The sequence below is a fragment of the Pantoea sp. Lu_F5_004 genome (genome assembly GCF_051136245.1).
GTDB lineage: Bacteria > Pseudomonadota > Gammaproteobacteria > Enterobacterales > Enterobacteriaceae > Pantoea > Pantoea agglomerans.
The window spans coordinates 171488-229158 of sequence record NZ_CP194946.1 but is presented as its reverse complement, the minus strand read 5'-3'; the positions used below and the strand labels follow the sequence as shown (position 1 = coordinate 229158).

The following is a 57671-nucleotide window of genomic DNA, read 5'->3' as shown; positions in this document are numbered from 1 at the left end:
TTAATCTCGGGAGTATCGCGTACCCGGCCACCGCCAAAGTCGGTCTCTATCGCGCCAGGTGCCAGGATATTGACGCGAATGCGTCGTTCGCCCAGCTCCTTCGCCTGGTAGCGCGTCAGTACTTCCATCGCCCCTTTCATCGACGCATAGGTCGAGGAGCCAGGATAGATCAGCCGGGTCAGACCGCTGGAGATATTCAGGATGCGGCCACCGTCGTTGATCAGCGGCAGCAGCTTCTGGGTCAGGAAGTAAGGCCCTTTGAAATGCACATTAACCAGCGCATCAAATTCCGCCTCGGTAGTGTCGGTAAATGGCTTGTAGTGTCCGTGTCCGGCGTTGTTCACTAAATAGTCAAAGCGCTCACGCTGCCACTGCTGTTGCAGTGCCTCTTTCACCTGGCCGACAAAGCGATCGAACTGACCGGTTTCGCCGACGTCCAGCGCCAGCGCCACTGCACGTCGTCCCAGCGCCTCGATCTCCTTCACTACCGTCTGCGCCTCATCGGCATGGCTGCGGTAAGTCAGGATAATGTCTGTCCCCCTGGCCGCCAGTTTTAACGCACCATTACGGCCTAAACCGCGGTTTGCACCGGTAATTAACGCCACTTTCTGATTCATCTCTCACACCTGTTGAAAAATTGAACACAGGTTAAGGATATTCGCGAATTATTGATCTATAAACAGTGTTAAATGCGCATCACTGTTTCAATAAAAACAACAATCGGTGAACAACATGGACAAAATTCACGCAATGCAGGTGTTTGTGCGGGTGGCCGAAATGGGCAGTTTTACCCGCGCAGCAGAGAGTTTAGGTGTCCCCAAAGGCAGCGTTTCGCGGCAGATACAGGCGCTGGAGAATCAAATGGCAACACGTTTGCTGCATCGCACCACGCGCCGGGTGCAACTAACCCAGGACGGGTTGGTCTATTACGATCGCTGTCTTGATTTATTGTCGATGATTGACGATATGGACAGCCTGTTCCAGCACGAGCCTGCCTCGCTCAGCGGTAAACTCCGGATTGATATGTCAGTGGCAATGGCCACCAGTTTTATCCTGCCACGGCTGCCGGAATTTTTGCAGCACTACCCCGGCGTAGAGATTGAGCTGAGCAGCAGCGACCGTCAGGTGGATGTGATCCGGGAAGGGTTTGACTGCGTAATCCGCGTCGGCGAACTCAAAGATTCTGGCCTGATTGCGCGAAAAATTGGTACCCATACCTTGATCAACTGCGCCAGCCCTGGCTACCTTTCGCGTTTTGGCATGCCGATCCGGCTGGAAGAGCTGTCGCAGCATGCGATGGTGCATTACAGCCAGCAACTGGGTCAGGCCTCACCGGGTTTTGAATATTTTGATGGCAGGCAGTGTCACTATGTTCACACCGGCGGTGTGGTCACCGTGAACAGCACCGAAACCTATCGCGCCGCCTGTCTGGCGGGGTTAGGCATTATTCAGGTGCCTGCCGCCGGGATTCAGACATTACTGGAAAGAGGCGAGCTGGTAGAAGTGTTGCATCGCTTTCCCGCCAGACCGATGCCGATCCACCTGCTCTATCCGCACCGGCGCAATGTGGCGCGTCGCGTGCGGGTTTTTATGGAGTGGCTGAGTCAGGTGTTACAGGAGTACGTCACCTGAGCGGCTATACTTTGATTTTAATGATAAACAGGACAGTGAAGGTCTATGACAGACAAGCAGGAAAACCCGCAGGATACGCAGCCGCAAAAACCACTTATCGATATTAAAACCGGCAACGAGACGGTTGATCATTCGATAGTGCGCGTGTCGCGTTTTGCCGCCTGGTTTCAGGCGATCCCGGCAGTGGCGCATTTTATTCGCGCCCTTGACCGCTTTAATGATCGGCTCGGCAGCCAGTTTGGCGCGGCCATTACCTATTTCTCTTTTTTATCGCTGATCCCCATTCTGATGGTGTCGTTTGCCGCCGTGGGTTTTGTGCTGGCATCGAACCCGGATCTGCTGACCGATATCATCAACAAAATCGTCAGCAGCATCAGCGACCCGACGCTGGCCACCACGCTGAAGAATACGGTAAATACCGCCATTCAGCAGCGTGCCACCGTGGGTATTACCGGTTTACTGCTGGCGCTCTACTCCGGTCTTAACTGGATGGGTAACCTGCGCGAAGCGATTCGTGCCCAGTCGCGCGACGTGTGGGAACGCAAACCGGATGACAAAGAGAAGATCTGGAAGCGCTATATCCGCGATTTCCTGTCGCTGACCGGTCTGATGCTGGCGCTGGTGATTACGCTGTCGCTGACCTCGGTAGCCGGTTCTGCGCAGGCAATGATCGTCAGCGCACTGGGGCTGGACGGTGTCGACTGGTTACGGCCTGCCCTGACCATTATCGCCACCTCGATTTCCGTTATGGCTAACTATCTGCTGTTCCTGTGGATTTTCTGGATCCTGCCGCGTCATAAGCCGCGTAAGAAAGCGCTGTTCCGCGGCACTCTGCTGGCGGCAATCGGTTTTGAGGTGATCAAGTTTGTGATGACGCTGACGCTGCCCAAGCTGGCGACCTCGCCTTCCGGTGCGGCCTTTGGTTCCGTGCTCGGCCTGATGGCGTTTTTCTACTTCTTCGCCCGTCTGACGCTGTTCTGTGCGGCATGGATCGCCACTGCCAAATATAAAGACGACCCACAAATGCCTGAAGCGGGCAGCGCGTCACGACACAAATCATCGTAATCCGTTAACAGCAGCGGAAAATATTACCTCTCGGCTATTTTTTAACCAGATAACAGGATGAATAGCTGAGGGGTCACTTTTATTTAGCCCTTTCGTAGAGTATCCCGCCAGATATCGTCCGGATTACCCCGGTATCACCCGACATTAGCCGCACCTCAGAAATTATCCTCTTTTTGCCCGCTGAAGCCAGACGCGGCGCGGGTTTTCTTCATTGAATGCGCTCTGGCAGATGCGTAAGATTCTTTGTCTGTATTTACAAATAAGAAACAGTTATGCAAGCCTCCCTCACAGACACGCTCGACAAACAGCAGGATCCCACGCCGGTTAACTCACGCAGTAAAGTGGTGATTGCCTCGCTGGTCGGAACGGCCATCGAGTTCTTCGACTTTTATATTTATGCCACTGCTGCGGTGATTGTTTTCCCGCACATTTTCTTCCCGCAGGGTGATGCCACGGTCGCGACGCTACAGTCGCTGGCCACCTTTGCTATCGCCTTTATCGCGCGTCCGATTGGCTCCGCCGTGTTTGGTCACTTTGGCGATCGCGTGGGTCGCAAAGCCACGCTGGTTGCCTCGCTGCTGACCATGGGGATCTCCACCGTGGTGATTGGTCTGCTGCCCGGCTATGAAACCATCGGCGTGATGGCTCCGCTGCTGCTGGCGCTGGCGCGTTTTGGTCAGGGACTGGGACTGGGTGGTGAATGGGGTGGCGCAGCGCTGCTGGCGACGGAAAATGCCCCGGCGAAGAAGCGTGCGCTTTATGGCTCCTTCCCTCAGTTGGGTGCGCCGATTGGCTTTTTCTTCGCTAACGGCACTTTTCTGCTGCTTTCGTGGCTGCTGACCGACGAGCAGTTTATGCAGTGGGGCTGGCGCGTGCCGTTTATTCTCTCCGCCGTGCTGGTGCTGATTGGCCTGTATGTGCGCGTTTCGCTGCATGAGAGTCCGGTGTTTGCCAAAGTACAGAAAGAGAAGAAGCAGGTTCGGGTGCCCATTGCGGCGCTGCTGAGCAAGCATCTGACCGCCACCATTCTCGGCACCTTTATCATGCTGGCGACCTATACGCTGTTCTATATCATGACCGTCTATTCGATGAGCTACGGCACCACGGCAGCACCGGCCGGTCTGGGTATTCCGCGTAATAGTATGTTGTGGATGCTGATGCTGGCGGTGATTGGCTTTGGAGTGATGGTGCCGATTGCCGGTTTGCTGGCTGACCGTTTTGGTCGCCGCAAGACGATGATTACCATTACGCTGATGATTATCGCGTTTTCGTTCCTGTTCCCGGCGATGCTCGGTTCCGGATCGCAGGCGCTGGTGATGGCGTTTCTGTTGCTGGGTCTGAGCATTATGGGCCTGACCTTTGGTCCGATGGGCGCCCTGCTGCCGGAGCTGTTTCCGACGGAAGTGCGTTATACCGGCGCATCGTTCTCTTATAACCTCTCATCGATTCTGGGTGCCTCTGTTGCGCCTTATATCGCGACCTGGCTAAATGCGCATTATGGTTTGCAGGCGGTAGGGCTTTATCTGGCGTCGATGGCCGTGCTGACGCTGATTGCATTGCTCGCCTGTAAAGAGACGCGTAATCAGACGCTGTATGACGTTTAATCCGGCTGGATGAAGGTCAGTGAAAACCCGGCGGCTGCCGGGTTTTTTTATGGGTTGGATTTAGTGAATAAAGGGCAGCTCAGGGAAGCACATCGGCATTAAGGACTAAACCATCACCTTGACGTTAAAGGGCAGGCTCAGGGAGCATACGCCTTTCGCAAAGACGCAAAAGACGCCATCCATGGCAGGCTCAGCGCGGGAGATTACGCACCTCATCCCTGAGGTGCGCCCGTAAACGGGCCAACGCTTTGCGTTGTTCAAAAAGGCTCCCGGCGTTTTTGTCCATGGCACGCGATGCTTTGCTACAGGCGTATGCTCCCATCACTTTAAGTGGATTAGTTGTCTGTTCGAAAATGCTCAATGGCGTTTAAAGGCGTAGTGATATTGGCAGCAATGAAGAAGCTTAAGGGCACAGGGAACACGGTCAGAAGAGGAAAGCGTCCCGCGCCATGGACGGCGCGGGCCGAGCATGCCATGGATGGCGGGTTTTGCGTCTTTCCGACCTGACCGTATTCCATGTGCCTGCACTGTCTCACAGCAGTGCAGGCACTAACTTACAATCGGCCTTGACTGGTATGGTTCATCAACAAAAAACCCCGGCAAGCCGGGGTTTGTTTTGCTGAAAACTGTGATGACGGTAATTAGCCCGCGACAGCGATACGCTTCATGTCGGTCATGTAGCCACGCAGCTTGCGGCCAACGGTTTCAATCGGGTGCTGGCGAACCGCTTCGTTAACGTCACGCAGTTGCGCGTTATCAACCTGCGTGCCTTCAACCGCTTTACCCAGATCGCCTGGCTGCAGCGTGGTCATGAACTCTTTCAGCAGCGGCACCGCGGCGAAGGAGAACAGGTAGTTACCATATTCGGCGGTATCAGAGATCACCACGTTCATTTCATACAGGCGCTTACGGGCGATGGTGTTCGCGATCAGCGGCAGCTCATGCAGTGATTCGTAGTAGGCAGACTCTTCAATGATGCCGGCGTCCACCATGGTTTCAAACGCCAGCTCAACGCCCGCTTTAACCATCGCAACCATCACCACACCTTTGTCGTAGTACTCCTGCTCTTCGATTTTGCCTTCATACTGTGAGGCGGTTTCGAACGCGGTCTGGCCGGTCTCTTCACGCCAGGTCAGCAGGTTTTTATCATCGTTGGCCCAGTCCGCCATCATGCCGGAAGAGAATTCGCCGGAGATGATGTCATCCATGTGTTTCTGGAACAGCGGCGCCATGATGGTTTTCAGCTGCTCTGACAGCGCATAAGCGCGCAGTTTGGCTGGATTAGAGAGGCGATCCATCATCAGTGTGATGCCGCCAAACTTCAGTGATTCGGTGATAGTTTCCCAGCCGAACTGGATCAGTTTTTCTGCGTAAGCCGGGTCGGTGCCTTCAGCCACCAGCTTGTCGAAGCAGAGCAGTGAACCAGCCTGCAACATGCCGCACAGGATAGTCTGTTCACCCATCAGGTCAGATTTCACTTCAGCAACGAAAGAGGACTCCAGCACGCCAGCACGATCGCCGCCAGTTGCTGCTGCCCAGGCTTTGGCAATCGCCATGCCTTCGCCTTTTGGATCGTTTTCCGGATGGACCGCGATCAGCGTCGGTACACCAAAGCCACGTTTGTACTCTTCACGAACTTCTGTACCCGGACACTTCGGTGCCACCATCACCACGGTGATGTCTTTACGAATGCTTTCGCCCACTTCAACGATGTTGAAACCGTGCGAGTAGCCCAGGGCAGCGCCATCTTTCATCAGCGGCTGAACAGCCTGAACTACAGCGGAGTGCTGCTTGTCTGGCGTCAGGTTAACCACCAGATCAGCCTGCGGGATCAGTTCTTCGTAGGTGCCCACTTTGAAACCGTTATCGGTCGCTTTGCGCCATGAAGGGCGTTTTTCCGCAATTGCTTCAGCACGCAGTGCATAGGCCACATCCAGACCGGAATCACGCATGTTCAGACCCTGATTCAGGCCCTGCGCACCACAGCCAACGATAACGACTTTTTTGCCTTTCAGGAAACTGGCACCATCCGCGAATTCATCGCGCGCCATGAAACGGCACTTGCCTAATTGCGCCAGCTGGTTGCGCAGGTTCAATGTGTTGAAATAGTTAGCCATGGGTACTCCGGTAAGGTTGTGTTTGCTTTTTTTGTTCAGGAACGGCGTGTCATGCAGCGCCGCGAATGACCCCATCATATGACAGGAATTCTGTTGCTTAAATTGATATATTAACAACGTCACATTGCAATAAATGCAACACCACCCAGAGGCGACGCGCACATGGATTTACGGGATCTGAAACTGTTTCTTCATCTGGCAGAAAGCTGCCACTTCGGACGCACTGCGCGTGCTATGCACGTCAGTCCTTCCACGCTGTCACGCCAGATCCAGCGGCTTGAAGAAGATGTCGGCCATGCGCTGTTTCTGCGCGATAACCGCACCGTGACGCTGACAGAAGCGGGCGAACGCCTGCGCCAGTTTGCCCAGCAGACACTGTTGCAGTATCAGCAACTGCGCCATGTGATGGATCTTAACGGCCCGTCGCTCAGCGGTGAGCTGCGCCTGTTCTGTTCGGTGACGGCGGCCTACAGTCATCTGCCGCCCATCCTGGACCGCTTTCGCGCTGAACATCCACAGGTCGAAATCAAACTGGATACCGGCGATGCCGCGGATGCGGTGGAAAAAGTGCACTCCGGCGATGCCGATCTGGCCATTGCCGGCCGTCCTGAGACGCTGCCCGCCAGCATTGATTTTATGCCACTGGGGCTGATCCCGCTGGTGCTGATCGCACCCGCACTGCCCTGCGCCGTTCGCACCCAGGCAACGCAGCCGCAGCCCGACTGGTCAAAAATTCCGTTTATCCTGCCGGTGCAGGGACCGGCACGGCGACGTATTGATCTCTGGTTCCGCCGCCAGCGCATCCCGAACCCGGTGATTTACGCCACGGTCTCGGGTCATGAGGCGATTGTTTCGATGGTGGCGCTGGGCTGCGGTATTGCACTTTTACCGGATGTGGTACTGGAAAACAGCCCGGATCCGGTGCGTAACCGCGTGCTGCTACTGGAGAATATTGACTCGGTTGCGCCGTTCGAACTCGGCATCTGCGTGCAAAAAAAGCGGCTCGGAGAGCCGCTGATCAGTGCTTTCTGGAGCCAGCTGTAATCAGCTGCCTGACAGGAAGAAGCGGAATGCCGGGTTCTGGCTTTCGTCATGAAAGTCGTAACCCAGATCGGTGAGATGCTCTTCGAAGCGTGGCTCATCGCTACCGAGTTCAAAAGCCGCCAGCACACGGCCATAATCGGTGCCGTGGCTGCGGTAATGAAACAGCGAGATATTCCAGTGGGTGCCCAGCGTTTGCAGGAACTTCAGCAACGCGCCAGGTGCCTCCGGGAATTCAAAGCTGAAGAGGCGTTCACGCAGTGGTTTAGAAGGACGTCCGCCCACCATGTAACGCACGTGCAGTTTCGCCATTTCATCATCTGAGAGATCGACCACCTGATAACCGCCGCTGGTGAGCTCGCTGATGATCTCGCTGCGCTCTTCTACGCCGCGCGTCAGTCGTACGCCAACAAAGATGCAGGCTTTGTCCGCATCGGCGTAGCGGTAGTTGAACTCGGTAATCGACCGTCCACCCAGCGTCTGGCAGAAACGCAGGAAACTGCCCTGCTGTTCCGGGATCGTTACGGCCAGCAGCGCTTCACGCTGTTCGCCCAGCTCGCAGCGCTCAGAAACGTAGCGCAGGCCGTGGAAATTGACGTTGGCCCCGGATAACACATGCGCCAGCCGCTCGCCTTTGATCCCGTGCTGCTGGATATACTTTTTCATGCCCGCCAGCGCCAGCGCGCCAGAGGGCTCCGCCACAGCACGGACATCTTCAAACAGATCTTTCATTGCGGCACAAATGGCATCGCTGTCGACGGTGATGATGTCATCGATGTATTCCTGACAGAGCCGGAAGGTTTCGCTGCCAATCCGTTTCACCGCGACCCCTTCGGCAAACAGCCCGACGCGTGGCAGATCGACCGGATGACCCGCTTCCAGCGCTGCTTTCAGGCAGGCTGAATCTTCTGACTCCACCGCGATCACTTTGATTTGCGGCATCAGCTGCTTGATCAGCACCGCGACGCCGGCTGCCAGACCCCCACCGCCAACCGGGACAAAGACCCGGTCGAGATGCGCATCCTGCTGCAGCAGCTCCATCGCCAGCGTGCCCTGTCCGGCAATGACGGCCGGATGGTCAAACGGCGGCACGAAGGTGTAGCCGCGCTGTTCTGAGAGTTCTATCGCTTTGGCTTTCGCCTCGTCAAAGTTGGCCCCGAACAGGAAAGCCTCACCGCCAAATGCGCGCACCGCATCAACCTTGATGTCTGCCGTCGCCAGCGGCATCACAATCAGTGACTTGATGCCCAGCTTAGTGGCGGAGAGCGCCACGCCCTGCGCATGGTTGCCGGCTGACGCCGTTACCACGCCGCGCGCTTTCTGCTCTTCGTTCAGACCGGCAATCATCGCGTAGGCACCGCGCACCTTGAAACTGTGCACCGGCTGGCGATCTTCCCGCTTCACCAGAATGGTGTTGCCGAGACGCGATGAGATTTTTTCCATAACCTGCAGCGGCGTCACCTGTGCCACTTCATACACCGGTGAACGCAACACTGCGCGCAAATACTCGGCGCCACACGGCGCCTCGGGTAGCGGTTGAGACTCGGCCATCGTTAGCCTCCCAGCTTGCTCTTATCGCGGACGGCGCCTTTGTCAGCACTGGTCGCGAGTAATGCGTAGGCACGCAGCGCAAAGGAGACTTCACGCTGACGATTGACCGGCGTATACGCCGCATCGCCACGTGCCTGCTGCTCTTCACGGCGGGCGTGCAGTTCGTTATCCGGCACGGCGAGTTTGATACCGCGATTAGGGATATCGATTTCGATGGTGTCGCCATCTTTGACCAGCGCAATGGTGCCGCCGTTAGCTGCTTCAGGCGAGGCGTGACCGATAGAGAGGCCCGACGTACCGCCAGAGAAACGACCATCGGTGATCAGCGCGCAGCTTTTGCCCAGCCCCATCGATTTCAGATAAGTGGTCGGATAGAGCATCTCCTGCATGCCCGGCCCGCCTTTTGGTCCTTCGTAACGAATGACGACCACATCGCCCGCGACGACTTTGCCGCCCAGAATGGCTTCAACGGCGTCATCCTGGCTTTCATAGACTTTCGCCGGACCGGTGAAGGTCAGGATCTCTTTGTCTACGCCTGCGGTTTTTACGATACAGCCATCTTCTGCGATGTTGCCGTAGAGCACGGCCAGACCGCCATCCTGCGAGTAAGCGTTTTCACGGGTACGGATACAGCCTTCGGCACGGTCATCATCCAGCGTGTCCCAGCGGCAGTTCTGTGAGAACGCCTGGGTGGTACGAATACCCGCCGGACCCGCGCGGAACATATCTTTTACCGCCTGATCTTTGGTCAGCATGATGTCGTACTGATCCAGCGTTTCACGCATGGTCTGCTGCAGGATATTACGGGCGCTGCTGTCGAACAGGCCGGCACGATCCAGCTCGCCGAGAATGGCGAAGACACCACCCGCGCGATGCACATCTTCCATGTGGTATTTCGGGGTACTTGGTGCCACTTTACAGAGCTGAGGCACTTTGCGTGACAGGCGATCGATGTCGGAGATATTAAAGTCGATATCGCCTTCCTGTGCCGCCGCCAGCAGGTGGAGCACGGTGTTGGTGGAGCCACCCATGGCGATATCCAGCATCATGGCGTTCTCAAAAGCGGCCTTGTTCGCGATGTTACGCGGCAGCATGTTGACATCATCCTGCTCGTAATAGCGCTTGGTCAGGCTTACGATGCGCTTACCGGCATTGATGAACAGCTCTTTGCGATCGGCGTGCGTAGCCAGCAGTGAACCGTTGCCTGGCTGCGACAGACCGAGCGCTTCAGTCAGGCAGTTCATCGAGTTGGCGGTGAACATACCGGAGCAGGAGCCGCAGGTCGGACAGGCAGAGCGTTCGATCTGCTCGCTGTCGGCATCGCTGACGTTTGGGTTGGCACCCTGAATCATCGCATCTACCAGATCCAGCTTGATGATCTGGTCAGAAAGCTTGGTTTTACCCGCTTCCATCGGTCCGCCTGAAACGAAGATCACCGGAATATTGAGGCGCAATGACGCCATCAGCATACCCGGGGTGATTTTGTCGCAGTTAGAGATGCAGACCATGGCATCGGCACAGTGGGCGTTGACCATGTACTCGACCGAGTCAGCAATCAGCTCACGCGACGGCAGTGAATACAGCATGCCGCCATGACCCATGGCAATACCGTCATCCACCGCAATGGTGTTGAACTCTTTAGCCACACCGCCTGCCGCTTCGATCTGCTCGGCGACAAGTTTACCAAGATCACGCAGGTGAACGTGGCCCGGCACAAATTGGGTGAATGAGTTAACCACAGCGATAATCGGCTTGCCAAAATCGTCGTCGGTCATTCCTGTCGCGCGCCATAAGGCACGGGCACCCGCCATATTGCGGCCGTGGGTGGTGGTGGCGGAACGGTACTTAGGCATACTCTATTTACTCCAGTAAGAATAAGCTCGCGGACGTCAGATGACGCCCGCGCTGTATCTGATTATGGGTTAACCGGATCTAACCAGCCCCATTTGTCTTCGGTTTCGCCGGTGAACAGGCCAAAGAAGGCCTCCTGGATGCGTTTGGTCACCGGGCCACGTTTGCCTTCGCCAACCTGAATGCGGTCAACGCTGCGCACCGGTGTAATTTCTGCCGCGGTGCCAGACATAAAGACTTCGTCAGCCAGATAGAGAGATTCACGCGACAGGGTCTGCTCACGCACTTCAATGCCCATATCACGCGCCAGTGTGATGATGGCATCGCGGGTGATGCCCGGCAGTGCTGAAGAGGTAAATGGCGGGGTAAAGAGCACGCCATCTTTGACTTCAAACAGGTTTTCGCCTGCACCTTCTGAGATCAGGCCATTGGTATCCAGCGCAATGCCTTCCTGATAGCCATGACGACGGGCTTCGCTGCCCACCAGCAGTGAAGAGAGGTAGTTACCGCCCGCTTTAGCGGCGGTTGGCAGGGTATTCGGTGCTACGCGGTTCCATGAGGAGACCATGGCATCGATGCCGTTCTCCAGGGCTTCAGCGCCCAGGTATGCGCCCCACGGGAACGCCGCAATGATCACGTCGGTGGTAAAGCCATCTGGCGGGTTCACGCCCAGGCCCACATCGCCGACAAAGGCCAGCGGACGGATATAAGCACTTTTCAGTTTGTTCACGCGGATGACTTCGCGGCACGCTTCCATCAGCTCATCAACGCTGCTTTTAATCGGGAAGCGATAGATTTTGGCGGAGTCGTGCAGACGTTGCATGTGTTCGCGATGGCGGAACACAACCGGTCCTTTGTGAGAGTCGTAGCAGCGCACGCCTTCAAATACCGACGTACCGTAGTGCAACGCATGGGACATGACGCTGACCTTCGCCTCTTCCCACTTAACCATCTCGCCATTGAACCAAATAAAGTCTGCTTTCTTCGTGCTCATTGTTATTCCCTCTCGCGGCTAAGCGCGGATTTGTTGTGTTGTCTGTTGTTGAATCTGAACGCATGCAACGTCGATCAATTTGCTTAACTGCGAAGACAGTAAATCGACGGAGCGCTGACTGGCAACGGTCATTTCAATATTAATGTTTTCTGCGTTGGCGACTGAGGCCATGTTCATAGAACAGACCTGAAAACCGCGGTGACGCACTACGCGTAAAATGCGCTCCAATATTTCAGGGCGGAAACGGGCTTCGATAGACAATTGATGCTGGTTCATACAGTTTTCTCCATCATGTTTGCATTGCTGGCACCCGGCGGTACCAGTGGCCAGACGTTTTCATGCTCATCAATTGCAACATGCAGGAAGTAAGGACCTTCGCTGTTCAGCAGAGCATCAAGGGCGGCGTCGACCTGATCTTTACGGGTAATGCGCTGGCCGGGAATATTGAAAGCGCTGGCCAGCGTGAGGAAGTCGGGGTTGTCGGACAGATTGGTTTCACTGTAGCGGCCATCGAAAAACAGCTGCTGCCACTGACGCACCATGCCCAGACGCTGGTTATCCAGCAGCACGATTTTGACCGGCAGCTTGCCGCGCTTGATGGTGCCCAGCTCCTGGATGTTCATCATGATGGAGCCATCGCCCGAGACACAGATAACCGTATCTTCCGGGCGTGCAACCTGCGCACCGATGGCGGCGGGTAAACCAAAGCCCATGGTGCCTAAGCCGCTGGAGGTGATGAAGTTCTCCGGCGCGCTGAATGCCATGTGCTGCGCCGTCCACATCTGATGCTGACCGACGTCGGTGGTCACTACGGTATTGGCCGGTTTGCGATCGGAAAGCTGCTTGAGCAACAGCGGTGCATAGATCGCTTCGCCCGGATGGTCGTAGCGCCATGGGTGACTGGCCTTAAGCGCTTTCATCTCATCACGCCAGGCGTTGATATGCAGAGGCTGACTCAGGGCGGGCAGCAGTTCGTTGAGATCACCCTGCAGAGAGACGTGTGCACGACGTAATTTGTTTAACTCAGCGGGATCGATATCGAGATGAATTACGCTGGCATGGGGAGCAAAGGTGTCCAGCTTGCCGGTCACGCGGTCATCGAAACGGGCACCGACCGCAATCAGTAAGTCACAACTCTGCACCGCCAGGTTGGCGGTTTTAGTACCGTGCATCCCCAGCATGCCGAGATAAACCTCGCTGTGGGGGTCTACACTGCCCAGCCCCTTTAAGGTGGCCACTGCCGGGATGCCGGTCTCTTCTGCCAGCGCGCGCAGTGCCGGAACAGCCTGTGCCAGGCCAACGCCTCCACCAACATAGAGCATTGGTTTTCTGGCCTGCGCCATCAGTGCGCGTGCTTCCTGAATCGCATGATGCGGCAGCGCATTTCCCTCTTCTACCGGAACCAGATGCGGGGCAGGTTCTCCCTGCGCAATCTGAATATCTTTAGGAATGTCCACCAGTACCGGACCCGGACGGCCCGACTGCGCCAGCGCAAAGGCTTCTGCCATGATGGCGGGCAGCTCATCCAGCGATTCGACCAGGAAGCTGTGTTTGGTGCAGGCCAGCGATAAGCCCAGTACGTCGATTTCCTGAAAGGCGTCGGTACCAATAAAAGCGGAAGAGACCTGACCCGTTACGGCAACCACCGGAACCGAATCCATCATGGCATCTGCCAGACCGGTAATCAGGTTAGTTGCGCCGGGGCCAGAGGTGGCGATACAGACGCCGGTTTTGCCGGTTGAGCGCGCATAACCGATCGCCGCCATCACAGCGCCCTGCTCGTGACGACACAGTAGGTGTTCCACGCCGCCATCGTAGAGCGCGTCGTATACCGGCATGATTGCGCCGCCAGGGTAACCGAATACGGTATCAACACCCTGCGCGCGTAAAGCCTGAACTACCCACTGTGCACCTGTCATCGCTATTCTCCTGTGTCCTGACCGGAACAACAGAATTTTATGCTACTGTTCATTGTTTGTTCCTTGTGGATTTACTGATATTTCCTCTGGTCGAAAAAAAACCCCCGGACCTTTCGGTGCGGGGGTTTTTTCGGATTCGAGGCTTGATTTTTAAGCCTTTCTTTCTCCAAGCGTTGCCCCGCACGGTAGGTTAATAACCACCACCACGCTAATCACGACCAGGCTAATCACTTGTAGAAGGGCTTTCATGTGTTGTTCAATTCTTTCGCTTGTTCGAAGTAATGCCTACAGAGTTATCATAGTCAGGGGGCATGATACAACTTTTTTTACAGAGTTTTTTTAGCGCGTTGCGCTAAATCGCGGCCTATCAATTTGTAATACAAGAAATAATTACATGATGATAATTATTCATCACTTTACTGACGTAATAATGTTTTGGTGAATTTGCGAGCAGACACGCAGCGTTTTAACAGGCCGTGCAAAAACTTCTGACAGGTTGTGCGATGACCCGAACAGTGCTGATGATGCCCTGGCTTTCCTTTGATGCTGTCACCAGACTGACGGTAACAAGGAGCGAGTATGTCATTGTCAAAAGTTCTGACCCGGGCAGCGCTGGGAGTGGAAGCCCCGCTGGTGACTATCGAGGCACACATCAGTAACGGACTGCCTGCGTTAACGCTGGTGGGCCTGCCTGAAACCACGGTGAAAGAGGCGCGTGAGCGGGTGCGCAGCGCCATTATCAACAGCGGTTTTGCCTTCCCGGCAAAACGCGTCACCATCAATCTGGCACCCGCAGATTTACCCAAAGAGGGCGGGCGGTATGACTTACCCATGGCGATTGCCATTCTGGTCGCCTCTGAGCAGCTTCCTGCCGACAAACTGACGCACTATGAGTTTCTGGGTGAGCTGGCACTCGACGGCGCACTGTGCGGTGTACAAGGCGCCATTCCCGCGGCCATGGTAGCCATTCAGGCTGGACGACAGCTGGTCCTCTCCACTGAGAATCAGTGTGATGCCGGACTAATCCGTCAGGGATCGTCGCTGGTTGCCTCTCACCTCAGCGAAGTGTGCGGCTTTCTGCGCAATGAACTCACATTACCAACAGCCCAATATCCTGAGCATAAGGGCGATGCACCTGCTGACGATCTCGCTGATATCATTGGTCAGGAACAGGGACGCAGAGCACTGGAGATCACTGCAGCTGGCGGGCACAACCTGTTGCTGATCGGGCCCCCTGGCACCGGTAAAACCATGCTCGCTACCCGGTTGCCCGGCATCATGCCCTCCTTAAGCGATCAGGAAGCACTGGAGTGCGCGGCAATCGCCAGCCTGGTGAACAGCAATACCCTGCACCGACAGTGGCGCACCCGGCCTTTCAGGTCACCTCACCACAGCGCCTCTCTCTATGCTCTGATTGGCGGCGGCTCACTGCCACGGCCCGGTGAGATCTCCCTGGCGCATAACGGCGTGCTGTTTCTGGATGAATTACCGGAATTTGATCGCAAGGTGCTGGACTCCCTGCGCGAACCATTAGAGTCGGGCGTCATCGCTATTTCACGCGCTCGGGCAAAAGTTACCTACCCGGCCCGGTTTCAGCTGATTGCTGCGATGAATCCAAGCCCAACCGGACACTATCAGGGACAGCATAACCGCTGCTCACCGCAGCAGGTGCTGCGTTATCTCAGTAAGCTATCCGGCCCCTTTCTTGATCGTTTTGATCTTTCGCTGGAGGTGCCGCTACTCCCCAGCGGCATGCTCAGCGGTCAGCGCACCAAAGCGGAAGCATCTGAGCAGGTTCGTCATCGGGTGGTCGCAGCGCGTGACATTCAGCTGGCTCGTGCAGGAAAAATAAATGCGCATTTAAACAATGCAGAGATTATGCGCTGGTGTCAGCCGGCTAAAGAGGATGCGGAGTGGCTGGAGTCAGTGCTGGAAAAACTGGGTTTATCTGTACGGGCATGGCAGCGGATTTTAAAAGTGGCGCGTACCCTGGCCGATCTGGCTGGGGAAGCAGACATCACCCGGCATCATCTGCAGGAAGCTGTCAGCTATCGCACGATAGATCGATTAATGATCCATCTGCATAACAGCCTGCAATAAAAAAAGGGGCTTTCGCCCCTTCTCTGTTAATCGTCGCTGTCGGTGAAGTCTTCAACGGTGTCCATCTGCGGTTTACCGCCAGACAGCGTATGAAAACGTTTAGGACGCTTAATGCGGGTCATATACTTAGACCATACACGTTCAGCTTCCGTTTGCGGCTCACGCACGCCACGACACACTTCAATAAACAAACGTTCTTCTTCGGTTGCAGGCTCACGCTTTGATAAATCCAGCTCATTAAAGGCAAAACCGTGGCGTTCAAGAAGCTGAGCTTCTTTAATAGTAAAGTCACCGTGGCGTGAGAAACCACGCGGGTAATGTTTGTTATCAAAGAAACGATTCTCTGTTGAGAAGCTTTCCGCCATGTTACACGCTCCTGATTTTCTAATGCCGTGCTGTTAATGGCGCGGAGTATTAGATAGGCTTGACAGAGTGTAAAACAAAACATTTAAATCTATACGACAAACATTTTTTGGGAGAACGCTGTGGATACGGAATTACTGAAAACTTTCCTGGAAGTGAGCAGAACTCGCCATTTCGGGCGTGCTGCAGAAGCACTTTACCTCACGCAATCTGCTGTCAGTTTTCGCATCCGTCAGTTAGAGAATCAGCTTGGCGTTAACCTTTTTACACGGCATCGCAATAACATACGTCTGACGGCGGCCGGAGAGCGACTGCTCCCCTATGCTGAAAGCCTGATGAGCACCTGGATGATGGCGAAGAAGGAGGTCTCACACACTCAGCAGCACCATGAGCTTTCAATAGGTGCCAGTGCATCACTATGGGAGGCTTATCTGACGCCATGGCTACAGACGCTCTACGAGAATCGGGAGAGCCTGCATTTAGAAGCGCGCGTGGCACAACGACATCTGCTGGTTAAGCAACTCCATGAGCGCCAGCTGGATCTGCTGATCACCACTGAAGCGCCTAAGATGGATGAATTAACCAGTCAGCAGATTGGTCATATTTCACTGGCTCTTTTCTGCGCCCGGCAGAGCGAGAAGCGTGAAAAATATGATTATATTAAGCTGGAATGGGGAGCAGATTTTCATCAGCATCAGAGCTATCTCTCCGGAGCTGATGATGTGCCGGTACTAACCACCACGTCGGCACATGTTACCCGTGAACTGCTGCATACCACCGGAGCGTGCGCATTTCTGCCGGACTTCTGGCAGAGTGTGTACAGTGAGTTGATGGTGATTCCGGATACGCCCGTAGCCGTTCGTCCACTCTATGCTGTCTGGTTGCAGAACAGCGATCAGCAGGCACATATCCGTCAGTTACTTAAATTCCCGATTCTGGTCAGGCAAAACAGCTGAATTTGCAGGCAGGACAGTAAGCAGAGAAGATCAGAGGCCAGTTAGATTTAGCTGGTTTTTCTTTTTTGCTTTTTTAAAGGCAAAAAAAAATCCTTTGCCGAAGCAAAGGATCGTTTTCTGGCAGGGGCGGAGGGACTCGAACCCCCAACACCCGGTTTTGGAGACCGGTGCTCTACCAATTGAACTACGCCCCTAATAGGGTGGCGGAACGGACGGGGCTCGAACCCGCGACCCCCTGCGTGACAGGCAGGTATTCTAACCAACTGAACTACCGCTCCACCGATTCTTTCACAACTGTCAGCAACTGGCTGATAGCCGTCTGTTCCTGTTATTTTCCTTGTCAGGGGAAAAGGAACGAATTTGATGCCTGGCAGTTCCCTACTCTCGCATGGGGAGACCCCACACTACCATCGGCGCTACGGCGTTTCACTTCTGAGTTCGGCATGGGGTCAGGTGGGACCACCGCGCTAAAGCCGCCAGGCAAATTCTGTCTCCGCGCCGCCCGTAAGGCCGCGCAGAATATCCGGTACAGGCTGAAAATCGTGTCTCTCAAAAACGCCTCTGGCGTTGTAAGGTTAAGCCTCACGGGTCATTAGTACCGGTTAGCTCAACGCATCGCTGCGCTTACACACCCGGCCTATCAACGTCGTAGTCTTCAACGTCCCTTCAGGACTCTCAAGGAGTCAGGGAGAACTCATCTCGGGGCAAGTTTCGTGCTTAGATGCTTTCAGCACTTATCTTTTCCGCACTTAGCTACCGGGCAATGCCATTGGCATGACAACCCGAACACCAGTGGTGCGTTCACTCCGGTCCTCTCGTACTAGGAGCAACCCCCCTCAATTCTCCAGCGCCCACGGCAGATAGGGACCGAACTGTCTCACGACGTTCTAAACCCAGCTCGCGTACCACTTTAAACGGCGAACAGCCGTACCCTTGGGACCTACTTCAGCCCCAGGATGTGATGAGCCGACATCGAGGTGCCAAACACCGCCGTCGATATGAACTCTTGGGCGGTATCAGCCTGTTATCCCCGGAGTACCTTTTATCCGTTGAGCGATGGCCCTTCCATTCAGAACCACCGGATCACTATGACCTGCTTTCGCACCTGCTCGAGCCGTCACTCTCGCAGTCAAGCCAGCTTATGCCATTGCACTAACCTCACGATGTCCGACCGTGATTAGCTGACCTTCGTGCTCCTCCGTTACTCTTTAGGAGGAGACCGCCCCAGTCAAACTACCCACCAGACACTGTCCGCAGCCCGGATTACGGGCCTACGTTAGAACATCAAACATTAAAGGGTGGTATTTCAAGGTTGGCTCCACGCGAACTGGCGTCCGCGCTTCAAAGCCTCCCACCTATCCTACACATCAAGGCTCAATGTTCAGTGTCAAGCTGTAGTAAAGGTTCACGGGGTCTTTCCGTCTTGCCGCGGGTACACTGCATCTTCACAGCGAGTTCAATTTCACTGAGTCTCGGGTGGAGACAGCCTGGCCATCATTACGCCATTCGTGCAGGTCGGAACTTACCCGACAAGGAATTTCGCTACCTTAGGACCGTTATAGTTACGGCCGCCGTTTACCGGGGCTTCGATCAAGAGCTTCTCCTTGCGGATAACCCCATCAATTAACCTTCCGGCACCGGGCAGGCGTCACACCGTATACGTCCACTTTCGTGTTTGCACAGTGCTGTGTTTTTAATAAACAGTTGCAGCCAGCTGGTATCTTCGACTGGCTTCGGCTCGGGGAGCAAGTCCCTCCACCTACGCGCCAGCGTGCCTTCTCCCGAAGTTACGGCACCATTTTGCCTAGTTCCTTCACCCGAGTTCTCTCAAGCGCCTTGGTATTCTCTACCTGACCACCTGTGTCGGTTTGGGGTACGATTCTGTGTTACCTGATGCTTAGAGGCTTTTCCTGGAAGCTGGGCATTTATCACTTCAGCACCGTAGTGCCTCGTCGTCACGCCTCAGCGTTAACAAGCGTCCGGATTTACCTGGACACTCCGCCTACACGCTTAAACCGGGACAACCGTCGCCCGGCTGATATAGCCTTCTCCGTCCCCCCTTCGCAGTAACACCGAGTACAGGAATATTAACCTGTTTCCCATCGACTACGCCTTTCGGCCTCGCCTTAGGGGTCGACTCACCCTGCTCCGATTAACGTTGAACAGGAACCCTTGGTCTTCCGGCGAGCGGGCTTTTCACCCGCTTTATCGTTACTTATGTCAGCATTCGCACTTCTGATACCTCCAGCATGCCTCACAGCACACCTTCGACGGCTTACAGAACGCTCCCCTACCCAACAACGCATAAGCGTCGCTGCCGCAGCTTCGGTGCATGGTTTAGCCCCGTTACATCTTCCGCGCAGGCCGACTCGACCAGTGAGCTATTACGCTTTCTTTAAATGATGGCTGCTTCTAAGCCAACATCCTGGCTGTCTGTGCCTTCCCACATCGTTTCCCACTTAACCATGACTTTGGGACCTTAGCTGGCGGTCTGGGTTGTTTCCCTCTTCACGACGGACGTTAGCACCCGCCGTGTGTCTCCCGTGATAACATTCTTCGGTATTCGCAGTTTGCATCGGGTTGGTAAGCCGGGATGGCCCCCTAGCCGAAACAGTGCTCTACCCCCGAAGATGAGTTCACGAGGCGCTACCTAAATAGCTTTCGGGGAGAACCAGCTATCTCCCGGTTTGATTGGCCTTTCACCCCCAGCCACAGGTCATCCGCTAATTTTTCAACATTAGTCGGTTCGGTCCTCCAGTTAGTGTTACCCAACCTTCAACCTGCCCATGGCTAGATCACCGGGTTTCGGGTCTATACCCTGCAACTTAACGCCCAGTTAAGACTCGGTTTCCCTGCGGCTCCCCTATACGGTTAACCTTGCTACAGAATATAAGTCGCTGACCCATTATACAAAAGGTACGCAGTCACCCCCATAAAGAAGGCTCCCACTGCTTGTACGTACACGGTTTCAGGTTCTGTTTCACTCCCCTCGCCGGGGTTCTTTTCGCCTTTCCCTCACGGTACTGGTTCACTATCGGTCAGTCAGGAGTATTTAGCCTTGGAGGATGGTCCCCCCATATTCAGACAGGATACCACGTGTCCCGCCTTACTCATCGAGCTCACAGCATGTGTGTTTTTGTGTACGGGAGTATCACCCTGTACCCTGCGACTTTCCAGACGCTTCCACTAACACACAAGCTGATTCAGGCTCTGGGCTGCTCCCCGTTCGCTCGCCGCTACTGGGGGAATCTCGGTTGATTTCTTTTCCTCGGGGTACTTAGATGTTTCAGTTCCCCCGGTTCGCCTTGCAGCACTATGTATTCATGCTGCAATGATGCACAGAGTGCACCGGGTTTCCCCATTCGGACATCGACGGCTGTAGCGGTTCATATCACCTTACCGTCGCTTTACGCAGATTAGCACGTCCTTCATCGCCTCTGACTGCCTGGGCATCCACCGTGTACGCTTAGTCGCTTAACCTCACAACCCACAGGCGTTTTACAACGCTGCGTGTTGCAAGCATTTGAGAGACTCGAACGCATCGCTTTGTCATTCCTTAATTACGGAGGAATGACGCGCTGCGTCGTTTCAATTTTCAGCTTGTTCCGGATTGTTAAAGAGCATAATACGTCGCAGCACACCGTCGCCGGTATGCTCTGAGGTATTTCAGAAAAAAAACAGATAAACGGTATGGTGGAGCTAAGCGGGATCGAACCGCTGACCTCCTGCGTGCAAGGCAGGCGCTCTCCCAGCTGAGCTATAGCCCCATACAGTTACTGCAGAGACCACTACTACCACTCAACCGAGTTACATTCTTCAGGAGAAGGATGCAATTTCTTTTCAGGCAAGGCATGCGGAAGGGAAGTTTACTCAGGTAAACGACCGCGCGCATAACGCAGCATGAGAAGAAATTTGGTAGGCCTGAGTGGACTTGAACCACCGACCTCACCCTTATCAGGGGTGCGCTCTAACCACCTGAGCTACAAGCCTGTAGAGGTTTTTTCTGCTCGTTACTTTTTATCAGACAATCTGTGTGGACACTGCGCGGGAAGGTATCTTCAGGTAAGGAGGTGATCCAACCGCAGGTTCCCCTACGGTTACCTTGTTACGACTTCACCCCAGTCATGAATCACAAAGTGGTAAGCGCCCTCCCGAAGGTTAAGCTACCTACTTCTTTTGCAACCCACTCCCATGGTGTGACGGGCGGTGTGTACAAGGCCCGGGAACGTATTCACCGTGGCATTCTGATCCACGATTACTAGCGATTCCGACTTCACGGAGTCGAGTTGCAGACTCCGATCCGGACTACGACGCACTTTGTGAGGTCCGCTTGCTCTCGCGAGGTCGCTTCTCTTTGTATGCGCCATTGTAGCACGTGTGTAGCCCTACTCGTAAGGGCCATGATGACTTGACGTCATCCCCACCTTCCTCCGGTTTATCACCGGCAGTCTCCTTTGAGTTCCCGACCGAATCGCTGGCAACAAAGGATAAGGGTTGCGCTCGTTGCGGGACTTAACCCAACATTTCACAACACGAGCTGACGACAGCCATGCAGCACCTGTCTCAGCGTTCCCGAAGGCACCAAAGCATCTCTGCTAAGTTCGCTGGATGTCAAGAGTAGGTAAGGTTCTTCGCGTTGCATCGAATTAAACCACATGCTCCACCGCTTGTGCGGGCCCCCGTCAATTCATTTGAGTTTTAACCTTGCGGCCGTACTCCCCAGGCGGTCGACTTAACGCGTTAGCTCCGGAAGCCACTCCTCAAGGGAACAACCTCCAAGTCGACATCGTTTACGGCGTGGACTACCAGGGTATCTAATCCTGTTTGCTCCCCACGCTTTCGCACCTGAGCGTCAGTCTTTGTCCAGGGGGCCGCCTTCGCCACCGGTATTCCTCCAGATCTCTACGCATTTCACCGCTACACCTGGAATTCTACCCCCCTCTACAAGACTCAAGCCTGCCAGTTTCAAATGCAGTTCCCAGGTTAAGCCCGGGGATTTCACATCTGACTTAACAGACCGCCTGCGTGCGCTTTACGCCCAGTAATTCCGATTAACGCTTGCACCCTCCGTATTACCGCGGCTGCTGGCACGGAGTTAGCCGGTGCTTCTTCTGCGGGTAACGTCAATCGACAGGGTTATTAACCTCATCGCCTTCCTCCCCGCTGAAAGTACTTTACAACCCGAAGGCCTTCTTCATACACGCGGCATGGCTGCATCAGGCTTGCGCCCATTGTGCAATATTCCCCACTGCTGCCTCCCGTAGGAGTCTGGACCGTGTCTCAGTTCCAGTGTGGCTGGTCATCCTCTCAGACCAGCTAGGGATCGTCGCCTAGGTGGGCCATTACCCCGCCTACTAGCTAATCCCATCTGGGTTCATCCGATAGTGAGAGGCCCGAAGGTCCCCCTCTTTGGTCTTGCGACGTTATGCGGTATTAGCCACCGTTTCCAGTGGTTATCCCCCTCTATCGGGCAGATCCCCAGACATTACTCACCCGTCCGCCACTCGTCACCCAAGAGCAAGCTCTCTGTGCTACCGTCCGACTTGCATGTGTTAGGCCTGCCGCCAGCGTTCAATCTGAGCCATGATCAAACTCTTCAATTTAAGTTTGATTTGCTTAAACAAGTTAAGCGGTGCTCATCTGTAAAACGTCATAATGAATTTCATTATGTGTTCACTCGTGAGGCTTGATATTTTTTACGTCCGGAGACGCTGATATCAATCCTGCGAGTGCCCACACAGATTGTCTGATAAATTGTTAAAGAGCATGCCGCGATTTACTGCGGCGCGGGCTGCGTATATTACGCTTTCCGCATTGTCAGTCAAGCATTTATTTTCGCTTAACTCACTGGTTCGTATGATTTCGAACCTACTCAACCCGGCGCTTCGTAAGCCGTTGTGCCGTGTCAGTGGAGGCGCATTATAGGGAGTTCTCGGAGGGTGACAAGTGCTAATTTCAAATAAAATTCCGAGTGCTGATTTTTTCAGCTAAAAGCCGCTAAAGCGCCAGTTTTTCCAGCAACGAGAAGCCATAACGCCGTAAAACGGGTGATAATTGTACCGCTTCGCCATCCAGCTCCGTACAAAATGCAACGTTCTGCTGCGATGAATGCACTTCAGGTGCTTCATGCTCCAGCAGCCAGGCTGTACGTCGTGCAATTGCCGCACCGGAATCAATCAGACGCGTCCCTTCCGGTAACACCTGCTGCAACTCTTCGCGCAGTAAAGGAAAGTGCGTACAGCCTAAAACGACCGTATCCGGTGGCTCCGCCATCCGCAGCCACGGCTGAACAATACGGCGCACTTCATCCAGAGCAACTTCCGCACCATGGAGCTTCGCTTCTGCCAGTTCAACCAGCTCCGCTGATCCCAGCATCTCTATCTTGCAGGAACCGGCAAACTGCGACACCAGCTCATGGGTATAAGGACGGCGCACCGTGGCACGCGTCGCCAGCAAGCCCACTACGCCATTTCGCGTCAGGCGCGCGGCCGGTTTAATCGCCGGAACCACCCCCACGACAGGAAAGGCAAAACGTTCACGTAAAGCGGGCAATGAAACGGTGCTGGCCGTGTTACAGGCGATGATGACTAACGAGAGAGGATAGCTGTGGGTAATGGCCTCAACGATAGCGACCACCCGATCCACAATGAAAGTCTCGCTTTTTTCACCGTAAGGGAAGCCAGCGTTATCGAAGGCGTAAAGATAATGAAGATCCGGCAACAGCTGACGGACCTCATCATAGACAGAAAGCCCACCGACGCCGGAATCAAACACCAGCACGGTGGGACGCAAATCAGAAGTTGTAGCTGCCGCTGAGGTAATACTCTCGTCCTGGTGTCTGATAGCCATACACTGTCTCGTAATCTTTATCGAACAGGTTGGCAATTCTACCACGAACCGTGAGTTGTGAAGTGACAGGATATGAGACGGCGAGATCCCACAGGCTGACGCCCCCTAACTTCACGCGACGGCTGGGAGAGCGGTTAAAGTCCGTATCATAACGGTCACCCAGATAATGGTAGGTGACTGACCAGTCAAACTCATACAGCGTCCAGTCGAGCTGATATTTCACCTGCTGCTTAGCCCGGCGTACGAGCGGCTGATCGGTGCTGCCATCCCGCGCGTCGACATAATCATAAGAGAGCTGATGCGCCAGCGGCCCGGTGTCGAATCCTGCGGTCGCTTCAACGCCTTTAATGCGAGCCTGCTTAATGTTGTAGTAACGGAAAGTCGCCGGATCACTATCAATCAGATTATCGATGTCGTTGCGATAGCCCGACACACGCCAGTTCACCGGTCCGCTCAGCCCTTCAAAACCGCCTTCCCACTGCTTACTTTTTTCAGGATCGAGGTCGCGATTGCCATAAACCGGGCTGTAAACCTGCGACAGATTAGGTGCTTTAAAAGCGGTGCCATAAGAGGCGAACGCGCGGTAGCCGGAGATAAACTCCCATGAGGCCGCCGTCTGCCAGGTGTTATGCCAGCCAAACTGATTGTTGTCGTCACCGCGTACCGCACCTTCAAGGGTGACGCTGCCAAACTGCTGCTGGCCGGTCAGGTAGAGACCGGTATTACGCTGCTCATAACTATCTGACAAATAGTTCGTGCCCGGCTCGGTCGTCTCTTTCTGCCAGTCGACACCCGCGCTGATCGCCCCCTGCCCCACCTGCACGGTGTTGCCCCACTGCAGATTGTACTGGTTGACATCATCAAAGGTGGACGCGGCACCGTAGCGGCCATTGCGCGGATCGTAGTTAATGTCTTTGGTATGGCCATAACTGGCGATGAGCTGGGTAGAGTAGAAGTCACGATTGAAGCGGAACCCGGTGTCCCAGGTCTGACTGTAGAGCTGGCGGGTATCCGCCAGCCCGATAATATTGGAGTTATTATCGAAAGTGTATGAACCGTCGTAGGCGGTGCGGTTATCAAACCCGTAGCCGCGCACAAAACCACTGAGCTCATCGCTGAACTGATGCTCAAGGTTGCCATACAGGGTTTTGCTCATGAAGCCGTCGCGATCGTGTTGCGCCGGGCTAAAGTCATTGGGATAACCCGCCACCACGTCATACCCTTTGGTATAGGTGTAGTTGCCTGCCAGGGTGAGCTTTGTCGCATCGCCCAGCATCTGCTGAGTTGAGCCATCGTAGGATTGATAGCCGTTGGACCCGACGCCCGCCGTCAGCGTGGTGCCCGGTTGCGATCGGCCCGTAATGATATTCACCACGCCGCCAATCGCATCGGAACCGTAGACTGCAGAACGCGCGCCGCGAATATATTCGATGCGCTGCACCAGTGACAGCGGGATCTGGCTGAGGTCAGACGAACCGGTGATCCCCGCCTGATTAAGCCGGATACCATCAATCAGGATCAGTACATGTCTTGATTCGGTGCCACGGATAAACAGCGAACTCTGCTGCCCTAACCCGCCACTTTGCGCGACATCGACACCCGGCAGGCGGCGCATCACATCCGTCAGGCTTTTGGCCTGCCAGCGATCAATCTCATCACGTGTGACAACGGTGGTGGGTGCCAGCACACCTGAAACAGGTTCAGCAAAACGGTTGGCGGTCACTATTTGGGTATCATCATTCCCCTGAGCAAAACCGTATTGCGCCCAGAGAGAAATCGCCGTTGCGCTCAGAGCGAACAGCGAAGCAGTTTTTTTTGTCATTTTTATCGCATCCATAAGACGAAGCAGGATGCCGCAGGCCGACAATCAATAGCACGCGATGATTGTACGAGTAGCGACGTTACACCGGCAGGTCTTCGGGCTGGGAACCATAAGTGATGATGACTTCCCATCCCACAGGACAGTGTCTGCAATTGCACTCATCACGACATTCCTTACCGCTGCGCGTCAGCTCCAGATTCACACTGGATTCCCTATTAACTCAGGCTTGAGGCCGGCGTCTGCAGTCTACGGAGTGGAGATACGGAAGTCCAGACTGCCAAACATCTTCTCATTGCAGGACTGGACATCAGCAAGTGAATGCCTACAATCGCCCGCTGGTAAGCTATTAATCAGGATTGCTCATGACACCCGAACATCTCCCCATTGAAGACTATGACGCACAGCTGGCGGAAAAAGTCAGTCGTTTAGAGACGATGATGACGCCGTTTGCTGCGCCCGACGTGGAGGTGTTCCGTTCACCGGTCAGCCACTATCGGATGCGCGCCGAATTCCGCCTGTGGCACGACGGCGATGATATCTACCACATCATTTTTGATCAGCAGACACGCGAGCGGATCCGTGTTGATCAGTTCCCGGCGGCCAGCCAGCTGATCAATCAGCTGATGCCAAAGATGATCGCCGCGATCCGTGATAACCGTACCCTGCGTCATAAACTGTTCCAGATCGACTATCTGTCGACCCTGAGCAATCAGATTGTGATTTCGCTGCTCTATCACCGCAAACTGGATGATGAGTGGCAGCAGGCAGCCGCGGCGTTGCGTGACCAGCTTCGCGCGGAAGGGCTGGATGTGCAGCTGATTGGTCGCGCCACCAAGACCAAAATCTGTCTGGATCGCGACTACGTTGATGAGTGTCTGCCGGTGGCGGGTCGCGAGATTATCTATCGTCAGGTCGAAAACAGTTTTACCCAGCCTAATGCGGCGATGAATATTCAGATGCTGGAGTGGGCGCTGGATGTGACGCAGAATTCACAGGGCGACCTGCTGGAACTCTACTGCGGTAATGGCAACTTCTCGCTGGCGCTGGCACGCAATTTCCGCCGCGTTCTGGCGACTGAGATCGCCAAGCCCTCTGTTGCGTCAGCACAATACAATATTGCCGTGAACCAGATTGATAACGTGCAGATCATTCGTATGGCGGCGGAAGAGTTTACCCAGGCGATGAATGGCGTGCGCAGCTTTAATCGTCTGGAAGGAATTGACCTGACCAGCTACGAATGCGAGACGATTTTTGTCGATCCGCCGCGCAGCGGACTGGATGAAGAGACGGTGAAAATGGTGCAGGCGTATCCGCGTATCCTTTATATCTCCTGCAATCCGCAGACCCTGAGCGATAATCTGCAGACATTGGCGGAAACGCACGATGTGACGCGGCTGGCGCTGTTTGATCAGTTCCCCTATACCCACCATATGGAATGCGGTGTCCTGCTGACACGTAAAGCGTAAACAAAAACGGGAACCCTGAGGTTCCCGTTTTTTTATCACTACTGATTACGCTTGCGCTTAAAACGCGTCGCAATCCAGAACACCAGCGCTACCATCAGAACGGTGGGAACGAAGTTTGAGCCAATATCCGGGTATTCTGCCCGCACCAGCGCGCTATAAACCAGAATCCCCAGCAGGAAAAACGCCGCTGCCAGTCCTGGCATACCATCCGGCATATTGGTGTTGAGGTAACGCTGATGCAGACACCAGGCCGCCAGACCCAGCGCAATCAGCGGAAAAATCGAAAATGGAACAAAGGCGCTGAACAGCACAGAAAACGAGCCGTTAATCGCTAAGCCGGTAATAAAAGCCAGTACCAGTGTGCTTTTATCGCGAGTACCTGGGTGGGTCATGGACTGATCCTTACTCATTGCTCTTCGGGTTTTTCCAGGGTGGCCGCCAGTCGCTCTTGCTCCCGGCGGTACCAGTAATAAGCGCCTTTGGCGATCATACGCAGCTGTAACACCAGCCGATCCTCAAGCTTACGTCGCTGCTCAGCATCAACATCCAGTGCTTCTGCACCGGCGCTGAATACAATGGTCACCATCGCTTCAGCCTGCGCTTCGGTAAAACTGCGCGGCATGCGATTTTCGACCTCAAGATAATCGGCCAGTTCAGCGATAAAGTGCTGAATTTCACGCGCCACGGCGGCACGAAAAGCAGCAGAGGTGCCGGAACGTTCACGCAGTAACAGGCGGAAAGCGTTGGGATTGTTGCCGATAAACTCCATGAAGGTCGACACCGACGTTTTAATGATGCTGCCGCCTTTGGCAATACGCTGGCGCGCCTGGCGCATCAGCTGTCGCAGCATCAGCCCGCTTTCATCTACCATCGTCAGGCCAAGCTCATCAACATCCTTGAAATGACGATAAAAGGAGGTAGGTGCAATCCCTGCTTCACGGGCAACCTCCCGCAAACTCAGACTGGCAAAACTGCGCTCGGCGCTGAGCTGACTGAACGCTGCTTCAATCAGTGTACGTCGTGTACGTTCTTTTTGTTGCGCTCTGACGCCCATTCTCTCTGCCTTTAGCGGTGTTAAGCAGGCACTATAACAAAATTTTCAGCGTACAGATTGGCAATCTTTGTCACCGCCTGTGAACCTCACTCTTTGTCAAAATGTGATGAAAATCGCTGATAGAATTCAGAAGTGCGCGACGAGATGTTAGAATCTCGTTGTAAAAATGTATAAATAATAGGACGTATCGGTATGCAAAAGTCTTACGATTACGATGCCATTGTGATTGGCTCAGGGCCCGGCGGTGAAGGGGCGGCGATGGGGCTGGTAAAACAGGGAGCGCGCATCGCCGTGATTGAACGCTACCACAACATCGGCGGCGGTTGTACGCACTGGGGCACCATCCCTTCTAAAGCCCTTCGCCACGCCGTCAGTCGCATTATTGAATTCAACCAAAATCCGCTCTACAGCGATCATACCCGACTGCTTCGCTCCTCTTTTGCCGACATTCTCAATCACACTGAAAACGTGATCAGCCAGCAGACAGCCATGCGTCAGGGCTTCTACGAGCGTAACCGTTGTGAACTTTATCAGGGCGATGCGCATTTTGTTGATGCCAACACCATTGAGATTGAGCAACCGGATGGCACGCGTGAGACGCTGACGGCAGAGAAGTTTGTTATCGCCTGTGGTTCACGACCTTACCATCCTGACAATGTCGACTTTACTCATCCACGCGTTTATGACTCCGACTCTATTCTCAATCTGCACCACGAACCAGGCCACGTCATTATTTATGGCGCGGGCGTGATTGGCTGTGAATATGCGTCGATTTTCCGTGGCCTGAACGTCAAAGTTGACCTGATTAACACCCGCGATCGCCTGCTGGCGTTTCTTGATCAGGAGATGTCTGACTCTCTCTCTTACCACTTCTGGAACAGCGGCGTGGTGATTCGTCACAACGAAGAGTTTGAGAAGATCGAAGGGGTGGAAGATGGCGTCATCATGCATCTGAAGTCGGGTAAGAAAGTAAAAGCCGACTGCCTGCTTTACGCCAACGGCCGTACCGGCAACACCGATTCGCTGTCGCTGGAAAATGTGGGTCTGGAAGCGGATGGTCGTGGCCTGCTGAAAGTGAACAGCATGTATCAGACGGCTCAGCCGCACATTTATGCCGTTGGTGACGTGATTGGCTATCCAAGCCTGGCCTCAGCCGCCTACGATCAGGGCCGTATTGCCGCTCAGGCGATTATCAAAGGGGAAGCGTCAGCGCACCTGATTGAAGATATCCCAACCGGGATTTACACCATTCCGGAAATCAGCTCCGTGGGTAAAACCGAGCAGCAGCTGACGGCAATGAAGGTGCCTTACGAAGTGGGCCGCGCGCAGTTCAAACATCTGGCGCGAGCGCAGATCGTTGGCATGAACGTTGGCAGCCTGAAGATTCTGTTCCATCGGGAAACCAAAGAGATTCTTGGAATTCACTGCTTTGGTGAACGTGCCGCCGAGATTATTCATATCGGTCAGGCGATCATGGAGCAGAAAAACGGTGGCAACACGATTGAGTACTTCGTGAATACCACCTTTAACTATCCGACCATGGCCGAAGCCTATCGCGTTGCGGCGTTAAACGGCTTAAACCGCCTGTTTTAACGCGGCGTCGAAATAGTGCTGCATGTGGGTTTTAATCGCCTCTGCCAGCTGTTCATAACGGCTGCGCAGAGGTGAACCCGGACGATAGACCAGCGCAATCGTACGCTGTGGCACCGGTTTGTAGCAGGTGAGATAGCAGACGCCGTCGCGGATACGCTCCGGTGGGACTGCCAGCGCCGGTAGCAGCGTAATCCCGCTGCCTGCCGCCACCATATTGCGCAGCGTCTCAAGACTGGTCGCGCGGAAATGGGTATCTTCATCGGCGCCCGCCTCAAAGCAGAACCCCATCGCCTGGTCACGCAGACAGTGCCCATCTTCCAGCATCAGCAATTTCTCGCCTGCCAGATCGGACATAGGCACCCGGTCGCGATCGCACCAGGGATGATCGGCATAGACTGCCAGCTTCATCGGCTCATCAAACAACGGCACTTCGATAAAGGCCTGGCTCTCTTTGACCAGCGCGATAATCGCGCAGTCCAGCTTGCCGCTATCGAGCTGTGCCAGCAGCTGCTGCGTCTGCGCTTCGTGCAGATACATCTCCAGTTTCGGGAATGTCTGGTGCAGCGTCGGGATAATCTGTGGCAATAAGTAGGGCGCGGTAGTCGGGATGAGGCCGATATGCAGCGGACCTGACATCGCTTCCCCTTGCTGACTGGCCATCTCTTTCAGCACTTTCACTTCACGCAGCACCGTACGCGCCTGATCCACCAGCAGCAAACCTGCCTGGGTGAACAGCACTTTACGGCTGGTGCGCTCCAGCAGCATCACACCCAGCTCATCTTCCAGCTTACGGATCTGCCCGCTTAACGTCGGCTGACTGACATGACACGCATCCGCGGCACGGCGGAAATGACGGTGTTCAGCAAGCGAAACCAGATATTCAAGATCACGAATATTCATTATTACCCTCCAAGCCACGATAGCCCGTGGCGATAGATAGAATAGCAATGAACGATTGGCCCTATCAAGGGTGGTTGGGAATAATGCGCACATCAAATGGAACGCGGTATGTCAGGAGAAAAAAATGTTTGCAAGTCAGGAAGGTAAAGCTATTCCGTCAGTGACTTTTCACACACGTCAGGGCGATCGCTGGGTCGATGTCACCACTGAAGCGTTGTTTAAAGACAAAACGGTCATCGTTTTTTCACTGCCGGGTGCATTCACACCAACCTGCTCCTCCAGCCATCTGCCGCGTTACAACGAATTAGCGGGTCTGTTTGCCCAGCAGGGTGTGGACAGCATTCTGTGCGTCTCGGTGAATGACACGTTTGTGATGAACGCCTGGAAGGCAGAACAGCGCGCAGACAACATTACCTTTATCCCTGATGGCAACGGCGAGTTTACCCGCGGCATGGAAATGCTGGTTGAGAAAGCCGATCTCGGCTTTGGCCCACGTTCATGGCGCTACTCGATGCTGGTGCGTAACGGCGTGGTAGAGAAAATGTTTGTTGAGCCAAACAAGCCGGGTGACCCATTTGAGATCTCTGATGCCGACACCATGCTGCGCTATCTGGCGCCTGAGTGTAAAGCTCAGGAGTCGGTCTCAATCTTCACCAAACCTGGCTGCACTTTCTGCACACAGGCAAAACAGATGCTGATGGATCATGGTATTCAGTACGAAGAGATCGTGCTGGGACAGGATGCAACAACCGTGAGTCTGCGCGCCGTTTCAGGCCGGGCGACGGTACCGCAGATCTTCATGGGGGGTCGTCACATTGGCGGCAGTGAGGATCTGCAACAATATTTGCTGTCAGCGTAAGAGAATCTGAGCGTCGGCCGGGAGAGCAGGCGCTTTGATGATGTGCCTATAAAAATGAGTAATTCTGAAGCTAGAGGTTGGCGGGCATTTAATATGCCCGCTTTTTTTTGCCTGCAGTTCAGACATAACGAGCTGACGTTATGCCCCAGGCAGGCCTTTCATCAAATCGCCTATTAAATCCTGTGCCACAACAAGCCCGGCATCCCAACCAACGTAAGGGCCATAAACAGCACCAGCTGCGGCTCCAGCGATCGCTCCACCAATCATGCCGACAAGTGCGGTAATACCACCGCCGATACCAATGACGTCCGCAGAACTGGCACCACGACCGCCCAAAATAGCTAACGTCCAGGAACCCAGTACAGCTCCGCCAATTGAACATGCTATACCTTCGGCAACATTCGCCAGTAAATTTTCGCCATAAGCTCCAGATACTGAATTCAATTCATTACTATTTAATGTACGCATCATCGATTCCTTTTGAATAGCAAAAAAATTCATTATTAAATGAATGATTAGTAATTACTGAATTCCACCTGAAATAATAGTTTGTGCTAATTGCTCGACCAAGGGCAGGCTATATGATAACGATACCATTGCGCCGCCGATTACGCCTCCAATTCCGCCAATTATCGCACCACCAACGGCTCCAACCAATTGCCCAATTACACTCAGGCCTAAAATCCCCATTGCATCGCCACCGTGCAAATAACCGATAGCGCCTCCCGCAACAGCAGCAGCAACACCACCAATGACGGAGCTAGCCAAATGATCACCGATAAATAATGCAGCATCATTAGGAGTAATAGCAGCACCTGAAACGCCTGAAACTTCATCTAATGTTAATTCACGCATAAGCCCTCCCGGCCCAAATCAAGAACATTTAAAATAAGTAACCGCATTCTGTTACAGGGACAATTTAAATGTATTTACCTCTTTAAAAAATCGCAAAAAATCCATAAATTATTTTTATAAAAACTGAAATGCCACAATAAAAATTTCCCGAAATTTGTTTCAGATATAAAACCTGGCAATAGTCAAAAAAATGATTCAACAAGGAAGGATAATTCAGGAGGGGGTTAAAAAGACGGTTACAAAAGCTGGCAAAGCCTTTGCTTTGCCAGCTTTACCATTACGCCAGACGCTGCTTTGCGTCACCGATGGCACGCGCAACCTGCTGTGGCGAGACGCCGCCCTGTGCATTACGCTTATCCAGACAGGACTGCAGCGCCAGAATCGGATAGACATCCTCGCCAATCACTGCACTGAACTCCTGCAGCTGTGCCAGCGACAGCGCTTCCAGCGCCACGCCCTGCCCGATGGCGGCAACCACTACTTCGCCAACGATATGGTGAGCTTCACGGAACGGCACGCCTTTGGCGACCAGATAGTCAGCCAGTTCAGTGGAGTTTGCGTAACCCTGTTCAGCCGCTTCCTGGCAGCGCGGACGTTTGACCTGCAGGCCATCCAGCACCAGTACTGACATATGCAGACAGTCGAGCCAGGTGTCGAGCGCGTCAAACAGCCCCTCTTTGTCTTCCTGCATATCTTTGTTGTAGGCCAGCGGCAGACCTTTCAACGTCATCATCATGCCGGTCAGCGCGCCCTGCACCCGGCCACACTTGCCGCGAATCAGCTCCAGCGCATCCGGATTTTTCTTCTGCGGCATCAGCGATGAGCCGGAGGTCACTTTATCTGACAGCTCGATAAAGCCCGCTTCACCAGTGTTGAAGAAGATCATATCTTCGGCGAAGCGCGACAGATGCACCATGCCGATGGCAGCATCAGAGAGCAGCTCCAGCACATGATCGCGGTCTGATACGGTATCCAGACTGTTGCGCGTGGCGGAGGCAAAGCCCAGCCAGCCTGCCAGCTGCTGACGATCGATCTCATACGCGGTACCGGCCAGTGCGCCACAGCCCAGCGGACTGACATCGAGCCGCTTCAGCGTATCCTGCAGACGACTCTCGTCACGCGCCAGCATTTCAACGTAGGCCAGGCACCAGTGCGCAAACGTCACCGGCTGCGCACGCTGCAGATGCGTGTAGCCCGGCATCACCGCATCCTGATTGGCTTCGGCGGTGACCACCAGCGCCTGCTGGAGATCACGGGTGGCGCCCAGCAGCGCCTCAATCTGCACCTTGCACCACAGCTTGAGATCGGTCGCGACCTGATCGTTACGGCTACGTCCGGTGTGCAGTTTTTTGCCCAGCGCGCCCACCTTGTCGATCAGCTGGCCTTCAACCCAACTGTGGATATCTTCGGCGTCGCTCTGCAGAATCTGCTCAGGATCCTCACGGACTTCATCCAGTAACGTATTCAGGGCCGCTTCCAGCTGCTGCTGCTCATCCTGAGTCAGGACATTTACCGTCACCAGCGCTTTGGACCAGGCAACAGAGCCAATAATGTCCTGCTCTGCCAGGCGGTAATCGAAGCGCAGCGAGTCATTGAACTGTTTAAAACGTTGATCCGCTGCCTGAGTAAACCGTCCACCCCAAAGTGCCATGTGAAAACTCCTCTGAATCGTTAAACAAGGGGCGGCATAAATGCCGCCCCTGAAATGAAACTGTGAGGCGAGGCGCACCTCGCCTGAAAATTACTTCTTCTGCTCGTTCAGGGCGCGGATACGCGAAGAGAGCGAGAACAGACGGATAAAGCCGCCAGCATGACGGTGATCGTACACTTCATCTTCACCGAAGGTGGCGAACTCTTCCGAGTAGAGGCTGTTCGCGGAACGCTTCTGGGTGGCTGTCGCCTGGCCTTTGTAGAGTTGCAGTACCACTTCACCGTTAACCTCTTCCGCCAGCGATTCGGCAGCAGCCTGAATCGACTTACGCAGCGGGGCGAACCAGCGGCCGTCATAAACCACATAGGACATCTCGTGGCCGAGCTGCTCACGCCATTTGAAGCTATCGCGATCCAGCACCAGCTGCTCAACCGCACGCAGCGCATTGACCATGATGGTGCCGCCAGGGGTTTCGTAGCAGCCGCGGGATTTAATCCCTACCAGACGGTTCTCAACGATATCGATACGGCCGACGCCATGTTTTGCGCCCAGCACGTTAAGTTTTTCCAGGCACTGGAACGGACTCAGTTTTTCGCCGTTAACCGCCACGACCCGACCTTTTTCAACGGTTACGGTCACTTCTTCAGGCTGGTCAGGCGCTTCCAGCGGATCGACAGTCCAGACCCAGCAATCTTTATTTGGTGCATTGGCCGGGCTTTCCAGCACGCCACCTTCGGTGGAGATGTGCCAGGCGTTCTCGTCGCGGCTGTAGATTTTCTCCAGTGACGCGGTGGTCGGAATGTTGCGCTCTTTCAGGTAGTCCAGCAGCGCTTCACGTGAACGCAGGTTCCATTCACGCCACGGGGCCACCACTTTCAGCTGTGGTGCCAGCGCGGTGTAGGTGGTTTCGAAACGCACCTGGTCATTACCTTTACCGGTTGCGCCGTGACACAGCGCATCCGCACCCACTTTCAGCGCCAGCTCAACCTGTGCTTTAGCGATGATAGGACGCGCCATTGAAGTACCCAGCAGATAGGTGCCTTCATAGAGGGCGCCAGTCTGCAGCACCGGATAAACATAGTCGCTGATGAACTCTTCACGCAGGTCAACCACGTGGCATTCAGATGCGCCGGACTGCAGGGCTTTCTTCTCTACACCTTCCAGATCGCCGCGCTCCTGACCGATATCTGCGACAAAAGCGACGACTTCACAGCCGCCGTAGTTCTCTTTCAGCCATGGAATGATGGCCGAAGTATCAAGACCACCGGAGTAAGCCAGAACGATTTTTTTGATGTTTTGCGTTTGCATTTCGTAATCCTTGAATCAGAGTCGTTAAGCGAGAATCCGGGTGCCAATCGACACGCCGTTAAACAGGTCAGGCAGCCGCTCAGCGTGACGCCAGCTGGCAATATCCACCGGGCGGCCCAGGGTTCGCGCTGCATCAAGCGCAGCGTGCACTTTCACAATCATGCCGTCGGTAATAATGCCCTGGGTAATCAGCTGCTCAGCTTTGTCGGCGGTCATCTCTTCGATGCGCTGACCTTTGCCGTCGAGAATACCACTGACGTCTGACAACAGGACCAGATCAGCGCCCAGCGTCGAGGCCAGTGCGGTCGCCGCCTGATCAGCGTTGACGTTCATCAGGTCGCCGCTGTCAGTAATACCAATTGAGCTCACCACCGGCATATAACCGGCCGCCAGCAGGGTGTTCAGCAATGCCGGATCGCCCGGCATTGCGTGGCCAACATGGCCGAGTTCTTCATCAAACGGTGTGACATTCACGATGCCCGCATCGCCCAGGCAGAGGCCTACCGCGTTGATGCCCGATTTTTTTGCCCAGGCCAGCAGCGTTTTATTCGCGGTTCCTGCCAGCGCACCGGTAATAATGTCGATCTGATCGGCTGGTGTGACACGCAGGCCATTTTTCTTCTTCACCGGCAGCGCCAGCTTTTTCATCAGTTCATCCACCAGGCAACCGCCGCCGTGGACAATGATCAGCGGACGCTGATGGGCGCTGCGGTAGGTCAACAGCGCTTCAAACAGGCGGGCCAGCGCTTCTTCGCTGTCTAACAACACACCGCCCAGCTTGATAATCAATGGATTGGTCATGGTTTATTTATCCGTTAAATCAGTGACTGCGTTTCAGGGAAGCCGAACCGGATGTTCAGGCACTGTACCGCCTGCGATGCCGCGCCTTTCAGCAGATTATCTTCGGCTGCCACGACAATCAGATGCTCACCCTGCACTTCAAAACCGATATCGCAGTAAGGCAGACCCACAACGGCTTTCAGCGCCGGTACGCCCTGCTCGTAGAGCCGCACCAGTGGCTTGTTGTCATAGGCGCGATGGAAAACTGCGGCAATATCTTCACGGCTGACACCCGCTTTCAGACGGCAGGTAATCGTCGCCAGGATCCCGCGCGGGAAGTTACCCAGATGCGGAGTGAAGATCACCGGCGTACCAAGGTGCGCAACGATTTCCGGGTGATGACGATGATTGAACAGGCCGTAAGGCTGCAGGCTCACTTCGCAGAAGCTGGTGCCGACATTGGCTTTACGTCCGGCACCGCTCACGCCGCTGGTGGCGTTAATTACCGGCCATTGCGCCTCGTTTAACAGTCCGGCATCCACCAGGGGCTTCAGCGCCAGCTGCGCAGCGGTTGGGTAGCAACCTGGCACAGCCACCAGCTGCGCCTGCTGGATTTTCTCATGCTGATATTCGGCAAGGCCGTAAACGGCTTTGTCCAGCCAGTCGCCATGCTGATGGGTGAAGCCATAAAAGCGGGTATAAAAATCAGCGTCATTAACGCGGAACGCGCCCGACAGGTCGAATACCACACAGCCAGCCTTGAGAAATTCCGGCGCCAGGTCGTGGCTGACTTCGTGGGCCGTCGCCAGGAACACCACATCCACCTTATCTGCCCACTCGGCCGCGCTGCTCAGCGGCTGCAGCGGCAAATCCACCACACCTTTCAGCTGCGGATGGAGATCGGAGAGGCGCTTGCCGGCATCAGGGCTTTGCGCCGAAACCGCCAAAGCGGTTATGTTGATATGTGGATGGCGATTCAGGAAGGTGGCAAGCTCTGTGCCAGCATAACCACTGGCACCAACGATCAGCGTATTCAACATCAGGCTGTAACCCTTTTTACAGTCGCACGTTCCGGGTCGCGGCCTTGCCCCGTTACCCGCCCTGTCATCTGCAGTGATTTAAGGTTCCCTTGCAGAGGACGTTAATGTATTTTTATTCACTATTACTGCATGAATATGGATACATCCTAACCCAAGGACCGCCAACAGTGAAGACAAAATTACCGCCTTTTATTGAACTGTACCGCCAGTTAATCGCTACACCGTCGATCAGCGCAACCGATGCCGCACTGGATCAGAGTAATGAAACTTTAATCAATTTGCTGGCCGGCTGGTTCCGCGACCTCGGCTTCAGCGTTGAAGTGCAGCCGGTGCCCGGCACCCGCAATAAATTTAATATGCTGGCGCGCACCGGAAGCGGTGCGGGCGGCCTGCTGTTAGCGGGTCACACCGATACCGTTCCTTTTGACGATGGCCGCTGGACACGCGATCCCTTTACCCTGACCGAGCACGACAACAAGCTCTATGGCCTGGGTACGGCAGACATGAAAGGCTTCTTCGCCTTTATTCTCGATACACTGCGCGATGTGGATGTCAGCACGCTGAGCAAACCGCTCTATATCCTCGCTACGGCCGATGAAGAGACCACCATGGCTGGCGCCAAATATTTTTCTGAATCGACGCAGCTGCGTCCCGACTGCGCCATCATCGGTGAACCAACCTCACTTAAACCGGTGCGTGCGCACAAAGGTCACCTGTCGAATGTGATCCGTATCGAGGGGAAATCGGGCCACTCCAGCGATCCCGCACGTGGCGTTAACGCCATTGAACTGATGCATGAGTCGATCACCCATCTGATGCAACTGCGCAATACGCTGCAGGAGCGTTATCACCATGACGGTTTTGCCATCCCCTATCCCACCATGAACTTCGGCCATATTCATGGCGGTGACGCCGCTAACCGTATCTGCGCCTGCTGTGAACTGCATATGGATATTCGTCCACTGCCGGGCCTGTCGCTGAACGATCTCGATGGGCTACTGAATGAGGCGCTGGCACCGGTCAGTGCGCGCTGGCCGGGCCGTGTCACGGTGGCTGAACTGCATCCGCCGATTCCTGGCTACGAGTGCCCGGCAGATCATGAACTGGTCAATGTGGTCGAGAAATTACTGGGTATACCCACTGAGATGGTGAACTACTGCACCGAAGCGCCTTTTATTCAGCAGCTCTGCCCGACGCTGGTACTGGGTCCGGGGTCGATTGAGCAGGCACATCAGCCAGACGAATTTATTGATACTGCATTTATTAAGCCGACAAGGGCGCTTATCAGTCAGGTTGTGCAGCATTTTTGCCACTGATTAACAGCAAATGGGGCATTTCACTGCATTAACAGTAAAATGCCCCTTCATTGTGCGGGATTTAGCGATAAGAATAACTTATCCCGCTTCGTTCCCGATAAATTCTACGAATTTCCGTTATTTAGCCACATCTTCAGCGCACTTTAACGCATTTGACGAACGCAACATTACGTGGCTAGATAAAAGACGATGTTATGCCCAGCGGGTGATTATTCAGAGCGTTTCAGAATGTGGACAGGCGGCAACGGAGCCGGTTCCCTGTAGATTAGGGGGAACATGGCGTTGCTGATTTTTCTGCTGCCTGAAAGGTCGGGTGTAGAAGTTTTTCAAGACGATAAGGGTGTCAGGGTCCAATGAACGAACAATATTCCGCAATGCGAAGTAATGTCAGTATGCTCGGCAAACTGCTCGGGGATACGATTAAGGATGCACTGGGAGAGAACATCCTCGACCAGGTGGAAACCATCCGTAAGCTCTCCAAGTCATCCCGTGCAGGAAATGACACTCATCGTAAAGAACTGCTCAATACGCTGCAGAACCTCTCCAACGAGGAGCTTTTGCCGGTTGCACGCGCTTTTAGCCAGTTTCTGAACCTCACCAACGTGGCTGAGCAGTATCAGACCATCTCGCAAAGTGGCGAGGGTGAGAACCATCCCGAACTGCTGAAAAAGACCTTTGATACCCTGAAGCAGCAGAAAGATATCAGCGAAAGCGACATCCTTGCGGCCATTGAATCGCTGTCGCTGGAACTGGTGCTGACGGCTCACCCGACTGAAATCACCCGCCGTACGCTGATTCACAAGCTGGTCGAAGTTAACAGCTGCCTGAAACAGCTCGATCACAGCGACGTCTCCGACTACGAACGTAACCAGATTATGCGCCGTCTGCGTCAGCTGGTGGCACAGGCGTGGCACACCGATGAGATCCGCAAATATCGTCCGACCCCTATCGACGAAGCCAAATGGGGCTTTGCCGTAGTGGAAAATAGCCTGTGGGAAGGCGTACCCGCCTTCCTGCGTGAGCTGAACGAGCAGGTAGAAGAGGCGTTCGGCATTAAGCTGCCGGTCGATTTCGTGCCGGTTCAGTTCACCTCATGGATGGGTGGCGACCGCGACGGTAACCCTAACGTTACGGCGGCGATTACCCGCCACGTTATGCAGCTGAGTCGCTGGAAAGCCACTGACCTGTTCCTGCGCGATATCGGCGTATTGATCTCTGAGTTGTCGATGTCAGAGTGCACTGAAGAGATCCGGGAACTCAGCGGCGATCCGGAAGCGCTTGAACCTTATCGTATGATCCTGAAACGCCTGCGCAGCCAGTTAATGACTACCCAGTCATTCCTGGAACGTCGCCTGAAAGGTGAACGTCTGCCGCGCCCGGCCGATCTGCTGGTCTCCAACGCTCAGCTGTGGGATCCGCTGTTTGCCATCTATCAGTCACTGCAAAAGTGCGGCATGGGCATTATCGCCAACGGTCAGTTGCTTGATACGCTGCGCCGCGTGAAATGCTTCGGCGTGCCGCTGGTGCGGATCGATCTGCGTCAGGAGAGTACCCGTCACACCGAAGCGATTGCTGAAGTGACCCGCTATCTGGGTCTCGGCGATTATGAAAGCTGGTCCGAAGCGGACAAGCAGGCCTTCCTGATCCGTGAACTGAACTCAAAGCGTCCGCTGCTGCCTCGCAGCTGGGAACCCAGCGATGAAACGCGTGAAGTGCTGGAGACCTGTCGCGTCGCGGCTGAAGCGCCACAGGGTTCTATCGCCGCCTATGTTATCTCGATGGCGAAAACCCCTTCTGACGTGCTGGCCGTGCATCTGCTGCTGAAAGAAGCAGGCATCGGCTATGCCATGCCGGTTGCACCGCTGTTTGAAACGCTTGATGACCTGAATAACGCCAATGACGTGATGAGCCAGCTGCTGAGCATCGACTGGTATCGCGGCTTAATTCAGGGCAAACAGATGGTGATGATTGGCTATTCTGACTCGGCGAAAGATGCCGGTGTGATGGCCGCCAGCTGGGCGCAATATCAGGCACAGGATGCCCTGATTAAAACTTGTGAGAAGGCCGGGATTTCACTGACGCTGTTCCACGGACGCGGCGGCAGCATCGGCCGTGGCGGCGCACCCGCCCATGCAGCGCTGCTGTCGCAACCGCCAGGTAGCCTGCGCGGCGGTCTTCGTGTGACCGAACAGGGCGAGATGATTCGCTTTAAATATGGTTTACCCGCCGTCACCATCGCCAGCCTGTCGCTTTACACCGGCGCAATTCTGGAAGCGAACCTGATGCCGCCGCCGGAGCCAAAACGCGAATGGCGCGACATTATGGATCAGCTCTCCGCCGACTCCTGTGCGATGTATCGCGGTTATGTGCGTGAAAATGCTGACTTTGTGCCCTATTTCCGCTCAGCGACGCCGGAGCAGGAGCTGGGTAAATTACCGCTGGGCTCACGTCCCGCCAAACGCCGACCTACCGGCGGCGTAGAGTCGCTGCGTGCGATTCCATGGATTTTCGCCTGGACGCAGAACCGTCTGATGCTGCCCGCGTGGCTGGGTGCTGGTGCGGCCCTGCAACAGGCGATGGCCGCCGGTCATCAGGATCAGCTGGAAGCGATGTGCCGCGACTGGCCATTCTTCTCTACCCGTCTGGGTATGCTGGAGATGGTATTCTCAAAAGCGGACCTGTGGCTGGCGGAATATTACGATCAGCGTCTGGTCGAGAAATCACTCTGGCCGCTGGGCAAACAGTTGCGCGATCAGCTTGATGCGGATATCAAAGCGGTACTGACCATTGCCAATGACTCACACCTGATGGCAGATCAGCCGTGGATTGCCGAGTCAATTGCACTGCGTAATGTCTATACCGATCCGCTCAACGTACTCCAGGCCGAACTGCTGCATCGTTCGCGAGCGCGGGAAGCGAATGGCGATGAACCGGATGCCCGCGTTGAGCAGGCGCTGATGGTGACCATTGCCGGTGTCGCGGCAGGCATGCGCAATACCGGTTAACGGTGGTGAGGCGCTGACGCTCGTCAGCGTCGCACTGCAGTAAAAACAAAAAAGTCGGGACTCTCCCGACTTTTTTATTGGCTGAAGCAGAGCGGTTAAGCCGCTGCAGCAGCAGGTCGCACGCCCAGGGTGTGACAAATGGCGTAACTCATTTCGGCACGGTTAAGCGTGTAGAAATGGAAATCCTTCACCCCTTCGCGTGACAGGATTTTCACCATATCCATCGCGATATTGGCTCCCACCATTTTCCGCGTTTCCGGATCATCATCCAGACCGGCAAACATCGCGCTCATCCAGCCCGGCACGCGCACATTAGTTAGCGTGGCAAAGCGTTGCAGCTGTTTAAAGTTAGAGACCGGCAGAATGCCCGGCACAATTTCCACGTCAATGCCGGTCGCGACACAGCGATCGCGGAAACGCAGATAACTTTCAACGTCGAAGAAAAACTGAGTAATGGCCCGGTTGGCGCCTGCATCGATTTTTCGCTTCAGGTTAATCAGATCGGCCTGGGCGCTTTTCGCTTCGGGATGAACTTCCGGATAGGCCGCAACCGAAATATCAAAATCACCCACCTCTTTCAGCAGCGAAACCAGATCGCTGCCGTACATTTCTGGCTTACCACTGCCTGGAGGCAGATCGCCGCGCAGCGCCACAATATGACGGATGCCGTTGTTCCAGTAATCCTGAGCGATGGTGCGCAGTTCATCGCGCGTGGCATCGACACAGGTCAGATGGGGAGCAGCTTCCAGACCGGTGCGATCTTTAATGCCTTTGATAATGCTGTGGGTGCGATCGCGTTCACCTGAGTTTGCACCGTAGGTCACAGAAACGAATTTCGGTTTCAGGCTGCTCAGGCGATCGATGGAGGTCCACAGTGTCTCTTCCATGTCGCTGGTACGAGGCGGGAAGAACTCAAATGAAACATTAATTTGCCCGTTCAGCTCAGCCAGGCTCTGGTTTAGCGCTTCGCGCTGATTGGCATGAAAAAAACTCATCCTGCACCCTCATCGATTAACAATCGGCCTGTGAACATCTACACGTTTAGACGTCCAGATGTTCAAAATGACGTAATCTGACTGTGCCGTCAACTTAAAAATGGTCAACAGTCGCGATCAATTTTCAATCAACATGAAGGCGATTCAACAGGGGGGAGATAACATATTGAAAACAGGCGCCGAAGCGCCTGAGGAGGAGGAGTTACAGCAGTTGTGCGAGGCGATTAATATCTGACTGGATAGCGCCTGCGGTGACATCCCGGCCTGCGCCCGGTCCGCGGATCACCAGCGGATTATCGCGGTACCAGCGGCTCTCAATCGCAAAGACGTTGTCGCACGGCAGCAGTGAGGCCAGCGGATGTTCCGGACGCACCGCTTCAACACCCACGCGCGCCTTGCCGTTGGCATCAAAGCGGGCAACGTAACGCAGCACCAGGTCCATCTCCTGCGCGGCTTCGAGCCGCTGCAGCATCTGCTCATTCAGCTCTTCGCCATTTTCAAAGAAGTGGTCGACAGATCCCTGCTGACAGTTATTGGGCACCAGCGATTCAACCCGCACCTGATCCGGCTCGATGTTGTAGCCTGCCTCACGCGCCAGGATAACCAGCTTGCGCATCACATCCTGACCCGAGAGATCGGCGCGCGGATCGGGCTCAGTTAAACCCTGCTGCCAGGCCTGATCCACCAGCTCGGTAAAGGGCACCGTGCCATCAAACTGCAGGAACAGCCACGACAGCGTGCCGGAGAAGATCCCGCTGATCGCCAGGATGGTATCGCCGCTGTCGCGCAGATCGCGCACCGTGTAATTGATCGGCAGACCTGCGCCAACAGTGGCGTTATAGAGCCAGTGACGCCCGGTTTTGGTAAAGGCATCGCGGATCTGGCGCCAGGTCTGACTGTCAGACGCTCCCGCGACCTTATTGGCGCTGATAACGTGAAAACCGTGACTGGCAAAGTCGAGATACTGCTGCGCCAGCGGTGTGCTGGCAGTGACATCCAGCACCACCAGGTCATCAAACGGGTGAGCACGCATCCACAGGAACAGCGACTCTTCATCGCGCTCTACCGCTTCATCATCAAAGAAGGCGAGTGCCCGGCTGGCTTCCAGCCCGTCATAGCTCAGCAGGCTGCGACGGCTGTCCGCGACGCCCGCCAACACAAATTCAAAGCCGGTTCGCGCTGACAGCGTTTCCTGATCGCGGGCAAACAGCTCCAGCCAGCGTGAACCGATATTGCCTTTGCCAAACAGCATCAGACCGATGCGCTTTTCTGCCCGGAACAGCGACTGATGCAATCCCTGAATCAGATGCTGAGTCGGGCCGACGCGCAGCACTGCGACCACGCTGATGTGCTCTTCTGACTGCCAGATGAACTCAATTGGCTGATCCTTTAACTGCTGCCAGAAGCGATGGGTATGCAGCGGATTGCGGGTAACGCCTGCGCCAACCAGCGCCACCAGCGCCAGGCCGTCGCGCAGCTGCAGATGGCCCGGTAAACCGGCATCCTGAAGCAGCGTAAAAGCGCTGTTAACCACTTCAGCGGTGTAACAGAGCTGCAGCAATTGACGATCGGGATGAACGCCAAACGCCAGCGGACGCAGCTGCGCGCGCTTCAGCAGCAGGTCTATCTCTTTGTGCAGGATGGCGAAGTCATGCTGCTCTGGCAGCTGAATCTCAATCAGGCAAACATCATCATGGCTGGTGACGATACGCGCGCCCGTCCCGGAGGCCAGCACGCGCTCAATGCGGGTTGATCCCTGCTCCGGCTGATAACTGCAGCGCAGTTGCAGGTCGATATCGCTGCCTGAAACCGGCTGCAGAGTCCGGGTGTGGAGAACCGGTGCAGCCAGGCGCGCCAGTTCGCTGGCTTCATCCAGCCTTAACAGCGGCAGCAGGCAGGCATCAGAGACTTTGCGGGGATCGGCACTGTAAACACCCGCCACATCGCTCCAGATGGTCACCCGTCCGACACCCGCCAGTGCGCCAATCTGCGTGGCAGAATAGTCGGAGCCGTTGCGGCCAAGCAGGACGGTTTCACCGGCGTCGTTGCGGCTGATAAATCCGGTCACCACGATGCGCTTGTGCGGATGCTGCGCCAGTAAAGTCTGTAGCAGTGGCCAGGACTTCCCTTCATCTACCTGCGGTTGTGCGGCACGTTCAGCGCGCAGAAACTCACGCGCATCCAGCCAGCAAGCCTGAAGGTCACGCTGGCTCAGTACCGCTGACATCAGGCGTGCCGACCAGACTTCACCGTGACCGACCACTTCGGCATAGACCGCATCGGTAATCGGCGCATCCAGCAGTGCGGCCAGCTTTTCCAGGTCACGGATAAACGCGGTGATTAAAGGTTCTGCGACCTCAGCAGGCAGCAGCGCACTGATCAGTTCGCTCTGGTAGCGCCGTAAAGCCTGTTGCACCTGATGCGCAGAGAGCCGATCGCTCTGGCTCAGCTTCAGCCAGCTAATCAGCTGGTTGGTGGTTGAGCCTGCCGCAGAGACCACCATCAGGTCGCCCGGCTGGCTGTAGTCCGCCATAATACCGGCAACGCGCTGATAGCAGCGCGCATCGGCCAGGCTGCTGCCGCCAAACTTATGCAACTGCCTGATGTTCGGCGTTCCCGCGCCTGCTGAAATCGTCATGCTTAACCCTCGGCTGCGACCCGGAATGCATTATCCAGATCGGCAATTAAATCTTCGTGATCTTCAATACCGACAGAAACCCGTAGCAGCGTATCGGAAATGCCCGCTGCCGCGCGTGCTTCTGCCGACATCCCCGCGTGCGTCATGGTGGCGGTATGGGAGATCAGACTCTCTACTCCGCCCAGCGATTCCGCCAGCGTAAATAGCTGCAATGCTTTCAGGAAGCGACGCAGCAGCGCCTCATCACCGTCGAGCTCGAAACTCAGCATGGCGCCAAAGCCGCGCTGCTGACGTACGGCATGTTCGTGTCCGGCGTTTTCCGGCAGCGAAGGATGATACAACTTTTTCACCAGTTTCTGCTGCTTCAGATACTCTACAATCGCGAGTGCGTTGCGTTGTGCGGCTGCAATCCGCGGCGAAAGTGTACGAATTCCGCGCAGCAGCAGATAACTGTCAAACGCTGCACCGGTCACACCAATGTTATTCGCCCACCAGGCCAGGTCGGTAGCGAGTTGCGGATCTTTGGCGATGACCGCGCCCGCCACGACATCGGAGTGGCCATTGAGGTATTTGGTACAGGAGTGGATAACCAGGTCCGCACCCAGCGCCAGAGGGTTCTGCAGCGCCGGACTCATAAAGGTGTTGTCCACCACGCTGATGGCACCCGCAGCACGCGCAGCGGCGCAAATTGCGCTGATATCTACCACGCGCAGCAGCGGATTGCTGGGGCTTTCAATCAGCACCAGTTTTGGGTTTTCATCCAGAGCTGCCTGCAGCGCTACCGGATCACCCTGATCGACAAATTTCACCCGATAGGCGCCGCGCTTGCTCAGGCTGTCAAACAGCCGATAGCTGCCGCCATAACAGTCATGTGGCGCGACCAGCAGATCGCCAGGCTTCAGAAACACCGTCGTGACCAGGTGAATCGCCGACATCCCGGTATTGGTTAATACCGCGCCCGCTCCCCCTTCCAGTTCTGCCAGCGTACGCTGTACGACATCACGAGTGGGGTTGCCACGACGGGAGTAGTCATGCGCACGAGGCTCATTGAAATCCAGGAAGTTATAGGTCGTAGAGAGGTGGATTGGCGGGACAACGCAGCCATATTGCTCGTCATCATTCAAACCGCTGCGCACTGCGATGGTTGCCGGTTTACGCGTCATGAGCGAATTGTTCCTGAAGAGTGAATAAAATGTAGGCCACAGGATATCACCCTCTAATTAGACGTCAATACATCTGGACATCTAAATGTCTTTGCGTATAGATTGAGCAAAACCGCAATAACCGCTAAAATTATGCGTCATCGCCTGGCGTTCCCCTCTGTGAGACAGAGGCAGTGAGCGAAGAAAACCCGCCATATCAGGGGTCAGGCAGGAAAAAATCAGGCATAATCCGCTGATTTCCTCACATTTAACGTTTATTAATTAAGGTAACTCATGGCTGAATGGAACGGCGAATATATCAGCCCGTACGCTGAGCACGGTAAGAAGAGCGAGCAGGTCAAGAAGATCACAGTATCTATCCCATTGAGCGTGCTGAAGATTTTAACGGATGAGCGCACCCGTCGTCAGGTGAACAACCTGCGTCACGCCACCAACAGCGAGCTGCTTTGCGAAGCCTTTTTACATGCCTTTACGGGCCAACCGCTGCCGGATGACGTCGACCTGCGCAAAGAGCGTAGCGATGAGATTCCGGAAGAAGCAAAAGCAATCATGCGCCAGATGGGTGTCGATCCGGATACCTGGGAGTATTGATCTTTCAGCCATAAAAAAACCCAGCCGAAGCTGGGTTTTTTCTTGCCGCCGAACCCGCAGGTTCAGGTGCCTTTTAATCTTATTTTTTAGCGCCTGGCACGCTGAAACGCTTGTTAAAGCGGTCAACACGGCCACCAGTTGCCACTTCACGCTGCTTACCGGTATAGAACGGGTGGCATTTGCCACAAACGTCCAGGTTCAGTTCGTGAGTCAGTGTTGAACGGGTGTGGATCTCGTTGCCGCAGGTACATTTGATAGTAACTGCTTCGTATTTCGGGTGAATACCTTGTTTCATGGGAAACCTCATTGAAGGCCGTGTCGCTCTCCGTGCCAGGCTTTAACCTGCACAGCACCACACGCGATTGAACATTATAGGGTGTACTCCGGCCAGACATTTCTCACCGAAGGCGGCATATTATACAGGTAAGTTTCGATTGCTGCAAATATCTGCTGAGATACCCGCCATCAGGGTCAGCGTGTACACTACCTTCCCCGATCATTGAGCCGGAAAGAGAGAGTTATGCCCGTAGTCCAGGTCGCCCTGCCCGTCCCCTTGCCCCGCCTGTTTGATTATCTGCCGCCACAGGGCGCGCAGCCGGTCATTGGTGGTCGCGTGAGTGTGCCCTTTGGCAATCGCAGGATGATCGGGATTGTGGTCGCCTTTCGTGAGAGTAGCGATCTGCCGGAAGCACAACTCAAGCGCGTGATCGAGGTACTGGATAATGAATCCCTCTATCCACCGTCGCTGTGGCGCATCCTTAACTGGGCCGCCAGCTACTATCATTCGCCACAGGGAGAGGTACTGAGTCACGCTATTCCGGTACTGCTGCGGCAGGGGAAAGCGGCGCAGGACAATCCCTTATGGCGCTGGGAAATCACCGAGCAGGGTCGGGCGACTGCGCCGGAGAGTTTAAAGCGGGCACCGAAACAGCAGCAGGCGCTGGCTGCACTGCGTCAGCAACCGCTCTATCGTCATCAGGTCAGTGAACATGACCTCACGGATGCGACGTTGCAGGCACTGCGCGCCAAAGGGTTATGCGAACTGCATGAGCATCAGCCGCAGATGCACGACTGGCGTACCACTTATGCCGTAAAAGGCGAACGTCTGCGACTGAATACCGATCAGGCGATGGCCGTGGGTGCGATTCGGGCAGATGATGAACATTACGCAGCCTGGCTGCTGGCGGGCATCACGGGTTCAGGCAAAACCGAGGTTTACCTCAGCGTGCTGGAAAATGTGCTGGCACGCGGTAAACAGGCGCTGGTGCTGGTGCCGGAGATTGGCCTGACCCCGCAAACTATCGCCCGTTTTCGCGAACGTTTTGATGCGCCCATCGATGTGCTGCACTCCGCATTAAATGACAGTGAGCGGCTGGCGGTCTGGTTACGTGCGCGGCGCGGCGAAACGGCGATTGTGATTGGCACCCGATCGGCGCTGTTTACGCCACTGGCCCGTCCTGGCGTAATTATTATCGATGAAGAGCATGACAGCTCCTATAAACAGCAGGAGGGCTGGCGCTATCAGGCGCGCGATCTGGCCGTCTTCCGCGCACATGAAGAGAATATCCCGATTGTTATGGGATCGGCGACACCCGCTCTGGAGACGCTGCACAATGTCCGCAGCGGCAAGTATCGCCAGCTCGACCTGACAAAACGCGCCGGCAATGCCAGACCGGCACTGCAACAGCTTATCGACTTAAAAGGCGTGCAGCTGATCGGCGGTCTGGCACCGGGCCTGATTGGTAAAATGCGCCAGCATCTGCAGGCCGATAATCAGGTGCTGCTGTTTCTTAACCGCCGCGGCTTTTCGCCCGCCCTGCTCTGTCACGATTGCGGCTGGATTGCCGAGTGTACCCGCTGTGACCGCTACTACACGCTGCATCAGCACCATCGTCAGCTACGCTGCCACCATTGCGACAGCCAGCGTCCGCTGCCTAATCAATGCCCGCAGTGTGGTTCAACCCATTTGCTGCCGGTAGGCGTCGGGACTGAGCAACTGGAGCAGCAGCTCGGCACACTTTTCCCTGGCGTGCCGGTGTCGCGAATCGATCGTGATACCACCAGCCGCAAAGGTGCGCTGGAGCAGCATCTGGCTGACGTTCATCGCGGCGGCGCACGAATCCTGGTTGGCACCCAGATGCTGGCCAAAGGCCACCACTTCCCCGATGTTACGCTGGTGTCGCTGCTGGATGTCGATGGTGCACTGTTCTCAGCCGATTTTCGTGCGGCGGAACGCTTTGCTCAGCTCTACACCCAGGTCGCCGGTCGTGCTGGCCGTGCCGGCAAACAGGGCGAGGTGTTGCTGCAGACTCACCATCCGGAACATCCGCTGCTGCAGACGCTGTTGCACCAGGGCTATTCAGCGTTCGCCCAGCAGGCCTTGCTGGAGCGACAGGCAGTCCATCTGCCGCCCTGGAGCCGCCATGCGCTGTTCCGCGCTGAAGATATGGATAACCAGCAGGCGGCGGAATTCCTGCAACAACTCCGTAATTTGCTGGAGGCAAGCCCGCTGAACGATAAGGCGATGTGGTTTATGGGTCCGTTGCCTGCACTGCAGCCAAAACGCAGTGGACGCTGGCGCTGGCAACTGCTGCTGCAGCATCCTTCCCGGCAGCGTCTGCAACAGTTGCTGAGCAGTTCGTTGCCGTTGGTTTCAACACTACCCGCGGCGCGCAAAGTGAAATGGACGCTGGATATCGACCCTACCGAGAGCTGATTTAAGCTGACACTGCGAGCCAGATCGAAAAATGTCGCATAAGTCACAATTTTTATGCAAATTAAGTAACAACCAGCCGGGCAATCGTTAACAATGTTGCCCGGTTTGCCTTCAGGTCAGGCAGAAACAGAATTGAACGCGCCATAACGCGTCAGGAGCATGTGTTGGAGCAGAATCAACAACCGCCCGCCGCCACGATGAAAGATGTTGCGGAGCATGCGGGCGTCTCAACCGCCACCGTATCGCGTGCGCTGATGAATCCGGAGAAGGTTTCTGCGGCCACCCGCCAGAAAGTCGAGCAGGCGGTTGCCGCCGTCGGCTACGCGGCACATGGCCCCACGCGCAACGCCCGTCGCAATGAGACGCGTACCATCCTGGTCATTGTCCCTGACATCTGCGATCCCTTCTTTAGTGAAATCATCCGAGGCGTTGAAGTTACGGCAGCCGAAGAGGGCTATCTGGTGCTGATTGGTGACTGCGCGCATCAGAATCAGCAGGAGAGAACCTTTCTCAACCTGATGGTGACGCGACAGATCGATGGCATGGTGCTGCTCGGCTCAAAGTTGCCTTTTGATGCCAGCATTGATGAGCAACGCAACTTGCCGCCTATGGTAATGGCGAATGAGTTTGCGCCGGAAATGTCACTGCCCACTGTCCACATCGATAATCTGACCGCCGCATTTGAAGCGGTAAATCATTTACTGCAGTTGGGTCACACGCATATCGCCTGTATCGCCGGGCCGGAAGAGATGCCGCTCTGCCAGTATCGTTTGCAGGGGTATGTCCAGGCGATGCGTCGCAGCGGGCTGACGGTCGATCCCACCTATATTGTGCGCGGTGACTTCACATTTGAAGCGGGCGTTGCCGCCATGAATCAGCTGATGACCCTGCCGCAACCGCCGCGCGCGCTCTTCTGCCACAGCGATATTATGGCACTTGGGGCGATGAATCAGGCCCGGCGCTGCGGACTGCGGATACCGGAGGACCTCTCTGTGGTCGGATTCGATGACATTGAGCTATCACGTTACTGCGAGCCGCCGCTGACCACGGTCACGCAGCCACGTTACCAGATAGGCCGGGAAGCGATGCTGCTGCTGCTGGATGAGTTAAATGGTAAACGGGTCATCAGCGGATCGCGGCTGCTGGATGCCGGTTTAACCATTCGTGGCAGCACGGCGCGAGCAAAAAAGCGTGAAAAATAAGCGTATTTGTCTGATTTTTTCAGTAGATTCTTAAGGCGAACACTGCTGGTCAAAGTTCCGACCCTTAAGTAACATGGCGGACTCCTTGCCGGGCGCGTAAAAATCATCATTTCGCCCATCTGGCACTATTTTTGAAGGGTATAAGAACGAGAGTGGCACAAAAAGATTACGTAGGCCGCGGGCGTTCAACAGGGACGCGTCGCAAAAAAAGCCCCAGCCGTGGCAAGAAGAGCAAAGGCGGTTCGGGAACATCTAAACTGATGATTGTACTGGCGGTCGCAGTGTTGGTGACCTTTGCCGGTGGTTTATGGTTCCTGGCGCATCACAAAAAAGAGGACGTGCCGGTCATTACGGATCATAAAGCCAACGGCAATGGCCTGCCGCCGAAGCCAGAAGAGCGCTGGAAATATATTAAAGAGCTGGAGAACCGTCAGGTCACCGTGCCGACACCTATCGAACCCTCTTCCGGTGGCGAAGTGAAGTCGCAGACACAGCTGACCGACGAGCAGCGCCAGTTGCTGGAGCAGATGCAGGCGGATATGCGTCAGCAGCCGACGCAGCTCAACGAAGTGCCGTGGAACGAACAGACGCCGGCGCAACGTCAGCAGACACTGCAGCACCAGCAGCAGTTGCAACAAATGCAACGTCAGCAGCAGCAGGTTCAGCAACAACAGCAGCAGCAACAGGTTCAGCAACAACGTCAGCAGTTGCAGGCTCAGCAGCAACAGCAACGCCAGCAGCAGTTGCAGCAACAACAACAGCGCCAGCAACAGCAGCAATTACAACAACAGCAACGTCAGCAGCAGCAGCAGCAGCAGCAAAACGTACAGCGCCAGACGCAGCCTGCACCTGTTACGCGTGAACCGGAAGTTCAGCCAAAACCGCAGGAGACCGCGAAGGCGAAACCGACGGAGAAAGCTTCTTCGCAGCGCTGGATGGTGCAGTGTGGTTCATTTAAAGGCACTGACCAGGCTGAATCGGTGCGCGCCGGCTTAGCCTTTGAAGGATTTGAAAGCCGTATTACCACCGGTGGCGGCTGGAATCGTGTGGTTATCGGTCCTTATAAAGACCGCGCCTCCGCTGACAGCACCCTGAAGCGCCTGCGCAGTTCCGGACACTCCAGCTGTATTCCGCTCTCCGTCGGGGGTTGAAACCCGTCAAACCCGCCCCATATCTGTTGCATGATACTCCGCGCCCGGTGCGCGGAGTCCTTTTCCGACTGCAACAAGGGGTCTGCCCGTGACAACAATAGTAAGTGTACGACGCAACGGCCAGGTAGTGATTGGCGGTGATGGTCAGGCTACGCTCGGCAATACCGTGATGAAAGGCAACGTTAAAAAAGTGCGTCGTTTATACAACGATAAAGTGATTGCCGGATTTGCTGGCGGCACCGCAGACGCCTTCACCCTGTTTGAACTTTTCGAACGTAAACTGGAAATGCATCAGGGCCATCTGGTGAAAGCTGCGGTGGAACTGGCCAAAGACTGGCGTACTGACCGTATGCTGCGTCGCCTTGAAGCCTTACTGGCCGTCGCAGATGAATCAGCTTCACTGATCATCAGCGGTAACGGTGACGTCATCCAGCCTGAAAACGATCTGATCGCCATCGGCTCCGGTGGGCCTTTTGCCCAGGCAGCGGCACGTGCGCTGCTGGAGAATACCGAGATGGGCGCACGCGACATCGTCGAAAAGTCGCTGAATATCGCGGGTGATATCTGCATCTACACTAACCACAACGTTAATTTCGAAGAATTAACGTCTAAGTCGTAAGGGTATAAATATGTCTGAGATGACTCCTCGCGAAATCGTCAGCGAACTGAACCGCTTTATCATCGGCCAGGACAGCGCTAAGCGCGCCGTGGCTATTGCACTGCGTAACCGCTGGCGCCGCATGCAGCTCGACGAAGAGCTGCGCCATGAAGTGACCCCTAAAAATATCCTGATGATCGGTCCGACCGGTGTCGGTAAAACCGAGATCGCGCGTCGTCTGGCTAAGCTGGCCAATGCGCCGTTTATCAAAGTAGAGGCGACCAAATTTACCGAAGTCGGTTATGTCGGTAAGGAAGTGGACTCTATCATTCGTGACCTGACCGATTCGGCCATTAAGATGGTGCGCAGTCAGGCGATTGAAAAGAACAAATATCGTGCCGAAGAGATGGCGGAAGAGCGCATTCTTGATGTGCTGATTCCACCAGCAAAAAACAACTGGGGCCAGTCAGAGCAGAGCGCTGAACCCTCTGCAGCACGCCAGTCGTTCCGCAAAAAGCTGCGCGAAGGCCAGCTGGACGATAAAGAGATTGAGATCGACCTGGCCGCCAGCAGCCCTGGCGTCGAAATCATGGCCCCTCCGGGCATGGAAGAGATGACCAGCCAGCTGCAGTCGATGTTCCAGAACCTCGGCGGCCAGAAGCAGAAAGCCCGCAAGCTGAAGATCAAAGAAGCGATGAAGCTGCTGATCGAAGAAGAAGCGGCCAAACTGGTTAACCCGGAAGAGCTTAAGCAGGACGCCATTGATGCCGTTGAGCAGCACGGTATCGTGTTTATCGATGAGATCGACAAAATCTGTAAGCGCGGCGGCCAGAATGCCGGCGGCCCGGATGTCTCACGCGAAGGCGTTCAGCGCGACCTGCTGCCGCTGGTTGAAGGCTGCACCGTCTCCACCAAGCATGGTATGGTGAAAACGGACCACATTCTGTTTATCGCCTCAGGCGCGTTCCAGGTTGCCAGCCCTTCCGATCTGATCCCGGAGCTGCAGGGTCGTCTGCCCATCCGTGTTGAACTGCAGGCGCTGACCGTGAACGATTTCCAGCGCATCCTGACCGAGCCGAATGCCTCGATTACCGTGCAGTACAAAGCCCTGATGAATACTGAGGGCGTGAACATTGAGTTCACCGAAGAGGGTATTCGCCGGATCGCTGAAGCCGCATGGCAGGTCAACGAAACCACCGAAAACATTGGTGCGCGCCGTCTGCACACGGTGCTGGAGCGTCTGATGGAAGATATCTCGTATGACGCCAGCGATCGTCACGGTGAATCCGTTACCATCGATGCTGACTATGTTGGTAAACATCTGGATGAACTGGTGGCTGACGAAGACCTTAGCCGCTTCATTCTCTGATCCACTGATTCAGCGCTTTTCAGAAGCCCAGCCCACCCGGCTGGGCTTTTTTATGCATGTTCTTGATCGAACGGTGCTTTTTTCATACTGATGATTTTGCCAACAATCTGCATATAGCGATATACTTACCCTTCCTGTGGCAAACAGACGAAACCCTTATGAAATACGATACATCTGAACTCTGCGATATCTACCATGAAGAAGTGAATGTTGTTGAACCGCTTTTTTCAAATTTTGGTGGGCGCACTTCATTCGGTGGTCAGATTACCACAGTGAAATGCTTTGAAGACAACGGCTTACTCTACGATCTGCTGGAAGAGAATGGCCGGGGTCGGGTACTGGTGATTGATGGCGGCGGCTCAGTGCGCCGTGCACTGGTGGATGCGCAGCTGGCACGTCTGGCGGCAACCAACGAGTGGGAAGGTCTGGTGATTTACGGTTCGGTACGCCAGGTTGATGAGCTGGAAGAGCTGGAGATTGGCATTCAGGCGATTGCCGCAATTCCGGCAGGCGCTGCGGGTGAAGGAATTGGCGAAAGCGATGTGCGCGTCAATTTCGGCGGCGTTACCTTCTTCTCCGGCGACCATCTCTATGCCGACAACACCGGTATCATTCTGTCAGAGGATGCGCTGGACCTCGAATAGGCCAGACATGAAAACGGGTGCCTGAGCACCCGTTTTTCACATCAGCTGAGGCTTCAAACCTCTTCCATTTTTCCCAGCAATGCACGCAGACGTTCCTGCCACACGTGTTGCTCTTCTTTCAGGTGCTGATTTTCACGCATCAGCGCATCGTGGTTGCCCGCGACTTGTTGCGCATCGTTACGCAGTGAGTTGTTCTGCTCTTTCAGCTCTTCGATTTCCATCTGCAACAGGGTGATGGTATCAATCGCCTGCTGTACTTTCGCTTCCAGTTTCTCAAACACTTCAAATGACATCTTTCTGACCTCTCCTAAATTCCTGCAAGGCGTTGATGATGCCAGCTTAAGCCAGCAACGTTGTCCCGATTGTATGTAGCCTCACCCCGCAAGTCCAGCAACGCGGCCGCTGCGGGCGTAGTCTGTAACACTTTTCAGCCAATCCCTGAATTTACGCTGCGCTTACTGCGACTGCTTTCTGGTACGGGTCCGTTATCCCCGTCATCAGGCGCGAATATTGGCTAAGGAAAGCCAGAATACGCGAAAACGCGCATTTTTATGACGCAGTACACAAAAAACGATTTCGCTATTTCTCGTTTATGTTCGTTAACGATAAATTCACACCAGCCCTACATTAAAGCTGGGTGCCTCATGGAATGAGAACAAAAACTGATAAAATTTAACCTCGCTTCAGGAACCACTATTATGAGTCAGACAACTAACACGCTCAAAGGTCAGTGTATTGCCGAATTTCTGGGGACAGGCTTGATTATTTTCTTTGGCGCAGGCTGTGTGGCTGCACTGAAACTCGCCGGTGCCGCCTTCGGTCAGTGGGAAATCTGCATCATCTGGGGTCTTGGCGTTTCCATGGCCGCCTACCTCACCGCAGGCATTTCGGGCGCGCACCTGAACCCGGCAATTACCGTTGCGCTCTGCCTGTTTGCTAATTTTGAAGGACGTAAAGTTCTGCCTTATATCGTATCGCAGATTGCCGGTGCCTTTTGTGCCGCGGCGCTGGTATACGGTCTCTACTACAGCCTGTTTTTTGATTATGAGCAGAGCCACCAGATGGTGCGCGGCACGGTTGAAAGTCTCGACCTGGCAGGCATCTTCTCAACCTACCCTAATCCACATATCGGTGTCGGCCAAGCCTTCCTGGTTGAGATGGTCATCACGGCAGTATTAATGGCGGTCATTATGGGTCTGACGGATGACGGCAACGGCATTCCGCGTGGCCCACTGGCTCCACTGCTGATTGGCCTGCTGGTTGCGGTTATCGGTGGCTCCATGGGTCCTCTGACCGGCTTCGCCCTTAACCCGGCTCGTGATTTCGGACCGAAGATCTTCGCATGGCTGGCAGGCTGGGGTAACGTTGCCTTTACCGGTGGTCGTGACATCCCTTACTTCCTCGTGCCGATTTTTGGCCCGCTGGTCGGTGCCTGCCTGGGTGCAGTAGGTTATCGCACACTGATTGGTCGCTACCTGCCAGGTACCGCCCAGGAACCTGCAAGCGTTCCAGCAGACAAACCGGTTGCACGCGCTCAGCAGCGTAAAGCGTAAGTTTCACCTTTTATCATCAGGACAGAATTTATGACTACCACAGATAAAAAATATATTGTCGCGCTCGATCAGGGCACAACCAGCTCACGCGCTGTCATTCTCGACCACGACTCTAATATCGTCGCGGTATCGCAGCGCGAATTCACCCAGATCTACCCGAAAGCGGGCTGGGTTGAACATGATCCAATGGATATCTGGGCTTCACAAAGCTCAACGCTGGTTGAAGTCCTGGCACATGCCGACATCCGCTCTGATGAGATTGCGGCAATCGGTATCACCAACCAGCGCGAAACCGCTATCGTCTGGGAAAAAGAGACCGGCAAGCCGATCTATAACGCCATCGTCTGGCAGGATCCCCGCACCGCCGACTACTGTCACAAACTGAAGAAAGAGGGTCTGGAAGAGTATATCCAGCACACCACCGGTCTGGTGATTAACCCTTACTTCTCCGGAACCAAAGTGAAGTGGATTCTGGATCACGTTGAAGGCTCACGTGAGCGTGCAAAACGTGGCGAGCTGCTGTTTGGTACCGTCGATACCTGGCTGGTCTGGAAAATGACCCAGGGCCGGGTGCATATCACCGACTATACCAACGCCTCCCGTACCATGATGTTTAACATCCATAAGCTGGAGTGGGATCAGCGTATGCTGGATATCCTGGATATCCCGCGTGAAATGCTGCCAGAAGTGAAATCCTCTTCTGAAGTTTATGGTCAGACCAACATCGGCGGTAAAGGCGGTACACGTATTCCAATCGCTGGTATTGCCGGTGACCAGCAGGCTGCGCTGTATGGCCAGCTCTGTGTTCAGCCTGGCATGGCGAAAAACACCTACGGCACCGGCTGCTTTATGCTGATGAACACCGGTACTGAAGCGGTAACCTCAACGCACGGCCTGCTGACCACAATCGCCTGTGGCCCGCGCGGTGAAGTGAACTATGCACTGGAAGGGGCTGTATTTATCGGTGGCGCCTCTATTCAGTGGCTGCGCGATGAGATGAAGCTGATCAGTGAAGCTGCTGACTCTGAATACTTTGCGATGAAAGTGAAAGACACCAACGGCGTTTACATGGTGCCTGCTTTCACCGGCCTGGGCGCTCCTTACTGGGACCCGTATGCCCGTGGTGCCATCTTCGGCCTGACCCGTGGTGCTAATGCTAACCACATCATCCGTGCGACGCTGGAGTCTATCGCTTATCAGACGCGCGACGTGCTGGAAGCGATGCAGAACGATGCCAACACCCGCCTGCAGGCGCTGCGTGTTGATGGTGGCGCGGTTTCCAACAACTTCCTGATGCAGTTCCAGTCGGACATCCTCGGCACCCGTGTTGAGCGTCCGGAAGTGCGTGAAGTCACCGCGC

At 55.0% G+C, this 57671-nt stretch carries 45 protein-coding genes, 4 tRNA genes, 3 rRNA genes and 1 riboswitch (2 of these 53 running past the window's edge); of the genes, 20 read left to right on the top strand and 32 right to left on the bottom strand.

The window, feature by feature from the left end; genetic code table 11:
• Nucleotides 1-617, bottom strand: partial view of an SDR family NAD(P)-dependent oxidoreductase gene (locus ACR8BN_RS01070; protein ID WP_031593767.1) — the 5' portion only. Its footprint begins 142 nt before the window's first position; the window shows 617 of its 759 coding nt (coding positions 1-617); the start codon lies at nucleotides 615-617; the stop codon falls past the left edge of the window.
• A gap of 115 nt (nucleotides 618-732) precedes the next feature.
• Between ACR8BN_RS01070 and ACR8BN_RS01065 the strand changes: the two genes are divergently transcribed.
• The 3 genes from ACR8BN_RS01065 to ACR8BN_RS01055 all read left to right on the top strand — a co-directional run bounded on the left by ACR8BN_RS01065 (nucleotide 733) and on the right by ACR8BN_RS01055 (nucleotide 4301).
• Nucleotides 733-1632, top strand: a complete 900-nt coding sequence (locus ACR8BN_RS01065) for a LysR family transcriptional regulator (RefSeq protein ID WP_010253546.1) — start codon at nucleotides 733-735, stop codon at nucleotides 1630-1632.
• Between the two features lie 45 nt (nucleotides 1633-1677).
• Nucleotides 1678-2697: an inner membrane protein YhjD gene (gene yhjD / locus ACR8BN_RS01060; RefSeq protein WP_064704076.1), complete on the top strand. Its 1020-nt coding sequence runs from the start codon at nucleotides 1678-1680 to the stop codon at nucleotides 2695-2697.
• 272 nt (nucleotides 2698-2969) lie between these two features.
• Nucleotides 2970-4301, top strand: coding sequence for an MFS transporter (locus ACR8BN_RS01055; protein ID WP_010671462.1), 1332 nt, complete (start codon nucleotides 2970-2972; stop codon nucleotides 4299-4301).
• A 641-nt stretch (nucleotides 4302-4942) separates the two neighbouring features.
• Here the strand turns inward: ACR8BN_RS01055 and ilvC are convergent.
• Nucleotides 4943-6418: a ketol-acid reductoisomerase gene (gene ilvC / locus ACR8BN_RS01050; protein ID WP_010253551.1), complete on the bottom strand. Its 1476-nt coding sequence runs from the start codon at nucleotides 6416-6418 to the stop codon at nucleotides 4943-4945.
• A 162-nt stretch (nucleotides 6419-6580) separates the two neighbouring features.
• Between ilvC and ilvY the strand changes: the two genes are divergently transcribed.
• Nucleotides 6581-7462 (top strand): HTH-type transcriptional activator IlvY, encoded by an 882-nt coding sequence (gene ilvY, locus ACR8BN_RS01045; RefSeq protein WP_008926355.1) that lies wholly within the window; start codon nucleotides 6581-6583, stop codon nucleotides 7460-7462.
• Here the strand turns inward: ilvY and ilvA are convergent, their stop codons facing one another.
• The 6 genes from ilvA to ilvL form a co-directional block, all read right to left on the bottom strand.
• The gene (gene ilvA, locus ACR8BN_RS01040) at nucleotides 7463-9010 is read right to left on the bottom strand and encodes a threonine ammonia-lyase, biosynthetic (protein WP_031593765.1); all 1548 of its coding nucleotides are present in this window, start codon (nucleotides 9008-9010) and stop codon (nucleotides 7463-7465) included.
• A 2-nt stretch (nucleotides 9011-9012) separates the two neighbouring features.
• Complete coding sequence (gene ilvD / locus ACR8BN_RS01035; RefSeq protein WP_010253556.1) at nucleotides 9013-10863, bottom strand: dihydroxy-acid dehydratase; 1851 nt, start codon at nucleotides 10861-10863, stop codon at nucleotides 9013-9015.
• 62 nt (nucleotides 10864-10925) lie between these two features.
• Nucleotides 10926-11855, bottom strand: coding sequence for a branched-chain amino acid transaminase (locus ACR8BN_RS01030; RefSeq protein WP_010253558.1), 930 nt, complete (start codon nucleotides 11853-11855; stop codon nucleotides 10926-10928).
• A gap of 18 nt (nucleotides 11856-11873) precedes the next feature.
• Nucleotides 11874-12131, bottom strand: coding sequence for an acetolactate synthase 2 small subunit (gene ilvM / locus ACR8BN_RS01025; protein WP_008926359.1), 258 nt, complete (start codon nucleotides 12129-12131; stop codon nucleotides 11874-11876).
• On the bottom strand, nucleotides 12128-13774 hold the full coding sequence (gene ilvG, locus ACR8BN_RS01020; protein ID WP_208443440.1) for an acetolactate synthase 2 catalytic subunit: 1647 nt from the start codon (nucleotides 13772-13774) through the stop codon (nucleotides 12128-12130). The genes ilvM and ilvG overlap by 4 nt, the downstream gene beginning before the upstream one ends.
• Nucleotides 13775-13924: 150 nt before the next feature.
• Nucleotides 13925-14023: an ilv operon leader peptide gene (gene ilvL / locus ACR8BN_RS01015; protein WP_072101316.1), complete on the bottom strand. Its 99-nt coding sequence runs from the start codon at nucleotides 14021-14023 to the stop codon at nucleotides 13925-13927.
• A gap of 330 nt (nucleotides 14024-14353) precedes the next feature.
• On the opposite strand from ilvL, the gene ACR8BN_RS01010 reads away from it, so the two are divergent.
• A complete protein-coding gene (locus ACR8BN_RS01010; RefSeq protein ID WP_039389704.1) occupies nucleotides 14354-15874 on the top strand; it encodes a YifB family Mg chelatase-like AAA ATPase in 1521 nt (506 codons plus the stop codon).
• A gap of 26 nt (nucleotides 15875-15900) precedes the next feature.
• Here ACR8BN_RS01010 and ACR8BN_RS01005 read toward each other — a convergent pair whose 3' ends face one another.
• Entirely contained in the window at nucleotides 15901-16239 is a 339-nt protein-coding gene (locus ACR8BN_RS01005; RefSeq protein ID WP_010253568.1) for a DUF413 domain-containing protein, read from the bottom strand.
• 120 nt (nucleotides 16240-16359) lie between these two features.
• Between ACR8BN_RS01005 and hdfR the strand changes: the two genes are divergently transcribed.
• A complete protein-coding gene (gene hdfR / locus ACR8BN_RS01000) occupies nucleotides 16360-17193 on the top strand; it encodes an HTH-type transcriptional regulator HdfR (protein ID WP_010253571.1) in 834 nt (277 codons plus the stop codon).
• Between the two features lie 118 nt (nucleotides 17194-17311).
• Here the strand turns inward: hdfR and ACR8BN_RS00995 are convergent.
• The 9 genes from ACR8BN_RS00995 to btuB form a co-directional block, all read right to left on the bottom strand.
• A tRNA-Trp gene (locus ACR8BN_RS00995) sits at nucleotides 17312-17387 on the bottom strand.
• 7 nt (nucleotides 17388-17394) lie between these two features.
• Nucleotides 17395-17471, bottom strand: a tRNA-Asp gene (locus ACR8BN_RS00990).
• An 87-nt stretch (nucleotides 17472-17558) separates the two neighbouring features.
• Nucleotides 17559-17674 (bottom strand): 5S ribosomal RNA (gene rrf, locus ACR8BN_RS00985).
• A gap of 90 nt (nucleotides 17675-17764) precedes the next feature.
• A 23S ribosomal RNA gene (locus tag ACR8BN_RS00980) occupies nucleotides 17765-20673 on the bottom strand.
• Between the two features lie 211 nt (nucleotides 20674-20884).
• Nucleotides 20885-20960: transfer RNA gene (locus tag ACR8BN_RS00975), tRNA-Ala, on the bottom strand.
• A gap of 146 nt (nucleotides 20961-21106) precedes the next feature.
• Nucleotides 21107-21183 (bottom strand) — tRNA-Ile (locus tag ACR8BN_RS00970).
• 73 nt (nucleotides 21184-21256) lie between these two features.
• Nucleotides 21257-22796, bottom strand: a 16S ribosomal RNA gene (locus ACR8BN_RS00965).
• The 16S, 23S and 5S rRNA genes sit together here with 4 tRNA genes alongside, the layout of an rRNA operon.
• A 394-nt stretch (nucleotides 22797-23190) precedes the next feature.
• Entirely contained in the window at nucleotides 23191-24042 is an 852-nt protein-coding gene (gene murI / locus ACR8BN_RS00960; RefSeq protein WP_115758627.1) for a glutamate racemase, read from the bottom strand.
• Nucleotides 23987-25864, bottom strand: coding sequence for a TonB-dependent vitamin B12 receptor BtuB (gene btuB, locus ACR8BN_RS00955; protein ID WP_434747245.1), 1878 nt, complete (start codon nucleotides 25862-25864; stop codon nucleotides 23987-23989). The genes murI and btuB overlap by 56 nt, the downstream gene beginning before the upstream one ends.
• Before the next feature lie 69 nt (nucleotides 25865-25933).
• A riboswitch (cobalamin riboswitch) is annotated at nucleotides 25934-26116 on the bottom strand.
• A 110-nt stretch (nucleotides 26117-26226) separates the two neighbouring features.
• Between btuB and trmA the strand changes: the two genes are divergently transcribed.
• Nucleotides 26227-27330, top strand: a complete 1104-nt coding sequence (trmA, locus tag ACR8BN_RS00950) for a tRNA (uridine(54)-C5)-methyltransferase TrmA (RefSeq protein ID WP_039387257.1) — start codon at nucleotides 26227-26229, stop codon at nucleotides 27328-27330.
• A gap of 38 nt (nucleotides 27331-27368) precedes the next feature.
• On the opposite strand, the gene ACR8BN_RS00945 is transcribed toward trmA, so the two are convergent.
• Together ACR8BN_RS00945 and fabR are read right to left on the bottom strand one after the other, a co-directional pair.
• On the bottom strand, nucleotides 27369-27722 hold the full coding sequence (locus tag ACR8BN_RS00945; protein WP_010258126.1) for a YijD family membrane protein: 354 nt from the start codon (nucleotides 27720-27722) through the stop codon (nucleotides 27369-27371).
• Nucleotides 27723-27736: 14 nt separating this feature from the next.
• Complete coding sequence (gene fabR / locus ACR8BN_RS00940; protein WP_010258128.1) at nucleotides 27737-28384, bottom strand: HTH-type transcriptional repressor FabR; 648 nt, start codon at nucleotides 28382-28384, stop codon at nucleotides 27737-27739.
• A 192-nt stretch (nucleotides 28385-28576) separates the two neighbouring features.
• On the opposite strand from fabR, the gene sthA reads away from it, so the two are divergent.
• Nucleotides 28577-29977, top strand: a complete 1401-nt coding sequence (gene sthA, locus ACR8BN_RS00935; RefSeq protein ID WP_010258130.1) for a Si-specific NAD(P)(+) transhydrogenase — start codon at nucleotides 28577-28579, stop codon at nucleotides 29975-29977.
• On the opposite strand, the gene oxyR is transcribed toward sthA, so the two are convergent.
• Nucleotides 29960-30877 carry a DNA-binding transcriptional regulator OxyR gene (gene oxyR, locus ACR8BN_RS00930; protein ID WP_010258132.1) on the bottom strand — a complete coding sequence of 306 codons (918 nt, stop codon included), beginning with the start codon at nucleotides 30875-30877 and terminating at the stop codon, nucleotides 29960-29962. The two genes, sthA and oxyR, sit on opposite strands and share 18 nt — an antisense overlap.
• A 124-nt stretch (nucleotides 30878-31001) precedes the next feature.
• Between oxyR and ACR8BN_RS00925 the strand changes: the two genes are divergently transcribed.
• On the top strand, nucleotides 31002-31736 hold the full coding sequence (locus ACR8BN_RS00925) for a glutathione peroxidase (protein ID WP_031591828.1): 735 nt from the start codon (nucleotides 31002-31004) through the stop codon (nucleotides 31734-31736).
• A gap of 138 nt (nucleotides 31737-31874) precedes the next feature.
• Here ACR8BN_RS00925 and ACR8BN_RS00920 read toward each other — a convergent pair whose 3' ends face one another.
• The 6 genes from ACR8BN_RS00920 to argC form a co-directional block, all read right to left on the bottom strand.
• Entirely contained in the window at nucleotides 31875-32237 is a 363-nt protein-coding gene (locus ACR8BN_RS00920; protein WP_071941051.1) for a hypothetical protein, read from the bottom strand.
• A 21-nt stretch (nucleotides 32238-32258) separates the two neighbouring features.
• On the bottom strand, nucleotides 32259-32591 hold the full coding sequence (locus ACR8BN_RS00915; RefSeq protein ID WP_064703057.1) for a hypothetical protein: 333 nt from the start codon (nucleotides 32589-32591) through the stop codon (nucleotides 32259-32261).
• Nucleotides 32592-32868: 277 nt separating this feature from the next.
• Nucleotides 32869-34242, bottom strand: coding sequence for an argininosuccinate lyase (gene argH, locus ACR8BN_RS00910; RefSeq protein WP_083070712.1), 1374 nt, complete (start codon nucleotides 34240-34242; stop codon nucleotides 32869-32871).
• A 90-nt stretch (nucleotides 34243-34332) separates the two neighbouring features.
• The gene (locus tag ACR8BN_RS00905) at nucleotides 34333-35550 is read right to left on the bottom strand and encodes an argininosuccinate synthase (RefSeq protein WP_022624925.1); all 1218 of its coding nucleotides are present in this window, start codon (nucleotides 35548-35550) and stop codon (nucleotides 34333-34335) included.
• A gap of 24 nt (nucleotides 35551-35574) precedes the next feature.
• Nucleotides 35575-36351: an acetylglutamate kinase gene (gene argB, locus ACR8BN_RS00900; protein WP_010258140.1), complete on the bottom strand. Its 777-nt coding sequence runs from the start codon at nucleotides 36349-36351 to the stop codon at nucleotides 35575-35577.
• 14 nt (nucleotides 36352-36365) lie between these two features.
• Nucleotides 36366-37370, bottom strand: coding sequence for an N-acetyl-gamma-glutamyl-phosphate reductase (gene argC, locus ACR8BN_RS00895; RefSeq protein WP_010672063.1), 1005 nt, complete (start codon nucleotides 37368-37370; stop codon nucleotides 36366-36368).
• Between the two features lie 167 nt (nucleotides 37371-37537).
• On the opposite strand from argC, the gene argE reads away from it, so the two are divergent.
• Together argE and ppc are read left to right on the top strand one after the other, a co-directional pair.
• Nucleotides 37538-38686, top strand: a complete 1149-nt coding sequence (gene argE, locus ACR8BN_RS00890; protein WP_434747244.1) for an acetylornithine deacetylase — start codon at nucleotides 37538-37540, stop codon at nucleotides 38684-38686.
• A gap of 353 nt (nucleotides 38687-39039) precedes the next feature.
• Nucleotides 39040-41691: a phosphoenolpyruvate carboxylase gene (ppc, locus tag ACR8BN_RS00885; protein ID WP_039387248.1), complete on the top strand. Its 2652-nt coding sequence runs from the start codon at nucleotides 39040-39042 to the stop codon at nucleotides 41689-41691.
• A 95-nt stretch (nucleotides 41692-41786) separates the two neighbouring features.
• Here the strand turns inward: ppc and metF are convergent, their stop codons facing one another.
• From metF to metB, 3 genes are all read right to left on the bottom strand, one after another.
• Nucleotides 41787-42686, bottom strand: coding sequence for a methylenetetrahydrofolate reductase (gene metF, locus ACR8BN_RS00880; RefSeq protein ID WP_010258148.1), 900 nt, complete (start codon nucleotides 42684-42686; stop codon nucleotides 41787-41789).
• Nucleotides 42687-42888: 202 nt separating this feature from the next.
• Complete coding sequence (locus ACR8BN_RS00875; protein ID WP_069025510.1) at nucleotides 42889-45324, bottom strand: bifunctional aspartate kinase/homoserine dehydrogenase II; 2436 nt, start codon at nucleotides 45322-45324, stop codon at nucleotides 42889-42891.
• A gap of 2 nt (nucleotides 45325-45326) precedes the next feature.
• Entirely contained in the window at nucleotides 45327-46487 is a 1161-nt protein-coding gene (gene metB, locus ACR8BN_RS00870) for a cystathionine gamma-synthase (RefSeq protein ID WP_031591842.1), read from the bottom strand.
• A 273-nt stretch (nucleotides 46488-46760) separates the two neighbouring features.
• Here metB and metJ point away from each other — a divergent pair, with 273 nt between their 5' ends.
• Nucleotides 46761-47078 (top strand): met regulon transcriptional regulator MetJ, encoded by a 318-nt coding sequence (gene metJ, locus ACR8BN_RS00865; protein WP_009088019.1) that lies wholly within the window; start codon nucleotides 46761-46763, stop codon nucleotides 47076-47078.
• A gap of 79 nt (nucleotides 47079-47157) precedes the next feature.
• On the opposite strand, the gene rpmE is transcribed toward metJ, so the two are convergent.
• On the bottom strand, nucleotides 47158-47373 hold the full coding sequence (gene rpmE / locus ACR8BN_RS00860; protein WP_003851227.1) for a 50S ribosomal protein L31: 216 nt from the start codon (nucleotides 47371-47373) through the stop codon (nucleotides 47158-47160).
• A gap of 225 nt (nucleotides 47374-47598) precedes the next feature.
• On the opposite strand from rpmE, the gene priA reads away from it, so the two are divergent.
• The 6 genes from priA (at nucleotide 47599) to rraA (ending at nucleotide 54758) form a co-directional block, all read left to right on the top strand.
• A complete protein-coding gene (gene priA / locus ACR8BN_RS00855) occupies nucleotides 47599-49794 on the top strand; it encodes a primosomal protein N' (RefSeq protein ID WP_083070707.1) in 2196 nt (731 codons plus the stop codon).
• 164 nt (nucleotides 49795-49958) lie between these two features.
• The gene (gene cytR, locus ACR8BN_RS00850; protein WP_010672069.1) at nucleotides 49959-50996 is read left to right on the top strand and encodes a DNA-binding transcriptional regulator CytR; all 1038 of its coding nucleotides are present in this window, start codon (nucleotides 49959-49961) and stop codon (nucleotides 50994-50996) included.
• A 152-nt stretch (nucleotides 50997-51148) separates the two neighbouring features.
• Nucleotides 51149-52147, top strand: a complete 999-nt coding sequence (gene ftsN, locus ACR8BN_RS00845) for a cell division protein FtsN (RefSeq protein ID WP_434747243.1) — start codon at nucleotides 51149-51151, stop codon at nucleotides 52145-52147.
• A gap of 88 nt (nucleotides 52148-52235) precedes the next feature.
• Nucleotides 52236-52766, top strand: coding sequence for an ATP-dependent protease subunit HslV (hslV, locus tag ACR8BN_RS00840; protein ID WP_010258174.1), 531 nt, complete (start codon nucleotides 52236-52238; stop codon nucleotides 52764-52766).
• Nucleotides 52767-52776: 10 nt separating this feature from the next.
• The gene (hslU, locus tag ACR8BN_RS00835; protein ID WP_031591847.1) at nucleotides 52777-54114 is read left to right on the top strand and encodes an HslU--HslV peptidase ATPase subunit; all 1338 of its coding nucleotides are present in this window, start codon (nucleotides 52777-52779) and stop codon (nucleotides 54112-54114) included.
• Between the two features lie 158 nt (nucleotides 54115-54272).
• Complete coding sequence (gene rraA / locus ACR8BN_RS00830; RefSeq protein ID WP_009088032.1) at nucleotides 54273-54758, top strand: ribonuclease E activity regulator RraA; 486 nt, start codon at nucleotides 54273-54275, stop codon at nucleotides 54756-54758.
• A 53-nt stretch (nucleotides 54759-54811) separates the two neighbouring features.
• On the opposite strand, the gene zapB is transcribed toward rraA, so the two are convergent.
• Nucleotides 54812-55051: a cell division protein ZapB gene (gene zapB / locus ACR8BN_RS00825; RefSeq protein WP_003851242.1), complete on the bottom strand. Its 240-nt coding sequence runs from the start codon at nucleotides 55049-55051 to the stop codon at nucleotides 54812-54814.
• 405 nt (nucleotides 55052-55456) lie between these two features.
• Here zapB and ACR8BN_RS00820 point away from each other — a divergent pair, with 405 nt between their 5' ends.
• Entirely contained in the window at nucleotides 55457-56311 is an 855-nt protein-coding gene (locus tag ACR8BN_RS00820) for an MIP/aquaporin family protein (RefSeq protein WP_010258182.1), read from the top strand.
• Between the two features lie 30 nt (nucleotides 56312-56341).
• Nucleotides 56342-57671: the 5' portion of a glycerol kinase GlpK gene (glpK, locus tag ACR8BN_RS00815; RefSeq protein WP_010258184.1), read on the top strand. Its footprint extends 182 nt past the window's final position; 1330 of the gene's 1512 nt are visible here — the first part of the coding sequence; the start codon lies at nucleotides 56342-56344; the stop codon falls past the right edge of the window.

Excerpts from the sequence above, each read along its gene's own strand:
- priA (WP_083070707.1), top strand. The coding sequence starts at position 47,599 with ATGCCCGTAGTCCAGGTCGCCCTGCCCGTCCCCTTGCCCCGCCTGTTT.
- ACR8BN_RS00920 (WP_071941051.1), bottom strand. The coding sequence starts at position 32,237 with ATGAATTTTTTTGCTATTCAAAAGGAATCGATGATGCGTACATTAAAT.
- hslU (WP_031591847.1), top strand. The coding sequence starts at position 52,777 with ATGTCTGAGATGACTCCTCGCGAAATCGTCAGCGAACTGAACCGCTTT.
- ACR8BN_RS01055 (WP_010671462.1), top strand. The coding sequence starts at position 2,970 with ATGCAAGCCTCCCTCACAGACACGCTCGACAAACAGCAGGATCCCACG.
- ppc (WP_039387248.1), top strand. The coding sequence starts at position 39,040 with ATGAACGAACAATATTCCGCAATGCGAAGTAATGTCAGTATGCTCGGC.
- zapB (WP_003851242.1), bottom strand. The coding sequence starts at position 55,051 with ATGTCATTTGAAGTGTTTGAGAAACTGGAAGCGAAAGTACAGCAGGCG.
- ilvC (WP_010253551.1), bottom strand. The coding sequence starts at position 6,418 with ATGGCTAACTATTTCAACACATTGAACCTGCGCAACCAGCTGGCGCAA.
- oxyR (WP_010258132.1), bottom strand. The coding sequence starts at position 30,877 with ATGAATATTCGTGATCTTGAATATCTGGTTTCGCTTGCTGAACACCGT.
- argC (WP_010672063.1), bottom strand. The coding sequence starts at position 37,370 with ATGTTGAATACGCTGATCGTTGGTGCCAGTGGTTATGCTGGCACAGAG.
- ACR8BN_RS00945 (WP_010258126.1), bottom strand. The coding sequence starts at position 27,722 with ATGACCCACCCAGGTACTCGCGATAAAAGCACACTGGTACTGGCTTTT.
- ACR8BN_RS00915 (WP_064703057.1), bottom strand. The coding sequence starts at position 32,591 with ATGCGTGAATTAACATTAGATGAAGTTTCAGGCGTTTCAGGTGCTGCT.
- ilvY (WP_008926355.1), top strand. The coding sequence starts at position 6,581 with ATGGATTTACGGGATCTGAAACTGTTTCTTCATCTGGCAGAAAGCTGC.
- ACR8BN_RS00925 (WP_031591828.1), top strand. The coding sequence starts at position 31,002 with ATGTTTGCAAGTCAGGAAGGTAAAGCTATTCCGTCAGTGACTTTTCAC.
- ACR8BN_RS01030 (WP_010253558.1), bottom strand. The coding sequence starts at position 11,855 with ATGAGCACGAAGAAAGCAGACTTTATTTGGTTCAATGGCGAGATGGTT.
- rraA (WP_009088032.1), top strand. The coding sequence starts at position 54,273 with ATGAAATACGATACATCTGAACTCTGCGATATCTACCATGAAGAAGTG.
- ACR8BN_RS00875 (WP_069025510.1), bottom strand. The coding sequence starts at position 45,324 with ATGACGATTTCAGCAGGCGCGGGAACGCCGAACATCAGGCAGTTGCAT.
- ACR8BN_RS01005 (WP_010253568.1), bottom strand. The coding sequence starts at position 16,239 with ATGGCGGAAAGCTTCTCAACAGAGAATCGTTTCTTTGATAACAAACAT.
- metB (WP_031591842.1), bottom strand. The coding sequence starts at position 46,487 with ATGACGCGTAAACCGGCAACCATCGCAGTGCGCAGCGGTTTGAATGAT.
- ACR8BN_RS00905 (WP_022624925.1), bottom strand. The coding sequence starts at position 35,550 with ATGCAAACGCAAAACATCAAAAAAATCGTTCTGGCTTACTCCGGTGGT.
- sthA (WP_010258130.1), top strand. The coding sequence starts at position 28,577 with ATGCAAAAGTCTTACGATTACGATGCCATTGTGATTGGCTCAGGGCCC.
- ilvD (WP_010253556.1), bottom strand. The coding sequence starts at position 10,863 with ATGCCTAAGTACCGTTCCGCCACCACCACCCACGGCCGCAATATGGCG.
- rpmE (WP_003851227.1), bottom strand. The coding sequence starts at position 47,373 with ATGAAACAAGGTATTCACCCGAAATACGAAGCAGTTACTATCAAATGT.
- btuB (WP_434747245.1), bottom strand. The coding sequence starts at position 25,864 with ATGACAAAAAAAACTGCTTCGCTGTTCGCTCTGAGCGCAACGGCGATT.
- ACR8BN_RS01065 (WP_010253546.1), top strand. The coding sequence starts at position 733 with ATGGACAAAATTCACGCAATGCAGGTGTTTGTGCGGGTGGCCGAAATG.
- murI (WP_115758627.1), bottom strand. The coding sequence starts at position 24,042 with ATGGCTATCAGACACCAGGACGAGAGTATTACCTCAGCGGCAGCTACA.
- ilvM (WP_008926359.1), bottom strand. The coding sequence starts at position 12,131 with ATGAACCAGCATCAATTGTCTATCGAAGCCCGTTTCCGCCCTGAAATA.
- ilvA (WP_031593765.1), bottom strand. The coding sequence starts at position 9,010 with ATGGCCGAGTCTCAACCGCTACCCGAGGCGCCGTGTGGCGCCGAGTAT.
- metJ (WP_009088019.1), top strand. The coding sequence starts at position 46,761 with ATGGCTGAATGGAACGGCGAATATATCAGCCCGTACGCTGAGCACGGT.
- fabR (WP_010258128.1), bottom strand. The coding sequence starts at position 28,384 with ATGGGCGTCAGAGCGCAACAAAAAGAACGTACACGACGTACACTGATT.
- ACR8BN_RS01010 (WP_039389704.1), top strand. The coding sequence starts at position 14,354 with ATGTCATTGTCAAAAGTTCTGACCCGGGCAGCGCTGGGAGTGGAAGCC.
- trmA (WP_039387257.1), top strand. The coding sequence starts at position 26,227 with ATGACACCCGAACATCTCCCCATTGAAGACTATGACGCACAGCTGGCG.
- argH (WP_083070712.1), bottom strand. The coding sequence starts at position 34,242 with ATGGCACTTTGGGGTGGACGGTTTACTCAGGCAGCGGATCAACGTTTT.
- metF (WP_010258148.1), bottom strand. The coding sequence starts at position 42,686 with ATGAGTTTTTTTCATGCCAATCAGCGCGAAGCGCTAAACCAGAGCCTG.
- yhjD (WP_064704076.1), top strand. The coding sequence starts at position 1,678 with ATGACAGACAAGCAGGAAAACCCGCAGGATACGCAGCCGCAAAAACCA.
- argB (WP_010258140.1), bottom strand. The coding sequence starts at position 36,351 with ATGACCAATCCATTGATTATCAAGCTGGGCGGTGTGTTGTTAGACAGC.
- ilvG (WP_208443440.1), bottom strand. The coding sequence starts at position 13,774 with ATGACAGGTGCACAGTGGGTAGTTCAGGCTTTACGCGCGCAGGGTGTT.
- ACR8BN_RS00820 (WP_010258182.1), top strand. The coding sequence starts at position 55,457 with ATGAGTCAGACAACTAACACGCTCAAAGGTCAGTGTATTGCCGAATTT.
- ilvL (WP_072101316.1), bottom strand. The coding sequence starts at position 14,023 with ATGAAAGCCCTTCTACAAGTGATTAGCCTGGTCGTGATTAGCGTGGTG.